The sequence below is a fragment of the Desulfothermus naphthae genome (genome assembly GCF_054657475.1).
In genome coordinates this window covers 607,501-665,171 of sequence record NZ_BAAHYQ010000003.1, presented here as the reverse complement: position 1 = coordinate 665,171, position 57,671 = coordinate 607,501, and the positions used below count along the sequence as shown (strand labels likewise).

General features: G+C 35.8%; 45 protein-coding genes, 5 tRNA genes, 2 rRNA genes and 3 CRISPR repeat arrays (2 of these 55 only partly in view). Of the genes, 10 read left to right on the top strand and 42 right to left on the bottom strand.

Translation table 11 applies throughout. From position 1 onward, the window contains the following. The 4 genes in view from ACYQ1E_RS14935 to ACYQ1E_RS14920 are tightly spaced (at most 17 nt apart) and all read left to right on the top strand, a layout consistent with a single transcriptional unit that may run on beyond the window. Window positions 1-255 carry the end of an RnfABCDGE type electron transport complex subunit B gene (locus ACYQ1E_RS14935; RefSeq protein ID WP_459881088.1) on the top strand. It extends 588 nt beyond the left edge of the window, so 255 of the gene's 843 nt are visible here — the last part of the coding sequence; its start codon lies off the left edge, out of view; the stop codon is at window positions 253-255. Beyond that, window positions 245-682 carry a SoxR reducing system RseC family protein gene (locus tag ACYQ1E_RS14930; protein ID WP_459881086.1) on the top strand — a complete coding sequence of 146 codons (438 nt, stop codon included), beginning with the start codon at window positions 245-247 and terminating at the stop codon, window positions 680-682. The genes ACYQ1E_RS14935 and ACYQ1E_RS14930 overlap by 11 nt, the downstream gene beginning before the upstream one ends. Before the next feature lie 17 nt (window positions 683-699). Continuing rightward, window positions 700-1,254 carry a 2-oxoacid:acceptor oxidoreductase family protein gene (locus ACYQ1E_RS14925; RefSeq protein ID WP_459881083.1) on the top strand — a complete coding sequence of 185 codons (555 nt, stop codon included), beginning with the start codon at window positions 700-702 and terminating at the stop codon, window positions 1,252-1,254. Between the two features lie 11 nt (window positions 1,255-1,265). Next, window positions 1,266-2,015: a histone deacetylase family protein gene (locus tag ACYQ1E_RS14920; RefSeq protein WP_459881080.1), complete on the top strand. Its 750-nt coding sequence runs from the start codon at window positions 1,266-1,268 to the stop codon at window positions 2,013-2,015. Window positions 2,016-2,315: 300 nt separating this feature from the next. Here ACYQ1E_RS14920 and ACYQ1E_RS14915 read toward each other — a convergent pair whose 3' ends face one another. The 12 genes from ACYQ1E_RS14915 to cmr1 all read right to left on the bottom strand — a co-directional run bounded on the left by ACYQ1E_RS14915 (window position 2,316) and on the right by cmr1 (window position 21,500). Continuing rightward, a complete protein-coding gene (locus ACYQ1E_RS14915) occupies window positions 2,316-4,127 on the bottom strand; it encodes an IS1634 family transposase (protein WP_459881077.1) in 1,812 nt (603 codons plus the stop codon). 91 nt (window positions 4,128-4,218) lie between these two features. Further along, window positions 4,219-4,512: a hypothetical protein gene (locus ACYQ1E_RS14910; RefSeq protein ID WP_459881074.1), complete on the bottom strand. Its 294-nt coding sequence runs from the start codon at window positions 4,510-4,512 to the stop codon at window positions 4,219-4,221. Window positions 4,513-5,089: 577 nt separating this feature from the next. Beyond that, window positions 5,090-5,365, bottom strand: coding sequence for a CRISPR-associated endonuclease Cas2 (gene cas2, locus ACYQ1E_RS14905; RefSeq protein ID WP_459881071.1), 276 nt, complete (start codon window positions 5,363-5,365; stop codon window positions 5,090-5,092). 10 nt (window positions 5,366-5,375) lie between these two features. Then, window positions 5,376-5,696, bottom strand: a complete 321-nt coding sequence (locus ACYQ1E_RS14900) for a hypothetical protein (RefSeq protein ID WP_459881068.1) — start codon at window positions 5,694-5,696, stop codon at window positions 5,376-5,378. A 300-nt stretch (window positions 5,697-5,996) separates the two neighbouring features. Next, window positions 5,997-7,289 carry an IS1380 family transposase gene (locus tag ACYQ1E_RS14895; protein WP_459874805.1) on the bottom strand — a complete coding sequence of 431 codons (1,293 nt, stop codon included), beginning with the start codon at window positions 7,287-7,289 and terminating at the stop codon, window positions 5,997-5,999. Between the two features lie 74 nt (window positions 7,290-7,363). Next, window positions 7,364-8,161: a CRISPR-associated endonuclease Cas1 gene (gene cas1, locus ACYQ1E_RS14890; protein ID WP_459881065.1), complete on the bottom strand. Its 798-nt coding sequence runs from the start codon at window positions 8,159-8,161 to the stop codon at window positions 7,364-7,366. A gap of 102 nt (window positions 8,162-8,263) precedes the next feature. Next, window positions 8,264-13,958: a CRISPR direct-repeat array (repeat unit 35 nt; unit sequence GTCGCAATCCCTTCTCTGTTCAGGTCTTTTCCAAC). Between the two features lie 386 nt (window positions 13,959-14,344). Next, a complete protein-coding gene (cmr6, locus tag ACYQ1E_RS14885) occupies window positions 14,345-15,484 on the bottom strand; it encodes a type III-B CRISPR module RAMP protein Cmr6 (protein WP_459881062.1) in 1,140 nt (379 codons plus the stop codon). Between the two features lie 13 nt (window positions 15,485-15,497). Then, window positions 15,498-15,932, bottom strand: a complete 435-nt coding sequence (cmr5, locus tag ACYQ1E_RS14880; RefSeq protein WP_459881060.1) for a type III-B CRISPR module-associated protein Cmr5 — start codon at window positions 15,930-15,932, stop codon at window positions 15,498-15,500. After that, window positions 15,932-16,879, bottom strand: a complete 948-nt coding sequence (gene cmr4 / locus ACYQ1E_RS14875) for a type III-B CRISPR module RAMP protein Cmr4 (protein ID WP_459881057.1) — start codon at window positions 16,877-16,879, stop codon at window positions 15,932-15,934. The genes cmr5 and cmr4 overlap by 1 nt, the downstream gene beginning before the upstream one ends. Before the next feature lie 28 nt (window positions 16,880-16,907). Beyond that, window positions 16,908-17,813: a type III-B CRISPR module-associated Cmr3 family protein gene (locus tag ACYQ1E_RS14870; protein WP_459881054.1), complete on the bottom strand. Its 906-nt coding sequence runs from the start codon at window positions 17,811-17,813 to the stop codon at window positions 16,908-16,910. Then, window positions 17,806-20,520, bottom strand: a complete 2,715-nt coding sequence (gene cas10 / locus ACYQ1E_RS14865; protein WP_459881051.1) for a type III-B CRISPR-associated protein Cas10/Cmr2 — start codon at window positions 20,518-20,520, stop codon at window positions 17,806-17,808. The genes ACYQ1E_RS14870 and cas10 (ACYQ1E_RS14865) overlap by 8 nt, the downstream gene beginning before the upstream one ends. Then, window positions 20,511-21,500: a type III-B CRISPR module RAMP protein Cmr1 gene (cmr1, locus tag ACYQ1E_RS14860; protein WP_459881048.1), complete on the bottom strand. Its 990-nt coding sequence runs from the start codon at window positions 21,498-21,500 to the stop codon at window positions 20,511-20,513. The genes cas10 (ACYQ1E_RS14865) and cmr1 overlap by 10 nt, the downstream gene beginning before the upstream one ends. Window positions 21,501-21,911: 411 nt before the next feature. Here cmr1 and csx1 point away from each other — a divergent pair, with 411 nt between their 5' ends. Then, window positions 21,912-23,174: a CRISPR-associated CARF protein Csx1 gene (gene csx1, locus ACYQ1E_RS14855; RefSeq protein ID WP_459881045.1), complete on the top strand. Its 1,263-nt coding sequence runs from the start codon at window positions 21,912-21,914 to the stop codon at window positions 23,172-23,174. Then, window positions 23,171-23,470 carry a CRISPR-associated ring nuclease Crn3/Csx3 gene (crn3, locus tag ACYQ1E_RS14850; protein ID WP_459881042.1) on the top strand — a complete coding sequence of 100 codons (300 nt, stop codon included), beginning with the start codon at window positions 23,171-23,173 and terminating at the stop codon, window positions 23,468-23,470. Before csx1 ends, crn3 begins: the two co-directional genes overlap by 4 nt. 136 nt (window positions 23,471-23,606) lie before the next feature. Here crn3 and ACYQ1E_RS14845 read toward each other — a convergent pair whose 3' ends face one another. From ACYQ1E_RS14845 to ACYQ1E_RS14760, 18 genes are all read right to left on the bottom strand, one after another. Beyond that, window positions 23,607-24,062: a hypothetical protein gene (locus ACYQ1E_RS14845; protein ID WP_459881039.1), complete on the bottom strand. Its 456-nt coding sequence runs from the start codon at window positions 24,060-24,062 to the stop codon at window positions 23,607-23,609. A 355-nt stretch (window positions 24,063-24,417) separates the two neighbouring features. Beyond that, entirely contained in the window at window positions 24,418-24,828 is a 411-nt protein-coding gene (locus ACYQ1E_RS14840; protein WP_459881036.1) for a hypothetical protein, read from the bottom strand. Between the two features lie 29 nt (window positions 24,829-24,857). Further along, complete coding sequence (locus ACYQ1E_RS14835) at window positions 24,858-25,766, bottom strand: C39 family peptidase (protein WP_459881033.1); 909 nt, start codon at window positions 25,764-25,766, stop codon at window positions 24,858-24,860. A gap of 47 nt (window positions 25,767-25,813) precedes the next feature. Continuing rightward, window positions 25,814-26,041 carry a hypothetical protein gene (locus ACYQ1E_RS14830; RefSeq protein WP_459881806.1) on the bottom strand — a complete coding sequence of 76 codons (228 nt, stop codon included), beginning with the start codon at window positions 26,039-26,041 and terminating at the stop codon, window positions 25,814-25,816. A 439-nt stretch (window positions 26,042-26,480) separates the two neighbouring features. Continuing rightward, window positions 26,481-27,478: direct repeats of the CRISPR family, unit length 35 nt; unit sequence GTCGCAATCCCTTCTCAACTCAGGTCTTTTCCAAC. A 92-nt stretch (window positions 27,479-27,570) separates the two neighbouring features. After that, window positions 27,571-30,963: direct repeats of the CRISPR family, unit length 35 nt; unit sequence GTCGCAATCCCTTCTCAACTCAGGTCTTTTCCAAC. A 392-nt stretch (window positions 30,964-31,355) separates the two neighbouring features. Continuing rightward, entirely contained in the window at window positions 31,356-31,559 is a 204-nt protein-coding gene (locus ACYQ1E_RS14825) for a hypothetical protein (protein WP_459881031.1), read from the bottom strand. Window positions 31,560-31,610: 51 nt separating this feature from the next. Continuing rightward, window positions 31,611-32,789: a type III-A CRISPR-associated RAMP protein Csm5 gene (csm5, locus tag ACYQ1E_RS14820; protein ID WP_459881029.1), complete on the bottom strand. Its 1,179-nt coding sequence runs from the start codon at window positions 32,787-32,789 to the stop codon at window positions 31,611-31,613. A gap of 17 nt (window positions 32,790-32,806) precedes the next feature. Further along, a complete protein-coding gene (gene csm4 / locus ACYQ1E_RS14815) occupies window positions 32,807-33,805 on the bottom strand; it encodes a type III-A CRISPR-associated RAMP protein Csm4 (protein WP_459881026.1) in 999 nt (332 codons plus the stop codon). Window positions 33,806-33,807: 2 nt separating this feature from the next. Next, window positions 33,808-34,527, bottom strand: a complete 720-nt coding sequence (gene csm3 / locus ACYQ1E_RS14810; RefSeq protein ID WP_459881024.1) for a type III-A CRISPR-associated RAMP protein Csm3 — start codon at window positions 34,525-34,527, stop codon at window positions 33,808-33,810. An 87-nt stretch (window positions 34,528-34,614) separates the two neighbouring features. Further along, window positions 34,615-35,010, bottom strand: coding sequence for a type III-A CRISPR-associated protein Csm2 (gene csm2, locus ACYQ1E_RS14805; RefSeq protein ID WP_459881021.1), 396 nt, complete (start codon window positions 35,008-35,010; stop codon window positions 34,615-34,617). 14 nt (window positions 35,011-35,024) lie between these two features. After that, window positions 35,025-37,613 (bottom strand): type III-A CRISPR-associated protein Cas10/Csm1, encoded by a 2,589-nt coding sequence (gene cas10, locus ACYQ1E_RS14800; protein ID WP_459881018.1) that lies wholly within the window; start codon window positions 37,611-37,613, stop codon window positions 35,025-35,027. 230 nt (window positions 37,614-37,843) lie between these two features. Then, window positions 37,844-38,122 (bottom strand): CRISPR-associated endonuclease Cas2, encoded by a 279-nt coding sequence (gene cas2, locus ACYQ1E_RS14795; protein ID WP_459881015.1) that lies wholly within the window; start codon window positions 38,120-38,122, stop codon window positions 37,844-37,846. An 18-nt stretch (window positions 38,123-38,140) separates the two neighbouring features. Then, window positions 38,141-39,064 carry a CRISPR system precrRNA processing endoribonuclease RAMP protein Cas6 gene (cas6, locus tag ACYQ1E_RS14790; RefSeq protein WP_459881012.1) on the bottom strand — a complete coding sequence of 308 codons (924 nt, stop codon included), beginning with the start codon at window positions 39,062-39,064 and terminating at the stop codon, window positions 38,141-38,143. A gap of 12 nt (window positions 39,065-39,076) precedes the next feature. After that, entirely contained in the window at window positions 39,077-40,168 is a 1,092-nt protein-coding gene (locus tag ACYQ1E_RS14785; protein WP_459881010.1) for a putative CRISPR-associated protein, read from the bottom strand. Window positions 40,169-40,640: 472 nt separating this feature from the next. Continuing rightward, a complete protein-coding gene (gene trpS, locus ACYQ1E_RS14780) occupies window positions 40,641-41,639 on the bottom strand; it encodes a tryptophan--tRNA ligase (protein WP_459881007.1) in 999 nt (332 codons plus the stop codon). 56 nt (window positions 41,640-41,695) lie between these two features. Continuing rightward, window positions 41,696-42,337 (bottom strand): site-2 protease family protein, encoded by a 642-nt coding sequence (locus ACYQ1E_RS14775; RefSeq protein ID WP_459881004.1) that lies wholly within the window; start codon window positions 42,335-42,337, stop codon window positions 41,696-41,698. 73 nt (window positions 42,338-42,410) lie between these two features. Then, window positions 42,411-43,436, bottom strand: coding sequence for a DUF1786 domain-containing protein (locus ACYQ1E_RS14770; RefSeq protein WP_459881001.1), 1,026 nt, complete (start codon window positions 43,434-43,436; stop codon window positions 42,411-42,413). A 45-nt stretch (window positions 43,437-43,481) separates the two neighbouring features. Continuing rightward, window positions 43,482-44,114, bottom strand: a complete 633-nt coding sequence (locus ACYQ1E_RS14765) for a DedA family protein (RefSeq protein ID WP_459880998.1) — start codon at window positions 44,112-44,114, stop codon at window positions 43,482-43,484. A 134-nt stretch (window positions 44,115-44,248) separates the two neighbouring features. Next, complete coding sequence (locus tag ACYQ1E_RS14760; protein ID WP_459880995.1) at window positions 44,249-45,214, bottom strand: Rpn family recombination-promoting nuclease/putative transposase; 966 nt, start codon at window positions 45,212-45,214, stop codon at window positions 44,249-44,251. Window positions 45,215-45,894: 680 nt separating this feature from the next. Here ACYQ1E_RS14760 and ACYQ1E_RS14755 point away from each other — a divergent pair. From ACYQ1E_RS14755 to mobA, 4 genes are read left to right on the top strand one after another with little or no spacing between them, the layout of a single operon-like run. Beyond that, window positions 45,895-47,247 carry a cobyrinic acid a,c-diamide synthase CobB gene (locus ACYQ1E_RS14755; protein ID WP_459880993.1) on the top strand — a complete coding sequence of 451 codons (1,353 nt, stop codon included), beginning with the start codon at window positions 45,895-45,897 and terminating at the stop codon, window positions 47,245-47,247. A 3-nt stretch (window positions 47,248-47,250) separates the two neighbouring features. Continuing rightward, the gene (gene mqnB / locus ACYQ1E_RS14750) at window positions 47,251-47,940 is read left to right on the top strand and encodes a futalosine hydrolase (protein ID WP_459880990.1); all 690 of its coding nucleotides are present in this window, start codon (window positions 47,251-47,253) and stop codon (window positions 47,938-47,940) included. A gap of 20 nt (window positions 47,941-47,960) precedes the next feature. Further along, complete coding sequence (locus tag ACYQ1E_RS14745; protein WP_459880987.1) at window positions 47,961-48,929, top strand: polyprenyl synthetase family protein; 969 nt, start codon at window positions 47,961-47,963, stop codon at window positions 48,927-48,929. 28 nt (window positions 48,930-48,957) lie between these two features. Next, window positions 48,958-49,557, top strand: a complete 600-nt coding sequence (gene mobA, locus ACYQ1E_RS14740; protein ID WP_459880984.1) for a molybdenum cofactor guanylyltransferase — start codon at window positions 48,958-48,960, stop codon at window positions 49,555-49,557. Here the strand turns inward: mobA and purM are convergent. From purM to ACYQ1E_RS14680, 12 genes are all read right to left on the bottom strand, one after another. Beyond that, window positions 49,531-50,577 carry a phosphoribosylformylglycinamidine cyclo-ligase gene (gene purM, locus ACYQ1E_RS14735; RefSeq protein ID WP_459880981.1) on the bottom strand — a complete coding sequence of 349 codons (1,047 nt, stop codon included), beginning with the start codon at window positions 50,575-50,577 and terminating at the stop codon, window positions 49,531-49,533. The two genes, mobA and purM, sit on opposite strands and share 27 nt — an antisense overlap. 116 nt (window positions 50,578-50,693) lie before the next feature. Continuing rightward, complete coding sequence (locus ACYQ1E_RS14730) at window positions 50,694-51,056, bottom strand: molybdenum cofactor biosynthesis protein MoaE (RefSeq protein ID WP_459880978.1); 363 nt, start codon at window positions 51,054-51,056, stop codon at window positions 50,694-50,696. A 78-nt stretch (window positions 51,057-51,134) separates the two neighbouring features. After that, window positions 51,135-51,455, bottom strand: a complete 321-nt coding sequence (locus ACYQ1E_RS14725) for a TusE/DsrC/DsvC family sulfur relay protein (protein ID WP_459880975.1) — start codon at window positions 51,453-51,455, stop codon at window positions 51,135-51,137. A gap of 201 nt (window positions 51,456-51,656) precedes the next feature. Next, window positions 51,657-53,384, bottom strand: coding sequence for a YcaO-like family protein (locus tag ACYQ1E_RS14720; protein WP_459880972.1), 1,728 nt, complete (start codon window positions 53,382-53,384; stop codon window positions 51,657-51,659). 35 nt (window positions 53,385-53,419) lie between these two features. Further along, a complete protein-coding gene (locus ACYQ1E_RS14715) occupies window positions 53,420-54,124 on the bottom strand; it encodes a class I SAM-dependent methyltransferase (RefSeq protein WP_459880970.1) in 705 nt (234 codons plus the stop codon). Between the two features lie 133 nt (window positions 54,125-54,257). Next, window positions 54,258-54,329, bottom strand: a tRNA-Cys gene (locus tag ACYQ1E_RS14710). Between the two features lie 17 nt (window positions 54,330-54,346). Further along, window positions 54,347-54,419, bottom strand: a tRNA-Gly gene (locus ACYQ1E_RS14705). Between the two features lie 47 nt (window positions 54,420-54,466). Further along, window positions 54,467-54,543, bottom strand: a tRNA-Met gene (locus ACYQ1E_RS14700). A gap of 9 nt (window positions 54,544-54,552) precedes the next feature. Continuing rightward, window positions 54,553-54,627 (bottom strand) — tRNA-Glu (locus tag ACYQ1E_RS14695). Between the two features lie 9 nt (window positions 54,628-54,636). Beyond that, window positions 54,637-54,709: transfer RNA gene (locus tag ACYQ1E_RS14690), tRNA-Lys, on the bottom strand. A 49-nt stretch (window positions 54,710-54,758) separates the two neighbouring features. Further along, window positions 54,759-54,875 (bottom strand): 5S ribosomal RNA (gene rrf, locus ACYQ1E_RS14685). Window positions 54,876-54,915: 40 nt separating this feature from the next. After that, a 23S ribosomal RNA gene (locus ACYQ1E_RS14680) occupies window positions 54,916-57,671 on the bottom strand; it runs 603 nt beyond the window's last position.

The window sequence follows — 57,671 nt, the reverse complement described above, 5'->3', positions numbered from 1 at the left end:
GTTCTTTGCTCATCTCAAAATACAGGTAAGGCTGTAAAAAGTGTTTGTAAGGTGGGTTGTATTGGTTGTGGCCTTTGTGCCAAAAAATGTCCAGAAAAGGCTATTACCATGGTCAATTCCTTGCCTGTTATAGATAATGAAAAATGTACAGGTTGTCTTGAGTGTGTAAACAACTGTCCAACTAAGGCCATGGTCGCTCTAATTAAAGTAAACAAAGAAGAAGAAAAAATAGAAGAAAAAGCCCATGCCGCTTAAGTTCATGATTGAGCAAGGAGAAGTGGTTGAATTATTGGGAGAAAAAGAGGCTAAAGTTAAGGTAGATAGGCGCTCCCAATGTATGGGGTGTGCTCATAGGGGATTATGTGATCCTTTTGGAAGTAATTTCATGGTGATTAGGGCAAAAAATTATATAAATGCAAAAATTGGTGATAAGGTTGAGGTCCAGTTTTCTACAGAAAAAAGGGCTAAGGCCATCTTAGTGCTTTATATCATCCCTTTGATATTGTTCTTTCTTGGCGTAGTTATTGGAAATTCCATTGATCCCTTTAAAAACAAAGACTTATCTTCATCTATTTTAGGTATTGTGTTTTTGCTCATTTCTTTTGCTGGTATCTATGTTTACAACAAAACTTTAGTTAGACAAAAGCCCTCCCTCTACCCTATAATAACGAGAAAGATTTAAAAGTATGAGGCAAAAATATGAAAAGATACAGGCTACTTATTGCAGGCTCAGGGGGTCAGGGGATAATTACTGCTGCAATATTGCTTGCAAAGGCTGCTGTGATATATGAAGGTCTAAACGCAGTACAATCCCAAAGTTATGGTGCAGAAGCAAGGGGCGGTCTTAGCCGCTCTGATGTAATTATATCCAAAGAAGAGATATATTTTCCTAAGGTAACTCAGCCCAATATTTTGATATGTTTGACCCAAAGGGCCTATAATAAATTTTTTAATACCATAAGACCTGGTGGAATATTGATTGTTGACGATTTTTTGGTTAAACAAGAGATGAGTGCTGATGCCATTACTTATTCTTTACCCCTTTATGAGACCCTGAGAAAAGAATTAAATACTACTTTGGGACTCAACATATGTACCCTTGGTGCCTTAATAGGACTCACAAACATTGTGTCACCAAAGTCAATAAAAGAAACTTTAAAAGACAATTTTTCTAAAGATTATTTAGAATTGAATTTCAAGGCCTTTGAAATTGGAATTAAATTAACTGAAAATAAAAGAAAATTTTTATTATAAGAGATAAGAATATGAAGATAATATTTCATCCTAAGTATTTAGAAGTATATGCATCTGACCCTGCTGCTGCCCGGGGGAGATTGGACACATCAGTTGAAATCCTGAAAGCAAAATATGAGTTTGTTGAACCTACAATTGCCCAGGAACAGGATATTTTACTTGTACATACTGAGGATCATTTTGATAAAATTGCATCTAAGTCTTCTCACCTATTTACCGTGGCCCTACTGGCTGCTGGTGGAGCCATAGAAGCAAGTGAAATAGCCTTAGGAGGTGAGCCCTCTTTTGGACTTATCAGACCCCCTGGCCATCATGCAAGTAGGGATTCTTGCTGGGGCTTTTGTTGGTTTAATAATATGGCAGTTGCAATTAAAAGACTCATTGCACTTGAGAAGATAAAAAATGGGCTAATTGTAGATTTTGATCTTCATTTTGGAGACGGAACAAATGGGATCTTTAATGAAGATCCTAAAGTTGTCTATCACCATATGGATTCTATCTCAAGTCTTGAGAAATTCTTAGAATCCTGTGGAGAATTTGACATATTGGGGGTTTCAGCTGGTTTTGATAGGTATATAAATGACTGGGGTGGACTCTTGAGTTTAGATGATTATAAACACTTAGGGCAATTACTTGGAAATTTTGCCAAACAAAAGACCAAGGGCAGGATTTTTTCCCTATTAGAAGGTGGTTACAATCATAAGGAGTTGGGATATTGTATAGAATCCTATCTTGAAGGCATTGAGAAAAGCTTTTGCTGAACTAATTTCACCATTTTTGTGATTTTCAATGTAAAATTTTTTATTTCAACATTAGTTTGAATACAGTAACCAGGATTCCAGTAAAAGTAGCAATTTGACCAAGCCAGAATATAAACATCCACTTTATGGTCTATGCACGCCACTTGTGTATCTCTGTCCTTAGTCTTTCTTCAGTGGCCTTAAGTTCATCTTTAGTTACAAGCTCCTTTGTTAATTCATCTTTAGCCCAAGTTTGTCACTTTTTTTTGTAAGATATTGTAATTATTGAATTCAATCATCTTTTTCTTCACTACAAATTTATCAACTAATTTTTAAAATACTAGATAAAGGCTTTAAAGGAAGTTCCAGGGCATTATATATCTCCAGTTGAAAAGATTCTAATTCTGTTATTTGTCTCAGATGGATTGTTTTACCTTCCTGGGTTATCATAGTGGTGGTTACTCTAATTATGGTACTTAACTCTCTTCTTATTGTTTCCCATAATTTTGAAATCCCTCTTTGTCTCAATCTCCTTTGAATAACACAAAGCAGATGATAAGCTAATATGGTTAAAAAAATATGACCTGTTATTCGTTTATCTATTCTATGATAGATTGGTCTTAATTTTAGTTCACTCTTTAGGCTCCTGAATGATGCTTCTACATTTGAAAGAAGATTGTAAATCTCCCATAATTCCTTATTACTTAGCTCTGTCCTGGAAGTTCTAAGTTTGTACGCTCCTGAAAATCTTACATGAAGTTTGTCTTTATCTCTTACTCTCCAGCAAATATCCACTGCTTTGCCATTCTCTTCCTTTACTTTAATCTCATAAAATTGCGACACACTGCTGTATTTCTCTTTTATTCTTCCTATCCTCTCCAGTACCTTCGGATAACTTTTGATTCCTCCTTTTCTTGTAAGAGATTGCTTGAGCCTTTGTAAATCTTTTTCCAGGCGCAGTTGAATACGATTTTTTATTGCCTCTTCCTTTTTGGCCCTACCGCTACTTTTACAATATAAAAATACCTCTTCAGGCTCTTCTACTCGTATCGCATATACTTTGCCACTATTACTCTCATGAACTATACTTTCTTCACCTGAGGGAAGTTCTTTTACTCGTCGTCTGTCTACACATATATAATCAAGTCCTTTGGCTCTGATTAGTTTTAAATTCTCTTCCGTGGCTATACCTGCATCTATAACTACTGTAAGCTTGCCTGTAAGCGATCTTAGAGAATTTATAAAAAAATCATCTAAAATCTTCTCCAGTGTTGAGGCTTCCGACACATTACCAGGAAAAATCCTGCTGGCCTTGGGAAAACCATCTTCATCAAGTATTATACCTACTGTCACTAATGGCCTATCATTTCGTTTCTCCTTAGATAGACCTCTCTTTGACAATTCTGAGCTTGTAACCTTCCCCTCAAAATATGTATTAGTCAGATCATATAAAATAAGCTGTTCTCCAAGACCAAAAAGTTCTCTTTCTCTTTTTACCACCTTCTCTTCTATAGCTTCTTTATTGGCTATCAGCTTGTCCAGAGTCCTATATAAACTGGATAGCGATACCACTTTTGCATCAATATTCATTACCTCATCAAGCCCACTTAACCGGTGAAACCATTTATGAATTTCCCTCTCACTCCCACAATTTATCAGACTCCCAACTATAAGAACTTTTGCTCTATCTATATCCTTTCTATTAAAACCTATTTCCTTTAAAATTTTTGTAATCATAAGTTTATCATATGCCCAGGCCCCTACAACTTCTGCTCCAACACATCTGACATCTTCGTTTTTTACTGAAGCAACATCAACCATCTTCCAATGAGCCTCATGTTTTGCTTTCTCCTCACTCTTTTGAAGAGCTTTTTTTCTTATTAAACCTGCAAAACGTCTTGCAGGTTTTTCAATTTTTTCAGGGACTTTTAATAACGACAATTGTCCTTTTAATAATTCCTCAATTCTATTAGCAAGAAATTTTAACTCCTCCCTGGACAGATCCAGTTTTCCAAGGTTTAAAATAGTTCTCTGCTTGGGACCATCAGGGGTTCTGTAAGATTCTACTAATTGATGGTAGAAATAAGTTTTTCCAGATTTGGGATCGGTTTTTCTAACTTTGCGGATAAACATAGGTAAGGATTATATCAAATCGGTTTTTCTTTGTCAAGATGCGAAATATTTTTTCTACCACTACATTCAGTTTTTTTTTAAAAAATTTAATTCAATAATTCCAACAGATTATAACATTTTGCACCACAAAATCAACCAAATTTTTTATAAAAATCCTATTATTTTGACAAACTTGGGCTAACAAACTGGAACCTAAAAGATAAATAGCTCCTGGTAGAGGAACAGCTGCAGGCGGTTCAGTAGTAAATTCCCACCATATAATGTCATGTGCTTCGTAGGCTGCTCCAGTTGCTGCAGTAAAGCCAACATATACATTAGTGGGATCTAAATACATGTTCAGATCACCAAGTTCATAACGTGAACTACTCCGCCCTTTCAGACGCACCTTCTGGTAGAGGATTGTCTCCCCACCCAGAAGACCCGCAAGGGGATTCCTGCTTCAGCGAGGGATAGCTAACAGTCCTTTCTGGGAGTGCCCCGCCATTGCCCTCTCCACAGGCGTAAGTTCGAATCGCTCCGACCCTACCACCCGGAAGGCGGGTGAGCCTTTTTTACGGCATCGCTCTAAGTCCCCTCCCTTACGGAAGGGAAATTCGAGCGTATTTTTAGTTAAAGCCAATCTCTGCCCTTAAACTAAAGGGTTGAAATTATATTTTCATTTTTATTGACAAAAATCAATCCCTCGAAAGTGGGATTTTGATATACTATGGTTCAATGTGAAAAAAATTCCCTGGCTTATAATTTTTTAAAGCAAAATATAGAAAGCATTATTCCTCTGACACAATTTATTTATTTCCAACGATAAAGCCGCAATCCCTTCTCAATTCAGGCGTTTTCCAACAAATCAACTATTTTTGTCATGAGGTCTGCGGAAATTATTTCCTCACTACACCTATCAGAGACTTCAACGAGCATCTATATTTAATAAATACTTAATACACAAATCAAAATTTTTTTATAATCTATATCACCATCCACTTATCAGCTTTTAATTTTATTGTTGTTCCCTGCACCTGAGCCTTATCTAGACAATCAGAACAGATTTTATAAATCCTAACTGAATCTGTTTCAGGATCTAAATGAGCTTTACAAAATTTTCTTATCTGAATTAAATCATATTCTGTCATATCACACTCAAAAACAGATTTCTGAATATTATAACCTAAATTTTTTAACAAATTATGAAGTTTAGTTCTGGTTTTATCATCTGATATATCATAGGTAATTACTACGTTCATATCCCTTATCCTATTTTAATACAAGTGGTACATAGGTTTTAATTTCTTCCTCAACTACTTTTCTATATTGCCTTGCTTGTTCAAATATTGCTTTTTCATATGTTATTACTCTATCTAGAGGTTCATAATAAAATTCAGTTTGCAACTTTTTTTCAAAAGCTTGTATTACTTTTTTGAGGGCCTCTTTTGTCAATTGAACTGGCAGTTTTCCTTTATCTTCTCTGTTTATATCTACTCCATCTTCCACCATTCTTTGGGGAGGCACATCAAAAAATTCACTACTACCACCTTTACTCATAAGCCCAAATCTATCATTAACTACTTTATCCATTTCTACATCATCCTTTTCCTCATAGATTTCATCCTCTTCTTCTGGTGAAATTTGAACAAAATGTTCTTTTTTTACCTAAAATCTGCAATTACAGTTCAATCGTAAGCAACTGATTGTTCTGGACAGAGATACCTAGATATGGAGCTGTTATGTTAAAGGATATGTCTCCCTCATTGTGACTTGGAAGGCTTTTTCAGGTAGAAGCTGCGGTCAGTGGCACTCTTTACGGGTGTGTAAAGGCACACCACTGCACATGGACTTACGCAAAATCCTATTTTGGAGGATACTCTCAAAAAAAGATTAAGCAAATTGTAATGACCGGATGGAATTTTCTATCTTTATCCAACGTTCTTTGAAAAAATAATCCCTCGATAATCGAAGGAACCATTGTCGTCCCGCATGCATCAGCCGAGCTGGAACATGGATTAGAAACATGCGGATTGTGTTGGGCTCTTCTCTAAAACCATCTTCATCGTTGAGCCACATCATCCAAACCAGTAGATTGTAAGCCAGAATACAGGTCTGGAATATGGCGGAGTTGGCCCAAAAATCCTGTGTCAAAATGCTTCCAGAGGCCATCTGTCCCTTACACCACTCAATCCAGTTTTCACTGGCCCCCCGTTGGCAATAATACCTGTGGACGTCCCAGGGACTCAGGTTCATATTTGTTACATAACAAAAATAATCATACTCAGTCTTTGTAACGCTGAAAAAAAAGCAACTAAATTTGCTCTCTATTACTTGACGTACGGCCACAAACCGGCGGGGGTGCTTCCACCTTTCACATTTGTATGTGAATTCGGTCTTCTCATAGCCAGGTCTATTTTTAACCTTGTGCCACTTCTGAGCTTCTAAAAGCTGAGTGAGTCCTCGCATCTTAACCTTGATTAAGTACAAAGCATGAGCCTCTTCTAAGTAGTCTAAAAGTTCTCCATTAAAAAAGGCGGAATCTGCACGTACAATAATTTTCCAGACTCTCCTTGGAAGCTTGGCAAAGCACTCTTGCATAAACTCTACACAACCATTGGCTGAATAAGCATCTCCGGCTCTAAACCAGTTGTGAAGACATTCCCGCGTCTCAGCAATAAAGCAAAGGAGCGGATGATATCCCCTTTGTCCTGGCTTCTTGGGGTTGTAACCCTTCTCGGCACCTTCCTGTTTCCCATACACTCCACGCACTGTAGAGTCCAAATCTAAAGTGATGCGGCTAAACCATTTTTTACCCCAAACCTTTTTGCGCACTTTTGTTTCTACATCGGAGAGCTCATTGCAATGTCGGGGATTAAACAACTTAAAAACCCGATTTATGGTAGTATAGTCAGGAAACCTTTCCCATTTAAAAAGCGACCTCAATGCTAAATCAGATCTTAGGATAAATACATGGCTCATATGCTTAGCCCCGGCTAACACTGCCATCATCAAAATCATGATAATGTCGGAAACCTTATACTGTGCGGTAGCTCCCCGCTTAATAGTAATGTGTTGCTCAAGCATCTTGGGAAGCTTCAGTTTGTCAGCAAATAGGCCCAGCAATACCAGTCCGGCGTTGCCCGTAAGATTTTTTTCAGTGAACTTAACATGGAATCTACGCATAGAATCAGTGCCTCCTAATACTTCCTATTTGAGACACTTTATACCATTAATTCACTATATTGTCAAGCTAAACATTATCTTATGATGCAAATTTTAGGTTTTAATATTCCTAGATTAAAAAGTGATAAGCACAAAGTATCTACTACAATGACCCTAAATTCTTCCATTAAATCCATAACAAGGGCATATCTTCCGTAATCTGGCATATGTAAATTTCCAACAAAGGGATCTAAGTTTGCTGCTCTAACTGCAGAATATACTCTGTTAAACAAAAAAGTATAAAGAAGGGACAAAACAGAATTTACAGGGTCTGTTGGAGGCCTTCTTACCCTTTTTCTAAAACCATAGTCTTCATTGAATCCCTCACCAAAACCAGAAAAATATAAGGCTGATCCTTTACCTTCATAACCTCTGACACTATCTACAGACTCTGCTAAGTCAATTTTATCTAATAAAGATTTTATTTCATAAGCAATATCCTTGCACTTTTTTTTCTTTTTGGTCCTTGCTATACGCATTAACATATTAGACATATTTAAAAATTTAGCTTTAACTATCCATTTTGAAATATTAAGAGAAAAATTTTCTTTGTTTAAAAAGTCAAATTGTTTTTTTCTAAGAAAAAAATTCTTGGACTCCTCCATCATATATCTTCCAACATATCTGCCATCTTTTGATAAAAATATAGTATCTATTTTTTCTTTAAAAAGTGCCCTTCTCGCGGGAGGAGAAATGGACACATTACCAAATATAATGAGCTGTTCTAACTTGTGTAAAAAAAGAGTATGAAATATATCGTCATCTTTTTTTACAAGAAGTCTATCTCCTTGTTTTACAATAGATGCTCCTTGTGTGGTAATGTATACTCTCATTACATTCTCCTTGTGAAGTTGAATTAGTTAAAAAATTGTATTTTACATACAATAGTGAAGTACTTTTTATAAAGTGGAAGGTGTTAGATGGGAAATTTATTGGTGGCAATCCCTTCTCTATTCAGGTCTTTTCCAACTACTCAAACAACAATAAATTTCAAAGGAGGTATGTTATGTGTCGCAATCCCTTCTCTATTCAGGTCTTTTCCGACGATGAATCAGAATACGAGGAAAAAACTTTTTGGGTCCTCACTCGCAATCCCTTCTCTATTCAGGTCTTTTTCAACCAATCAGATTGACAGAGAAAATAAAAGAAGCCAGCCCTGTGTCGCAATCCCTTCTCTATTCAGGTCTTTTCCAACGATAATGTAGATGATTGGAGATATTGTGACGGAGATTAGTCGCAATCCCTTCTCTATTCAGGTCTTTTCCGACGATGAATCAGAATACGAGGAAAAAACTTTTTGGGTCCTCACTCGCAATCCCTTCTCTATTCAGGTCTTTTTCAACCAATCAGATTGACAGAGAAAATAAAAGAAGCCAGCCCTGTGTCGCAATCCCTTCTCTATTCAGGTCTTTTCCAACGATAATGTAGATGATTGGAGATATTGTGACGGAGATTAGTCGCAATCCCTTCTCTATTCAGGTCTTTTCCAACACTTTTAAGGAGGTTTAAGATGGAAAAAGTAAAAGTAAGGTCGCAATCCCTTCTCTATTCAGGTCTTTTCCGACAAATATATCGGAGTTCAAAAACTATAAAAATAAAAAGGTCGCAATCCCTTCTCTATTCAGGTCTTTTCCGAGAGGAATACCACATTATTCAAGGGAGACCAGCCATGCGAGCGTCGCAATCCCTTCTCTATTCAGGTCTTTTCCGACAGAGAGTTATTGAGGCAAAGGTGGAAAAAAACAGGAGAGAAGTCGCAATCCCTTCTCTGTTCAGGTCTTTTCCAACTTACAAAGTTGAAGTGGACAACAAGGAACAAGAGATTGGAGTCGCAATCCCTTCTCTGTTCAGGTCTTTTCCGACAAAGACTTTACAACAAAACATATACTATCAATTCTAAAGTCGCAATCCCTTCTCTATTCAGGTCTTTTCCGACAAATATATCGGAGTTCAAAAACTATAAAAATAAAAAGGTCGCAATCCCTTCTCTATTCAGGTCTTTTCCGACGGGTTTCCCAGCCTATTTTACTCGTTCTATTTGTTTGCCTGTCGCAATCCCTTCTCTATTCAGGTCTTTTCCGACCATTTCTAAAGTTTCCAGAAGAAAAACTAAATTTCACATAGAGTCGCAATCCCTTCTCTATTCAGGTCTTTTCCGACCCCAGTGAACATCTACAGGGGAGACGAAGAGCTCATTCTGTCGCAATCCCTTCTCTATTCAGGTCTTTTCCGACTTATATCTCTTTCAACAACAATTGGCAAGGCAATCAGTCGCAATCCCTTCTCTATTCAGGTCTTTTCCGACAGAGATGAAAAATTTTATTAAAAAACTTATTCTGAACGGCTAGTCGCAATCCCTTCTCTATTCAGGTCTTTTCCGACAAAGGAGGTCTAAAATGATAGTATCATTTTCAGTAGAACCGTCGCAATCCCTTCTCTATTCAGGTCTTTTCCGACACGGCTACAGGGTCAACGCAAACGACCCTGTAGCTGTTCAGGGTCGCAATCCCTTCTCTATTCAGGTCTTTTCCGACCGAAAGACAAGAAAGCAATCAAACACGTAACAGAAAAGTCGCAATCCCTTCTCTATTCAGGTCTTTTCCGACTTATTCCATATAAGAAAAAGATTCTTGAATGGGAAATATATGAGTCGCAATCCCTTCTCTGTTCAGGTCTTTTCCAACGGGTCTCCTTCGGGAGCAACGAACCATTTTTCAGTGGGGTCGCAATCCCTTCTCTGTTCAGGTCTTTTCCAACTAAAGAGGACAAAATGAAAAAAATATACTGGGCCTCTCAACACGTCGCAATCCCTTCTCTGTTCAGGTCTTTTCCAACACGTTTTATTTTCAAAAAGATATATCCACAAACGAAAGTCGCAATCCCTTCTCTGTTCAGGTCTTTTCCAACCGGGAGACGCCGTAATAAAGGATAGCTATAACCTGGGTGAACGTCGCAATCCCTTCTCTATTCAGGTCTTTTCCAACAAAAGGTCACTAAACTTGCAAATCGTTCTTAATCCCTAGAGTCGCAATCCCTTCTCTATTCAGGTCTTTTCCAACACCATTCCCTGATAAGCGTAACTGGAAGTATGGCAGTACAAGTCGCAATCCCTTCTCTATTCAGGTCTTTTCCAACTAAAATGGGTTTTTTTTGGAATGCTTTTGTTAGTGTTCCGTCGCAATCCCTTCTCTATTCAGGTCTTTTCCAACTTCCCCTTTTTGCTTGCCAAGACCTAGCCTGAAATAAGTTAGGTGTCGCAATCCCTTCTCTATTCAGGTCTTTTCCAACTGAAAAAATTTAAAGAACAACTCTCTTTAATAGAGTCGCAATCCCTTCTCTGTTCAGGTCTTTTCCAACTTTCTTTTCTCACCTAGCAGAGAATCCAACAAAGCCAGCTTAGTCGCAATCCCTTCTCTGTTCAGGTCTTTTCCAACTTGAAAGGCCTACCCGCCAACATCCGTAAGCAGGTTGCCAAGCGTCGCAATCCCTTCTCTGTTCAGGTCTTTTCCAACTTAAATTTAACCCCTCATGATGTCGTTATTTATAAAGATGTCGCAATCCCTTCTCTGTTCAGGTCTTTTCCAACCTTTTTATCTTTTTCATCTTAATCCTCCTTTAAGTTTTTAAAAGTCGCAATCCCTTCTCTGTTCAGGTCTTTTCCAACACCTATACATTAAAGATGGTATCTCCCAACCACGCAGGTGTCGCAATCCCTTCTCTGTTCAGGTCTTTTCCAACTTGAGTAAAAAAAATATGGGAGAAGACAAGAAATGAAAAAGTCGCAATCCCTTCTCTGTTCAGGTCTTTTCCAACAAAGGAAACAAGTATTAAGGAACGAGATTACTTACAGAGTCGCAATCCCTTCTCTGTTCAGGTCTTTTCCAACAAAATTATAGGTTTTATCCAGTTATTCAACATAAAGAGTCGCAATCCCTTCTCTGTTCAGGTCTTTTCCAACGTCTTCCATGATGGGTCTATTGCCTTCACTCGCAGACAAGTCGCAATCCCTTCTCTGTTCAGGTCTTTTCCAACGGACAGAAATGGCTATAACACAAAACCTAAGCTTCAAAGGTCGCAATCCCTTCTCTGTTCAGGTCTTTTCCAACTATAGTAAGCAACGAAATCAAAAAAAAACAAAAGGAGGAAAAAAGTCGCAATCCCTTCTCTGTTCAGGTCTTTTCCAACGTCTTCCATGATGGGTCTATTGCCTTCACTCGCAGACAAGTCGCAATCCCTTCTCTGTTCAGGTCTTTTCCAACGTCTTCCATGATGGGTCTATTGCCTTCACTCGCAGACAAGTCGCAATCCCTTCTCTGTTCAGGTCTTTTCCAACGGACAGAAATGGCTATAACACAAAACCTAAGCTTCAAAGGTCGCAATCCCTTCTCTGTTCAGGTCTTTTCCAACTATAGTAAGCAACGAAATCAAAAAAAAACAAAAGGAGGAAAAAAGTCGCAATCCCTTCTCTGTTCAGGTCTTTTCCAACGTCTTCCATGATGGGTCTATTGCCTTCACTCGCAGACAAGTCGCAATCCCTTCTCTGTTCAGGTCTTTTCCAACGGACAGAAATGGCTATAACACAAAACCTAAGCTTCAAAGGTCGCAATCCCTTCTCTGTTCAGGTCTTTTCCAACTATAGTAAGCAACGAAATCAAAAAAAAACAAAAGGAGGAAAATAGTCGCAATCCCTTCTCTGTTCAGGTCTTTTCCAACAGTGCTGGCATGCCTGCTTCATACTTGGCCTGGAAGAGTCGCAATCCCTTCTCTGTTCAGGTCTTTTCCAACAAGTTATAAAAAGTTGAAAGAAAGCTTATCGAGGTCGCAATCCCTTCTCTGTTCAGGTCCTTTCCAACATCTTTAGGGAGTCTGTATATATAGACTCCACTTGCCGTCGCAATCCCTTCTCTGTTCAGGTCTTTTCCAACTAGTTTTTCTCCCTTCCTTTTCACCCCCCTCCCCCAGCCGGTCGCAATCCCTTCTCTGTTCAGGTCTTTTCCAACCTTTGTTAAATAATTTAACACAGCGGGTTGATGGTAAGCTGTCGCAATCCCTTCTCTGTTCAGGTCTTTTCCAACTAGATGAATGGAATGAAATTAAATATCCTGAGAAAATAAAGTCGCAATCCCTTCTCTGTTCAGGTCTTTTCCAACTTTGCTATATCGCAAACTACTAGAAATGCGTCACATACGAGTCGCAATCCCTTCTCTGTTCAGGTCTTTTCCAACTTGAGTAAAAAAAATATGGGAGAAGACAAGAAATGAAAAAGTCGCAATCCCTTCTCTGTTCAGGTCTTTTCCAACGCAAAATCTTTCGTTTAGATACATAGACATCAATGCCTTAGTCGCAATCCCTTCTCTGTTCAGGTCTTTTCCAACCTTGAAAATTGGTTTAAGGAACAATTACAGAAGCTGGAGAGTCGCAATCCCTTCTCTGTTCAGGTCTTTTCCAACTGATGGTCAATCGGTAGTAATTACTAACAGTAAAGCTATAAGTCGCAATCCCTTCTCTGTTCAGGTCTTTTCCAACCTAAGGCTAGGGCTGAAGTCATGGGCTGGAGGGCTAATGAGTCGCAATCCCTTCTCTGTTCAGGTCTTTTCCAACTTATTTATATAAGGGAGATGTCTCGAAGATCCCAAAAGATGTCGCAATCCCTTCTCTGTTCAGGTCTTTTCCAACACAATTATAATGAGAGAATTAAACTAATAGATCCTTTGAAAGAGGTCGCAATCCCTTCTCTGTTCAGGTCTTTTCCAACTCATAATTACCTCCTTTAAAAATTAAAGATGTGCTGTCGCAATCCCTTCTCTGTTCAGGTCTTTTCCAACTGAAAGATGTAGAGAAAAGGAAAACGAGAAAGGACTAGTCGCAATCCCTTCTCTGTTCAGGTCTTTTCCAACAATTTACTGGTTTAATTGAGTGTGGCCTATCTTTCAAAGGGTCGCAATCCCTTCTCTGTTCAGGTCTTTTCCAACTTTGTGGGGGTGTAGAGAAAAAACGTGCAAACACGTTGAAGAGTCGCAATCCCTTCTCTGTTCAGGTCTTTTCCAACCAAGACACGATGGCAAAACCTTCAGTCATGAGCAGTTGCCGTCGCAATCCCTTCTCTGTTCAGGTCTTTTCCAACGGCTGATTCGTTTGAGAACAGCCTTTGAAGTTGGTCGCAATCCCTTCTCTGTTCAGGTCTTTTCCAACATTTTTATTATAGTTTTAAGCGCTCCTGCACTCAAGTCGCAATCCCTTCTCTGTTCAGGTCTTTTCCAACCAAGATTATTAGCATTAGAAATGAATAAGGATGTTGAGTCGCAATCCCTTCTCTGTTCAGGTCTTTTCCAACTAAAAAATACGGAAAGAACAATGTTACTTTTGCTGACGCTGTCGCAATCCCTTCTCTGTTCAGGTCTTTTCCAACAACTATAATTGAAGAACAGAATCAAAAAGGCGTAATTTGGTCGCAATCCCTTCTCTGTTCAGGTCTTTTCCAACACATTGATTATTTGCATTCTACAAGATGTGTGTTAGGTCGCAATCCCTTCTCTGTTCAGGTCTTTTCCAACTACATGCACAATAAAAAGGAAATAGAGTTTATTAAAGCCGCGTCGCAATCCCTTCTCTGTTCAGGTCTTTTCCAACTGCACCCCTTTAATTTACCTAAATTTCAATATTTTGCAACCCCATTTCCGCAGACCTCCAACAATTTTTTCCCAAAAATGAAAATTTTGTCCAATTTTTTATATAACCTATTGAAATAATTGAAACGCAGACTTCTCTGACCTCGAAAACAAAAAAGTCAATTATTACAATCAAATACAAAAAATAACTATTTTTGTCATGAGGTCTGCGGAAAGTTATTCCCCACTACACCTATCTTGGGTTTCAATGAACATTTATCATATTACATAACCAGTTAATAACTTACTGTGCCCCTTTCTTGTCCCTTCAGTCTAAAGCCTAACTCAACAAGAAGAAAGGATAAAGTTGGGCATAGTTAAACTTATTTTTCACTCCTAATCAACTATTTATTCCAGACTAATTCCCAATATATCTGCCAATATCTTATAACTCTTTGTATATTGTTTGTTTTTCTTTTTCTTGCGTACTTTGTGTATTAACTTTTCAGCTATCTCTTTATCCTTATTTAATTTTTTATTTCTCTGCCACTCTTGAATAAAAGCATCAACCTCTTGAGAACCTTTAGGTAGTTTATCTATCTTTGCCAACATACCTTCTTTAATCTGTTTAAGCCTATCTTCTTCTGACATAAATTTTTCTTGATAAACTTTTATTATTTCAGACGGCTCTTTTTCTGACACTATTTCAAAAAGTCCATAACCTAAAGAAGTTTTTGCGCCTACTCCTTCTTCAGTAATAGCTCTTTTCAAAGCTTTTATTGTCTTATTCTTTAATTCATCATATTTATTATGTGTTTTATCAATTAACACTCTAAAAATGAACTTAGAACCTTTAGCTACTGTCAAAAATTTAATAGGATTTGGTTGATGATAGTCTGCTGGTGGCGTTTTATGTCCTTCATCAGTGTAATAGGGTCCATAATGGGGATTCATAATATCTATATGTAGATGAGGAACTTCCAGTGGATAACTATCTAAAAAAATCACCTTTCCTCGTTTAGCATCGTCTCCTCCTGTTCCAAATATATCAGGAACATTAGTCCACTCTTCTTCCTCATCAATGTATAAACTACCTTCCTTATCTTGTTTCAACTTATTTTCATCAATACCTTTATCCAATAATTCCAACATATAGGCAAACCTTACAACTCCCTTTATAGAGGATGCAGGCACATACGGAATGCCCAGGTTATGATCAAAAATCATACTAACTTCACTGGGATGTGTTTCTCCTATTCCAACTATAAGAGGAGATTTTAAGTCAGCTACAAAAACAAGTGTTTCATATCTGGAAGAAAAACTTTGACAAAAAAGGTATTGGTTTATGTGCTTGAATAATAAAAAATCTTTTAAATAAGATACTATCTCTTTATATTTATCTTTATATTCATTAACAGCCCTGGTAGGCACTTTAAAATTATTTCTTTCATCTAATTCTACAAACTTATTAAACCATAACCCAAAATTTCCTTTTTTATAGGAGGAGGAGTCTAAGATAGTTAAAATCTCTTTATGCACAGGAATCATTTTAAATTACTCCTTAATTTTTAACATCATCATTACCACAAAAGGCTTGGGCATATCTTTTTACCCATTCTAAAAGCGCTAAAACTTCCTTTTGTATTGTAAGATATTTTTCCTGATCAATCTCATTTAAGTGTTCAATAAATTTTTCTCTTTTTTCAATTTCAGGAATAAACTCATTACAGATATCTTTTTCTTTAAAATTTAACCATTCAAAAATTATATCAAACAGTACTATATGTTTATCTTGTTTATCAAACCCTTTCTGGCCAGTATTCTTATCTTTTTTCACCCCTTTAGATAACCAAAAAGCCAAAGTTTGGCCAAGTCCGTTTTGTAAAATCTGAGAAGGAGCACCAGCTACAAAGGAATCAAACTTATCTATATTCACTGCTTTTTTTAACACCTTTTCCAAAGCATACTCTGCCCTTTTTTGCCCTAAAGTTCTCATTACTTGCCTCCTCCTTCTTCTTGCTCTTTATCAATATTAATCCACTGTATCTTGCATATTCCCTTTCCTAAAGTTACATCACCACCTATTTGCAAAAAGTCTTTTATTGTATCTTGGATATAGCCTTTAATAATTTCTGCTGAATAAGAATTTTCATCTCTTGTTGGATTACTAAAACATACCAAAGAGTACAAAAGAGAATCAGCAGGTAAGAACTCTTGATATCTAAGAGAACCATCTTCAGCTGTACCTTTTTTAGAGTCTATTTTTATATTAGTTTGGATTTCTGTACAACAAGTAACGCAATAATCAAACATTTCATCTGAGATAAATAAAAGCCTTTTTAATTCAGGAAAATTTTTTTTAATAAATGGGACTATTTTGTTTTTTTGATTATTGTGATTATCAATTTTTTCACCAATTTTTACCAATGCCTCTTCCAGCAACACACTATCACCCTTATTAAAAACATCATCAGAATCTGTTAAAATTAATGCACTATTTTTAGATTTTAACTGCAAATCAAAATCTTTTTCAATTCCCAAATACTCTAAATCTTTTTTATATCTTTCCAGAACAGTGGGGCATGTTACCCAAACAAAAGGAACAACATTGGACCTCATAGGAAACGCTAAAATTTTTGCATCAGAAACAGAAATAGCACCAGGTAAATTTTCTTTATCTTTTTCCCATCCATCTTGAGTATCAGAACCAAAAATTATGTTGATAACTTTCTTTAGCTGTTTGTCTTGTCCTTGGTCTTGATAAAACTTGCGAAAATGGTCTCTCATAGCTCCTTTCACACCTGAAGCTTGAACAATGGGATAGCCTGTGTGTCTTTCCCTTTGAATTGGCAAATCAACCGTGGCTACAGATGCTCCACTTCCAGCATGTATAGGTGAAATAGCGTAAAAGGAAAGTATTGAAAAAAATTCTTTTTTTAACATAATAGCCTCCTATTAGTCTAGGTATTTGTTAATCAATAGCTATACAGTTTTCTATTTTTTTATTAAACACTGTCCCTGCTGGAAAATATCCTTTCATGGGTTTATGAAACCCTTTATAAAGATCCCAACCGCCTAAATAAACAATCTTGCCAGTGGCAACTACAACCTCATTTGTTTCACTACTTCCTGGTATTAAAGATAAAGACATATAATATTGGCCTTGTTTATTTAAATCCAAATTAAAATTTTCTTTTTTATAACGCCCAAATCTCTGCTCTGCTCCTAAAAACAAAACACCTTCATCTCCCAATTCTTCTATATCTATTCCAAAAACAAGACTTACTCCTTTTTTTAATCTGCAATGAGTAAATGAATAAATATGGTGAACTCTAACGCTTCTATCTGGATTTAAGGCAATGCCAATTCTTGGCTCTGTATCATAGAATTCATCTGTTTTTTTTAAAACAACCTCTGTTTTACCAAAAAGGTCATCATAGGCTATCCAGTTCCCTCCTATGGATTCCAATTCCGAATCTCCCTTTGCCCAATATAATAGGTCTTTAGAAGATGACTTTATTAATTCTTCTTTAATTTTTTTCGCTTTTATTATTTTTACTTTTTCATCTGAGTCGCTATTGTGTTTACTCTTGTTCTTTTCTTTAAACCATAAATATGGGGCAGGGAAGTAAACTTTATCCTTTAATTTAAAAAAAGGCCCTACAATATTAAATCCAGGTTTTTCTTCACCAATATTTATTAACTTTTCATACTTTTTCTTATCTTTTTTAAAAAAATAAGTTCTTATGGCTCCTGCAATAGTGTGAATAGGAGGAGGAAAATTTAAAGTAGCATCGTGATGCTCTCCTATGTTCATAGGCTCAGAGCCTCTAAAAAATACTGTATCATTGGGTTCAAAAATATAAAAATTAAACATTACTATCCTCCTGTTTTCTATTCAAAAAACCTGCAATAATTAGAGGATCGTTGGAAAATTTTACCTCTGACTCTTTATTCTTATACAATATTACCTCTCTAATATCTTTAGATAATGTCTTTATCTCGTCCTCTTTCAGTTTTGTCCCAGATTTACTTAACTGTTTTTCAATAAATTTTTCCAGAAGTTCTATTTTTTCCTTTTCATTTAAATTTTCCATGTTAATTATAGAATGTATGCCATTTTCTAACGCTGCGAGTTTATAGGCAAATCTTTTAGACAAAGATTGTCCTATTTTTTCTGATATTTTTTTAAAGGCTTGTAACTTCTCACTATTCCATTTAGTAACAAAAAATCTATCTCCACCACTTCTTTTTTTAAGCTGAATAGCAACAGCATTCCTTCCACCTTCTTTTTTGGCTTTTTCTTTTAATAACTTATTTGCTTGTTTTATCATATGTTTTAAACTAGCTTTATGATGACAGATTAAAATACCAGCAGAAATAGAAATATTTTCTCCTTTACCTAAATTTACAGAAAGTTTACCTGGCTTTGGAGCAAAATTATCACAAATATCTTCTGAAACAATTTCTCCATCTTTTTGATAAATTACTTTAAAAGTGGACTTATAATATTGACTTATTTCTTCTGCAGCTAGTAGGGCTTTATCCATAGGTAATACAGCACACACATCATCTCCACCTGCATATATTAGTTTTCCTTCATACTTTTTTACTATTTTTGCCACACCATAAATAGCAAAATCTCCCAAAGATTCAGAAATAGAAGCGTGAATAGATGGAGTTAAATTGCGTTTAACCACTTTGGCAAAAATGTTTTTCCAATTTTCTGCATAAACTTTTTCAATTTTACCCTGTTCTATTTTTTCTTTAATTTCTGGATGCATAATAGAAGCCCAAGTTGAAGCAATAGTCTCTCCTCCTACCAGTTTACCCATATTATCTCCATCCATTAATAAAATGGCATAATATCGGTCTTGATTATCTACATCCTTTTCTTCTTCATGTATTTTTTGAGCCTCTTTAATTTTTTCACTATGACTTGTAATATTTTTTTTCTTAAAGTAATCATTAAGTGCCATATAAGTAGTGCTTGGGAAGCCTTCTTCTACCCTCATAAATGTGCTTTGTAAAAGATGGCCTAAATCATCTTTTATACAATATGGCGCAATTCTTTTGGTGAGACATATGGAGCAAAGATGTTCATTTTCTTTAAAATCTGTACTATTTTCGCCTCCATATGCACTTCTTAATGCAGTCCAAAAAGCATTAATCATTTTCTTATAGTCATTAGCAGACATATCTTGATTATATTTTATGGAATGAAGAACCTCAAACTCACCACACATATGGCATTTTTCTCCTGGCTCTTCATTCCTTTTAACAGTTCTCTTTGTTTTTTCTGCAGCTAGAGCTGCCTGACACAAGGCATGAGATACAGAATACAATACACCTATTCCAGATTTTTCATAATAAGGTTTGTCTTTTATCATTTCTTCAAAATATTTTAAAAGTATAAAATTACCTTTAAATATTTTTTCAGGCAAATACTCCTCAACTTTTTCCCTATCACTTTTCTTAAGCATCCTAATAGCAGCCCATTTTATATCCCAAAAATTTTCATTTTGTCTTTTAAACAAATATTTAACATATTCTATTTCTTTATTACTTAGTTTTAACTTTGAATATAACTCATTAATAACTTTTTCATAAATTTCCTTCCATGCCATTAAAATATTTGTTTCAACTTCTTTTGCAATATCTTCAGATTTACTAAAAGGAATAAGAAATAAAAATTTATTAGGAAAAGATGCAATTTCCCTTTCCTGGTTCAGAAAGTCTTTAACTTCATGAATTTTCCATTGTTTTTTTAAGTATTCATTAACTAAAAATTGATCTATAAGAGATGGATAAAGTATGTGGTCAGGCCCTAAATTTTCCATTACCCATCTAATACCTTCAAAGGCAAGATAAGACAAAAATACAGAACCAACCCAATAATCTCTTAATTTTCTAGCGTTTTCTATAAATCCTTGCACAGGTGTAATACTAAAAACCATCATGCCCAAATCATTATCATTTTCACCTATATCAAAACATGATTGAATTGCAGAAACTAAACCATTGTGTTGCCATATTGTGTGATCTGGAAACCTGGTATCTGCAGGGAGCCTATGCCATAATGCCCCAATTCCTCCTACATTTTCAGAGGCAAGTCTAAATCTCAGAACCAAATGGGTATAAAAAAAGCGAGCCATGGCAAATTTTTCTGGATCATTTTTAAACCTCTCAGAATAACCCCCTTCCCCTGCTTTAATCCCGATTTCTTTTTTTAGAAATTCCAATAAACTCTCAAAAACATCCTTGCTATTTATATTTTCCAGCTTTATAGAAATTTGAGCTTTTTCACCTGTAGGATGAGATAAGATAGGACTTTTTAAAAAATCAATTGCTCCACTTTTCTCTTGATCAGTTTTATAGCCCACTATTTGTCCCCTCTCAAAACCAGAGGCAATGCCATCTGCTGTTTTCCAAAAATCATTATTTGGGGCTGTTATTCCAAAAACATCCACAAGCTTCTTTGCCCTTTCCACATGCCCTTTGATATCAAAACACTTATCAAAAGGGTCATGCATATATGCCCAGAATTTATTATCCCAGTAATTCTTAGGTAAATTTATAGCCATTTATTTCCTCCTGATTTTTTCTCAATTTCTTTGCACACTTTCTCCAAGGTTTCTTTAAAAACAGAAAATGTTTCAGACTTATCAAATGATTTAAATTTATAAGGCAAAAATAAAATCTGGCCTTGAAAATTACCATTCTTTAACTTATTCACATGTAAAAAAAAGACTTTAGCATGCCTATTTTTTCTAATGTATTCAGGTATATTCTCGCCTCTAGCCTCTATAGGCTTAGCAATCAGTCCCCTTTTTTCAAAGTTATGTCTCTTTTCCACTGAAAGACGAGCTTCTCTATAAGCCAGTCCAATATCAGATAAAGCATCTTGCCAGGTATTTTGAGGATTAAATTTAATTAGCTTAGAATATTGAGAAAAAGAAGTATAATCTTTCAATTCTCCATTCTTTAGAATCTCTGTTGTAAATTTAATATCCCTACAATACATAGAACCAAAACCATTTCTACTTTTAGCACTCATTCCTCCAAAATTTATAAAATAAGTCAAAGCTCTTTCTATTTCTGAAAATAAATTTTTTTTAGCTTTTATAACCAAAGTAAAACTGCTACCAACATCAATATACTCTTTTTCCACAACATTTCCTTGTCTTTTTATATATTTTAATGTTCCATAGGCTAGATAATGCAATATATCTAAAGGTGGTAAGGTTTTGCCTTTCCTTACTGCTCTATACTTTTTACCCCAGAATATATGTTTTGAAATCTTAATATTAACATCTTTGATGAATAAAGAAATACTAGACTTAATATCTGTATTACCAAATAATTCTGATTCTTTTTTGTACATTTCATCAATATCTGCTATACCACTAGTAGCTCTCCACCAAAATCTAATCATTCCTTTAAATGAAGGTATTCTTAACTCTGCTTTATTTACATCGCTTCCACCCAAAAACATAGGAGTGACCACTTCAATATTATATTCTCTTTTTTCTATATCCCTATACCTACCAATGTAAAAACTCATTTTTTCCCCCTTGGCCTAAAAAAGTTCTATTTTAGATTCACACACCATTTAATTTTATTCATCTTTTTAAAATTTCCCAAACAACAATATTTTGCAAATATTGTTGTTTTTAATAAAAAAATTGGTAGTGTAAAAAAATTGTGTGAATTTTTTATTGAAAAAATGGGCATCCTCCTTTAGGGTGAGTTGAAAGAAACAATAACCCAAAAAACCCTTAAAGGAGGATGCCCCCTGCCTATTTTATGATACAAAATCAGTTTGCATGAAATGAAGGATTTTATCAAGGACTTAGTTTTAGCTCCTGAGAATATTTTATACTGCTCCCAAAAAAGTTGAATACGTTTTGAAGAGAAAGGCAATAGTGGAGTAAGAGGATATGTAATATAACCACTTAAATAAAAGGAATAAATAATGAAGTTACTACTTGCACCATGGGGAAACCCAACATTTTGGAAGGAGTTATATTACAAATTTGATAGAAAAGAAGTTAGGTCAAGGACATCTCTAAAAATTCTTCAAGAAGCTATAAAGCCTGATAAAACTCTAATAGTGGGTTTAGACACTCTCGCAGAGATAGGTTCAAACTATGAAGAAGTCAAAAAAGATGCAGAGCGTAATATAAAAGAACATGTAAATGAATTTGGATTAGAAAAGTGTGAAATCCATATAGCACCTGGGATTGGAAGTTTTCCAAATGGTACTTTTCTTGGAGAAGCTCTTGATTACTATTATTACACCCTTGCAAAGATTTCAATCAATCTACTCAAATGTTCAGATAATATTTTAGAAATTCATTTTGATTTAACTCACGGCATAAATTATTCAGTTATCCTTACTTACAGAGCAGTTAAAGAAATATTAGAATTATTTTCTATTTTTAAAAAAGTAAAATTTAAAGCATATAATGCAGATCCTTCACCAGTTAATACCACAAAAAAACTTTTTATTAATGTCATTGAAGATATAGAGCCCTCCCCAAAACCATTTGATGAAAAAATCAATCAAGGTAGAACATTAGAGCCTAAAGATTTGGATCCTGAGAATAGAAGAAAATTATTCAAAGAAGATTTAAGTTGCACAAAAGAAGTAAGTAAGTCAGAAATCTCTGCATTTCTTGGTGCTTTATACAATGGCTGTCCTTTGGCCATTTTTAGATTTTATCCAGATAAAGATAAACTGGATAAGATTATTCACCAGACTCTTCATACTTATGCAAAATATGTAAATTTAGAAAATAGAGATAAACTGACTGTAAAAAGAAATGTAAGATTTGGAAAAGATTTCAAAGTATATCTATTTGCCTATTTAACTGTAAGTCTTTTAGAGAAATCAAACCTGCTTGATACTAACAAAAAAGAAGTTAATATATCAGAACTTAAGAATCTAACATCAAATCTGTTTAAATTTGACGAACGATTTAAGACAAGAATTGAAAAAGATATTCACAGTCTAAAAAAAGATCTTGATGATAAGGATATTAGAGATTGGAAAATTTATAATGAGGTTTTGGAGCGTAGTGTTGGTGAGCCTGATAGTAGAAATTTCTTAGCTCATTCAGGATTTGAGCGAAATATAGTTGAGGTTAAAAAGAGTAGTCCCGATGTTGTATTCATAAGATACAGAGAAGAAAAAATAGGCACAATTAAAGATCTATGTCAGAAGGGGTTAAGATGACAATTGAATTTAGAACAAAAGAAAAAGAGAATTATACCATTGTTCATTTTGAGCTAAAAGAGAATATAACTCCAGAAATTTTACAACAACTTAAGCCACCAAAAGTTGATGAAACTAAAGGGGTTGTGCTAAGTGGTCGTGGCCCAATTTGGCTTTATTGCTATTTGGCTCACTGTTACCATCCCACTAAGTTCATAGCAACATTTGATCCTAGGCTAGGTGGGGTAATAACGGAATCTCATGCTTCTGATTATAAAGTTGGTGAAATTATAAAGGTGAATGTCAATGAGTTGTAAGTTGTACACAAAATTATCCAATCTGTCTATTTTGCCCTCAATTAACCACTTCCATATTGTTTACCATTTGGCACCCACAGGAAATTTTTTTATTATACTTCAACTATTAAGGCTAGATCTTTTCTGAGACATTGGGTTAAAGCAGACCAAAGCTTCTCAAGACCTCTGCAAGTTTTTTGTCACTCTTTGAAAGCTCTTTCAAAACTTTTATAACTCGGCTCTCTGTTTCTATATGCCTTACAGTTACTTCCTTTGCCTTTTCTATTAGTGTTCTTCTATCCCAGAACACAAGTCCCATCATTGCTACCACTAATCCACCAAATACCACCATCATTGTATTTGCTGTGTGAACAAGGTCTGTAATGCGTTGGTCTATTTCCTCAAATCTTTTGTCTATCCCCTCAAATCTTTTATTCATCTCTTCTCTAAACATCTTCTGCTCTTTTTCTATTGCTTTCTGTCCTTCTTCAAGTCTGGTAAGCCGTTCTATAATCTCTCTGTCTGTAAGAGGCATGGTTTTCTGATAAGAAAATCCCACTACAGGAATGAAAAAAAGTGAAAATAATAATATAAAGGTTATTTTCCTGATCATGTTTTTTTCCTCCTCAAAAAGGCCCAATTTTTGAGCAAGATATTATCATAATAAAGATTAAAGTTTCAAGCACTTATTACTCATATACTTAACCATGAAAGGTCTTAATCCCTTCTCAATTCAGGTCTTTCCCAACCTCCGACAACCATACTCTTAATGTCCTCCAACACATAACGAGTCGCGATCTTTTCTCATTTATTGACCATTTTTGTCATGAGGTCTGCGGAAACTTTTCCCCAAATACACCTATTTTAGATTTTAATTTGCATACATTAGCTATGATAACAAGTTACTGCGACCATTGTTTCTCCTTCGATGTTATCTGGATATTTTTTGTAATTTCCTGACTTAGATTTTATGGTTCTAAAGGAATAACAGAAAGCCCTTCCATTAATGGCTTATAACAACCTGGTTTTGAAGAAGGATTCAAATAACAAATCACTATTTGTCCTGTCTCAACCTTTACCAGCAACTCTCCCATGGTATGGGCTTTTATCCCTCCTTTTGCTGGTTTCTCGCCTTTAAAACATACCTTTATTATTTCTCCTTCTTTTAATGTTTCATAACCTTTAACCACATGAAGGACCTTTATCTCAAAAAAAGGAGTGGGCAATGAAGAGTTCACTCTCTCTATTTTCCCAATCACAATAACCCTGGCCTCCATATTTCTGGATTTAATTATTTTCTTAGGTGGAATAGCAAAACAAACACCTGAAAAAAATAGTATCATAAAACAAACTATACAGATTACATTTACTTTTATCATTAAAACACCTTTAAATTTAATTAAAATTATTATTCACGAATGCGCCAAACTAAGGGCAATAAACCACTTCCCAATAACCAGACTGCGCCAGGCAAAGGCACTGGAGTACCTCCTGTGGGAATAAAACAGGTAACGCCTATTAAGTCATGACCATCGTAATTACCACCCCAGGTCATTGTATGATCACCTTTCTTCCACGTATCATGAATGTATATTGTCTGGGTATCAGAATCATAACCATATCCCAACATGGTATGTCCTTCGACATGAACAAGAACTACTCGTCCAGCATCTATTTCACTCATAAAATCATTAAAGGTAAAACCTTTTTCTCCAGTATAAGTATCCACATACTGATTAAAAAGAGTGTGGTCATTTTCTGGATCGTGGCTGCCATATCCCCTAAAATCAACATATTCCCAGATTCCAAACATGCCTGATTGATTATAGGAATCAGGACCCCACTGATATACATCCGAGACATAGAGCGGTGAGCCATCTTCTTTAAAATAAAAAGTAGTAGCTCCATTGGGATTACCCAGTGAGTCCTGGCTTGTGCCCATAAAATCAGCAAGAGAGTTAAAGGAATGGTAAGGCGGATCAGCATCATCACCTGATGCACCATCACCACTACTATAAAAATCATCTACATGACCTTGACTGGCAATAATATTTTGCGCCTTATATTCCCAATTACCTTTTGTACTGGGATAAGTGGTCAGTTCAGCAACTCCTCCAGGGACAAGATTGTCATAACTAAGTCCTTTATAGCCGTGGATATCATAATATCCCATCATCATACCTGCTGATGTAGGAGCACATCCATACCACCAATCATAATCAGGAACATCTGACAATTTTACTGTTGTTGCATATAAATTAGAGCTTAAAAGAAGAACAAAACAAAAAAATAAACCAACTAAAGATTTAATTCTCATTTTTCTTCATCTCCTTCTCTTTGAAACGTTGAATTCTAAGATATTTTTTATTTTCTCCTCAAAACCATAAGTCCTAACAAACTGGAACCTAAAAGATAAATAGCTCCTGGTAAAGGAACAGCTGCAGGCGGTTCAGTAGTAAATTCCCACGATATAATGTCATGTGCTTCGTAGGCTGCTCCAGTTGCTGCAGTAAAGCCAACATATACATTAGTGGGATCTAAATACATGTTCAGATCACCAAGTTCATAACGTGAACTACTCCGCCCTTTCAGACGGAGCTTCTGGTAGAGGATTGTCTCCCCACCCAGAAGACCCGCAAGGGGATTCCTGCTTCAGCGAGGGATAGCTAACACTCCTTTCTGGGAGTGCCCCGCCATTGCCCTCTCCACAGGCGTAAGTTCGGATCGCTCCGACCCTACCAGCCGTAAGGCAGGTGAGCCTTTTTTACGGCATCGCTCTAAGTCCCCTCCCTTACGGAAGGGAACTTAGAGCGTATTTTTAGTTAAAGCCAATCTCTGCCCTTAAACTAAAGGGTTGAAATTATATTTGCATTTTTTTTGACAAAAATCAATCCCTCCAAAGTGGGATTTTGATATACTATGGTTCAATGTGAAAAAAAAAATCCCTGGGCTTAAAATTTTTTAAATCTGAACTTTGTAAATTATAGAAGCATTATTCACCTGACACAATTTATTTATTTCCAACGATAAAGTCGCAATCCCTTCTCAACTCAGGTCTTTTCCAACGAAATAAGAAAAATAAAAAATTCAAGGCAATCTGGACTCGTCGCAATCCCTTCTCAACTCAGGTCTTTTCCAACTGGACCTGACCTTTATATGGGACATAGTAACAATGTGTCGCAATCCCTTCTCAACTCAGGTCTTTTCCAACTATCGTTAGGAATTTCAATTCAGTTACCAGAAGGATATGAGGTCGCAATCCCTTCTCAACTCAGGTCTTTTCCAACAACAACCAAAGTCCCTATCCTTACAGATGAAGATATTAAGTCGCAATCCCTTCTCAACTCAGGTCTTTTCCAACGGAGGCAGCTTTAATCTTGTCAGAAGTCTTCACATCTCGTCGCAATCCCTTCTCAACTCAGGTCTTTTCCAACAGCATTTAGACTTCACTGGTTTAATTGAATGTGGCTTACCTGTCGCAATCCCTTCTCAACTCAGGTCTTTTCCAACTGGACGAACACAAGTAGTGGTGGAACACACTGGGAAAAGTCGCAATCCCTTCTCAACTCAGGTCTTTTCCAACTGGACGAACACAAGTAGTGGTGGAACACACTGGGAAAAGTCGCAATCCCTTCTCAACTCAGGTCTTTTCCAACAAAGGCCATGAATAAAAGAGAAAATTGTTTCAGTAGTTTTGGTCGCAATCCCTTCTCAACTCAGGTCTTTTCCAACACAATATAAAAAAATATACAATCAACAGCCAGATACTAGTCGCAATCCCTTCTCAACTCAGGTCTTTTCCAACGCCACAAATCTTAAACAAGGGAGGCAGAAATGGCAGACGTCGCAATCCCTTCTCAACTCAGGTCTTTTCCAACTTTTGATGAAGACTATAATAAACATTTTGTAGGTTACTCTTTGTCGCAATCCCTTCTCAACTCAGGTCTTTTCCAACTTGGCAAGTATCGTATTTTGATTCTTAATTATGGAACACGTCGCAATCCCTTCTCAACTCAGGTCTTTTCCAACCTCAATTTTAGATATTTAAACGAATATTTAAGGGTAAGACGTCGCAATCCCTTCTCAACTAATGTATTTGAAGCGACATGCAAAAATAAAGGCGTCGCAATCCCTTCTCAACTCAGGTCTTTTCCAACGTGTCCGCAAGGATAAGAAAGAGGTCAAAGAGGTGAGTCGCAATCCCTTCTCAACTCAGGTCTTTTCCAACCAAAGAAACAGTTTTTAAAAAACCAGATTAAGTTTAAAGAGTCGCAATCCCTTCTCAACTCAGGTCTTTTCCAACGGTGAGGGAGATCACGGGGATATCCTACACTGGGATATCGTCGCAATCCCTTCTCAACTCAGGTCTTTTCCAACAAAGTATCTAGTCGCCCAAGATGGGCGACTCTATCTCGTGTCGCAATCCCTTCTCAACTCAGGTCTTTTCCAACCAGTTAATATTGCAAGAAAAAGAGTACTTGTGGATTCCTGGTCGCAATCCCTTCTCAACTCAGGTCTTTTCCAACCAGTTAATATTGCAAGAAAAAGAGTACTTGTGGATTCCTGGTCGCAATCCCTTCTCAACTCAGGTCTTTTCCAACTCAATGGTTCTTTAATGGCAATCCCTATTGGAAAAGAATGTCGCAATCCCTTCTCAACTCAGGTCTTTTCCAACTTGAATATAATAAAAATCAACAAAAGCAAGGATAAAAGTCGCAATCCCTTCTCAACTCAGGTCTTTTCCAACGAGTTGAACTTTTTTGAGACTTGTCTAGAAAAAGGGCAAGGTCGCAATCCCTTCTCAACTCAGGTCTTTTCCAACTATTGAATTTAGCAAAGGTAATATTTTTGGTGTAAAAGTGTCGCAATCCCTTCTCAACTCAGGTCTTTTCCAACGAATGAACTAGGGATAACAGAAACATTAGCTGACCCATGTGTCGCAATCCCTTCTCAACTCAGGTCTTTTCCAACGAGGATGATGAAGATTAAATATTAAGCGCTCTTGTACTCGGTCGCAATCCCTTCTCAACTCAGGTCTTTTCCAACATAGTTGCTGCTAGTAAAGATAAAGATGTTCAAGTTGTTGTGTCGCAATCCCTTCTCAACTCAGGTCTTTTCCAACTTTATGGACGTTGTTTCAAGTGCAATTTTACATTAGGGCACAAGTCGCAATCCCTTCTCAACTCAGGTCTTTTCCAACCTTACCAGATAGTAGTTGAAAAACAGAATATTCCAGTAAGGTCGCAATCCCTTCTCAACTCAGGTCTTTTCCAACGTTTTGTCAGTTTTATGCTGATCAGTTTGAAGGAATTGATCTGTCGCAATCCCTTCTCAACTCAGGTCTTTTCCAACAAAGCTTTATACGTAAAAGAAAAGGATATTGAAAAGGCTAAAGTCGCAATCCCTTCTCAACTCAGGTCTTTTCCAACTATCTTGGCTCCAAAGAAATAACAGTTTAAAAATTTTAAGGTCGCAATCCCTTCTCAACTCAGGTCTTTTCCAACATAGTGTATATTAAAAAACTTGACCTTATTTTAGTCTAGTCGCAATCCCTTCTCAACTCAGGTCTTTTCCAACTTTATTAAAAGAGGAGGTTTAAGATGATTAGTTTTTCAAGTCGCAATCCCTTCTCAACTCAGGTCTTTTCCAACGAGGCAAACAAGCTCTCCAGAGATGGTAAGGGGCTTATTTTGGTCGCAATCCCTTCTCAACTCAGGTCTTTTCCAACAGTGCAAAATTTTTACTCAAGAAGGGAGCAAACCCTTTCTTGTCGCAATCCCTTCTCAACTCAGGTCTTTTCCAACGATTTTGCCTATACTCTGGATCTTTCAAACAAGAAAGACGTCGCAATCCCTTCTCAACTCAGGTCTTTTCCAACTGAATGGCAAAGGAGAATTAACAAAGTCTGCGGCTTCTTGTCGCAATCCCTTCTCAACTCAGGTCTTTTCCAACCGACATTTCCCCTGTCCTCATTCATTCTATTGAGGGCTGGGTCGCAATCCCTTCTCAACTCAGGTCTTTTCCAACCCTTTAATTTTTTGTGTTATTAAGGGCAATGTGGACAAAAGTCGCAATCCCTTCTCAACTCAGGTCTTTTCCAACGTGACAGAAAAGGTGATAAGGGCAGCTAAGAAGCTTTTGGGTCGCAATCCCTTCTCAACTCAGGTCTTTTCCAACATGGGAAATCCCCAGCGACATTTCCCCTGTCCTCATTCATTCTGTCGCAATCCCTTCTCAACTCAGGTCTTTTCCAACATGATGGAATTAAATTTAGAAAAAGTAAAAGAAATAAACTGTCGCAATCCCTTCTCAACTCAGGTCTTTTCCAACCTGATGATGGCGGCCTTACATGGGCTGCCAGTGACGCCCTGTCGCAATCCCTTCTCAACTCAGGTCTTTTCCAACTAAAGGTTAAACTTTAAAACTTAAGGAGGAGTAAAAATGAGGTCGCAATCCCTTCTCAACTCAGGTCTTTTCCAACGAAAAGCACATTTACAGATGCAGGAAGTAATGGTAGGTCGCAATCCCTTCTCAACTCAGGTCTTTTCCAACTTAGCCTTATTTATTTTAGATAAGGCTAGGTCAAGAAGATGGTCGCAATCCCTTCTCAACTCAGGTCTTTTCCAACAAGGAATTAAAAAGAAAGATTAATAAAAGAAATAGAGTCGCAATCCCTTCTCAACTCAGGTCTTTTCCAACTTATGGTTGGTTGAGTAAGTATAAGCTGGGGAATTATTAGTCGCAATCCCTTCTCAACTCAGGTCTTTTCCAACTCTCTTATGAGAGAACGTGAAATGAGAGATGTTTCAAGAAGTCGCAATCCCTTCTCAACTCAGGTCTTTTCCAACGAGTGTATAAAGGAAGAGCGCTTTGACCCCGTTGCAGTCGCAATCCCTTCTCAACTCAGGTCTTTTCCAACTTTTTAATCTTCTAGGTTCTATGGGTATTCCAGGACCCAAAGTCGCAATCCCTTCTCAACTCAGGTCTTTTCCAACCCAGATAGTGATTGAAAAACAAAATATTCCAATAAAAGAGGTCGCAATCCCTTCTCAACTCAGGTCTTTTCCAACTTCTTCGTATTGGAGGAAGCCTCTTCTGTCATCATGTCGCAATCCCTTCTCAACTCAGGTCTTTTCCAACAAAAGGTAAAAATTAGGGAACATTTTTTAGATATTGAGGGTCGCAATCCCTTCTCAACTCAGGTCTTTTCCAACGGCATTTGAAATAGCTAAAAACAAGTATAACGTTTATAGGTCGCAATCCCTTCTCAACTCAGGTCTTTTCCAACTTCTTGTAAACATAAAATCTCTTTAGAACCTATAGAGGTCGCAATCCCTTCTCAACTCAGGTCTTTTCCAACTTTTAATTTTAAGGAGGAGTAAAAATGGTAGAAAAAGTAAAAGTCGCAATCCCTTCTCAACTCAGGTCTTTTCCAACTTGAAAAGGATAAAGGAAAAATTAAAAAGGCACATAAAAAAAGTCGCAATCCCTTCTCAACTCAGGTCTTTTCCAACTGCACCCCTTTAATTTACCTAAATTTCAATATATTGCAACCCCATTTCCGCAGACCTCCCCCATTTTTTTTCCAAAAAAATAAATTTGAACCTATTTTTTATCTAACCTATTGAAATAATTGAAACGCAGACCTCTTTAACCTCTAAAACAAAAAAGTTAATTATTTCAATTAAATACAAAAATTTACTATTTTTGTCATGAGGTCTGCGGAAATTGTTTCCCCTTTACACCTATCTTAAATTTCAACGAGCATTTATCAATCTTAACTAAAAAATTTCCTATTTGCCCAATTGATGTATTCATTTAACTTTGCAATCTTTTTGTCACTATTATCCCTGGGGCTATAATAATTGAGATGTGCAATTAAGAAATAATCAAACATCTGGAACCATTACACACTATCCCACAAAGATTTTTTTGTACCTATTAAAAAAACCTTTTGAATTTTAAAATGTTTAACCAGCGCCCTTGCTATGAACTGCTCTTCATAAACCTTGTCGTCAATTTGATACTTTGCCTTCTCATATTCACCTGGCATATGAGATTTTACATCTTTCTTTCTCCCTGCCCCTAATGAAGATATGAGAATTTTCATAACTACTCCTGCCAATTTACTCCATTAATGACTTAAACCACCTTTTGTTTTTTACTTTCTTCTAATTCTATATTTTCCACTCAAAGCTGATAAGTCTAAAGTTTGTTTTTTTGCCGATACCTTACTCTTATCTTTTTTAAGTCCAGTCTTTTTTTTACTAGAACCTTCTTTTTTAACTTCTTGGTCCCATATTTCTGCCCATGCAAAAGGCTCGAGGCTGTTTAGGAGAAAATTTTTTCGCTTTTCCGAAGCGAACCACATGGTTGTAGTTTTGTTGGCTATATAAGAGGCCTTTCTACCTTTTTTGATCCTAATTTTTCTAAAACCTTCTACTGTCATTGCTTCAGCTCCAGAATGCCGCCCTATTTTTAGAGGAATACCCCTATAACACACAGGAATTTTAGTAGAAAGTTTATTATAAATTTTTTCTTCTTCCTGCAATATGGATGTATAAAAATCTCTTAAAGCCTTTTCAACAATTTCATGAGAAATTTTCTTAGCTACATTATTTACATTTATAACAGAAATGGTTCCTTCAAATTCTGATCCTGTCTCTATTACTTCTGATATTTGATAAGGAGTAGATGTATTATTTCCATCTTTTTTTAAATTTACAGCATACACTATTTTTGTGTTTACTTTCTTAGGTAAAAATTCAGACACTTTAAGATATTTTAGAGGATCCTCATTAATATTTTTATATCCCAATATTTTTTTTTGTAAAAATCTATCATCATCAATATTTCTTGGAACTTGATTGGAATAATAATTTAAAATTGCAGTTCTTATAGAACCTTTAATTGAACTACCTGGAATGATTGGTTGATTTAAATTCACATTATAACTTAACATCGTTATTAAAAATCGATTTATTTGTTTGGTATCACTTGGACTTAAATTTAAAATTTTTTTATAATGATCATAAAATCCAGAACATATTTTAATTTTTCTAAGTATTATTTTGGGATGGGATTTAACATAATCTAATTTTGAATTCATAAATCTATAGAATTTCACTAAACTATATGAAGATGTATCTTTTGATATTTCAAATATAGTTTGTCTATCCTTATCTGTTAAATATAGTAGAAATTTTTCAATATCAATATAATACATATGGCTGGAATCAGGATCTACTACAAAATTAAATGGTTCATATACATCCGAATATCCCACATAAATGGGACTCATTACACGAAGAATATACTTCTTAACAACTATCTCTGCCATGATATTTAACTCCATATTTAAAAAAATATTGGAAAAACTATTGAATATCCTTGAGAAACAGTTCCTTTCTCTTCTTTTGACAAATTATCTACTGATAGCCCAATGTAAGGGGTAATTTGTTTCTCTCTATGAATTATCACGCATCCTTCATCCATCATTAATATAGGATTTTTAAAAGGATTACGTGATGTTGCTAAAAAATTCCCATGTCTGCCAAAACGGACAAATGGCTGAAAATATACTTTGTCATAACTTTTGTCTGGTACACATGGGGACAGGGTATACAAACCATTACAATTTGAATAATCTGGGATGTTCAGATCATCCTCCTCTACAAGCGAAAATCGGCCAAGACCACTGGATGCATCCCTACCAAAACCCATCTGCCCTATTCTAGCTAATCCCTCTAAAATGGCTTCTCTGTCAATTATTTCAGGGTCAAAGAGTACAAAGATACACATCTCTAAATAGGGCAAATACCAGACATCCTCTAATGTATAAGGAGCAAAACCTCTACCTGTAGATGATGTCAATCTATTTATCTTGTTATGAGTATGTAGCTGTGTAATTTCCAATGCTGACAAATATAGACTGGTATAACTAGTTGAATATTCATTTTTGTAAAGATTAAATATATCAGTTTCAGAAAATAGATCTTCTTCTACAAAACTTATTTTCAAATCATTACCTACTTGAATAAACTTCTTACTCTTTAACTCCTTTCTATTCTTTAAATACTTAACTATATCATTGTCAGGTCTTTTTAAAAACAATAATGGCAGATCAGGTCTTTTAAGAAAAAAAACATATTCTCCATCTTTATATAACCTTGTATATGCAGAAGAAAATACAATAAATGGCGATTTTTTATATTGCAACAAAGCATCTTCTAAAGGTACTTTCAAAAGATTATTGTCCATCACAAGTTGCCATATAAAATGGCCAAATATTGTATCACCTTTAAGCGGTGTCCCAAAGGCAGATTCTGGTTTTATGCCAACTTGAAGAAGTTTCACCTTTAATCTCCTTTTTTAAATGGCAATATGTTCTTAAATTTTTTATTTAACTCATCATCATCAAATTTAAATTCTACCCTTCCATATCCCCTACTTCCATTTCCTCCAAGGGCATCAAATTCAAGCAATTTTAAACCTGTCAAAAGAAGGTCCTCTAAATCATCTTTATCTTCCTGAAATTTCTTTAGTGTAATAAGAAACCTAAATTTAATGCCTGCAGGAACCCTTTCTGTAAATCTTGGATTTTTAGCTGTAGATGTAATCCTATTTATGGAATTTTCAGCCTTTATTTCAGAATAGACCATCTTGCCCTCTTTTATTTTTTCTCTAATTTCCTCATCAAGCTCACAGTCAGAAAAAGAAACACGAGCAGGCCCTATTGGTTCTTTTGCTAATCCATCACTTTCAGACGCTGAAGTGCCAAATAATTTTATTATCTTTAATGCTTCCTTTTTTTGTTCAACATCAGATAAGCTATTAACAATTTTCAGAGAAATGGGATCACCATTGGTTAAGCCCATAAGTCCGCTTTTTAATTCCAAAAGTGAACGCACCTTTCCTTTTAAAGATGATCCTGGAATATATGGCTCATGGGTAAAAGGATGTTTAATAACTGGATTATCAGTGCCACCAATGTGCATCTCAATATCACCTGCACCTATATGAAGTCCTGTCTTTAAGGTAATAGTTCCTGAAATTTCTTTGATTTCAACTAATTTCATTTATATTCCTCCTCTATTTTTTATTGGGCTTGTGAGTTTATTGAGTTTAACCCATCAACCCTCTAACTCATTACCCCTTTTAACTGTTTATTTGTCGCTATATTTTCTGTAAAATCCAATAAAGGCCTCGAAAAAATCAGTGGCGATCTTGAAATCTTGTTTCGTTTTTACAGAAAAAACTAAAGATTTAATAAAATCTACAAATTTATCAGTTACCAATTTACGGCCTTGGGCATATACTACTTTTGGCACAAGCATGTGCAATTGAGGAAGGATTACCTTTTCCCATTCCTTATCATTATATGATGCACTTCTTTGATTTAACTTAAAAAATTCATCGTAAAATCTTCTTAATTGAGAAGATTTATTTTTACTCCTTCCACCCTCACTAAATATATCTCCAGCCAATTTTTCTGCATGAACGGAAAATGCTTCTGGATTTAAGCAACCATCCTTTGTCTTTAATTTTAAATCCATTGTCATATTACCTCCCTTTTTTATTTATACTGTCTTAAACTATACAACAAAATCCACAAAGGTATTTTAAAATTACCTCTATACTTTTGAATGTTTTTTACAAGATAAATTAAAATATCATCTAATTCACTTTTTTGTTGAACTCTTAAATTTCTAGCAGATAAATATGTTAAAAAGGACCTCCATTTTAAAACTGAAATATCTTTTAAACTATATGAGCTATCCTGTTCTAATATTTTTAACTCGCTTTCGGACATTTTAACTATTTCATTTAACTTATAAAGCATAGACTTTGAAATAATATTTTTGTCAATTAACTCATAAAGTTTATTTTTCTCACTTAATAATTTCTCAAAATCTTTCCACTTCACAATTTGTTCAAAGATAAAAATGCAATTTTTTCCTGCATCTTTCGCCTTTTCAAGACTTTGTTCTGCTTGCGTTGAAATTATATCTATTGGCACATTAGATTTAACCATAGTTATTCCAGCAGAAAAATGAATCTCATTATTTTTACAAACATATTCTGAAAATTTTTTCTGTAAATATAAAGATAATTCTATAATTCTATTCCAAGCACCTATTAAAAACAAATCATCGCCACCAGCAAATACAGTATATACATCATTAAATTTTTCTTCTTTTTCTAATATAAACGGAATATTGAGTGAAAAGAAATAATTCAATTGAGTACTTAAGGCATATAATCTGGAGATGGTAAATCTGGACTCAGGCAGTCCACAGCCAAATATAAGCCCTAAATCATCAACATCCGCTTTTAATATACCTAAACTATCTACTCCTAACCATTTCCCTGTTGAATCTTTTTCTAAAGAGCTTAAAGCGATGTGAGAAAAAGTTTTTGGCTCTTTCTCTTTTATTGCATCTATTAAACTTAGTGCAGTCCTTTCAGATTTTCTACCAAGTAAAAGCCGTTCATCGTGCATATCTTTCTCTGAATAGGCAGGCACATAACCATTGAGAGGTAAATAGCATATTTTCTCAGGAATTTCTCCATCTTGCAACCGAATCGACCAAAATCTTTTTAAAACTCCTTTTTTTGCCAGTTCGTTCATCTCATCTTTTACAAATGCTACTATGTATTCACCAAAAATAGGTTCTAAAATACGTTTGTTGAGTTTATAAAAAGATATATCCTCGGATTTTTGAATAACTGCAATTTTATCACTTTTTACTAAGTTTGTTCCTAACATAATGTGATCTCTACAAAAAATACAACTTGACCCCTCGCCTTCTGGATAGATCAATTTGTCACCTTCTACCTTTTCAGAAGAAGGCCTCTTGCCACACAAAGGACATAAGGGACTCTCTAAATCATTTCTAAACTCATCTAAATATGAACTAAATACTCCACATGAGTGTTTTGGGTCAAAAGGATTAAATTTTTTCTTTTGAATATTTTGTTGCACACTTTGCCATAGATGAGAGAATCTTTTTGCAGTAAAATCTGACACCTTTGCTCTGGTAAAAGAAAGACCAAGATTTGTCTCTCCATAACTCATCTTTATTAACCATGTATTTATTTTTTCTTCAATGGCCTTTACTTTATCTATACACTCTGGCAAATTGGGAGCCAAAATATAGAATTTTCCAGCACTATTTAGTAATACAGAGTAAGGAGAAAGTCCTAATTTATCACATATCATCTCACAGGCAAGCTCACAAAACAAAGACACTACAAAAGAGCGTCCTCTTAATAGCTTTGAACGATGATGAGCTTCTTCTCCACCTCTAGCAAATATAAACTTTTGTATTCCAAAAAAATCGCCAGCAATAATCAAAAATTTTTCTCCATCCCCTTTAATGTTTTTTTCATCTAAAGAACCGCTATTTTTATGAAACAAATAAAGGGCCGTGGCAATTGAAGCAGTGGTTCGACTATGGTCATACAAAGACACATCTGGAATCACCTTACCAACTCTAGCTGCAGGAATAAAAGAAGTATATTTTCTAAAAATTGAATCAAAGTGCTGCATCCACAAAAATAAATCATGGTCTTTATGTGCAAGAATTTTTATTGCTTTTATAAATTTTTCATACAGCCTCTCATAATCTTCTAAGTCTCTTACTATTTCCTCTTTTAATTTTGGAAAAATAGACCTAGAAGATATAGTATCCAATGGATAACACCAATTAAAATCGGACATACTGGAAAATTCTTTTTTCTCTTCAATAGAGATTTGTTCAAAAATAGGCACTAACCTTGTGGATTTAAATTGTTTGACTGGTATTTCTTGGCCTTCCAAAAATTCATCCCTATCCAATCCACTACTAAGTCTATCAGCAACTGCAATTATCCACTGTTTTGGAGTCTCAGGTTTGTGATGCATTCCCACAAGGTTTAAAAAATTGTCTTCTCCCAACTCACTCGAGAATAATACATCAGGAAAATTTCCTTTGTTAAATTCAAAAAAAGCCACACTGTATAGGGCGTGTGCATGAGAATATCTCCCTTTATAAACAGGTTGATAGAGCGACTGATTGTTTTCTATCCAATCCTTTGGTACATCAAAACATCCCTGTACAAACTTTCCCACATCATGACACATAGCGGCCAAAGAAATAAGCAAAGTTTCTTTTTTATCCATAGTACAACCTCTTCTTTATTTTGCTATAACCACAAATTATCTGTAAAACAAAAAAATTATAAAAAATAACGTGTTCCAAATATTGTCGCTTTTAAAAATTTTTATTAATTAAAATTTTACTTACCTTAAACTAAAATTGTAAATCTTATCAAGAGAAAAAATATAAAGTTACAAAGAAGTATTAAGGAATATTAAATTAGCTCTTCCAAATTGGCATATTTTTCCATCCATTAAACAATATAAAACTCAAAATCAGGATCAACAAACTCCCCTTCACCTATTATTTCAATATTGGCAGTACATTTTTTACAAAGAGGGATGTATTTTACTCCATCTGATTCTGGATCTATTATTGATGCAATCCTCTTCATTAGATTCTTTAGATCCTTTTTTGTTAATTCCATCTCAAATTTGGATTTTTGAACCCTTTTCCCAAAATCCTCCATTGTCTTAGCAACCTTTAAAAGACGTTTTTCATCTGAAATATCATAAATTATCAAATACCTCATGATAGTTGCCTTTTTATTTTATAAGATAGTTAATTTTATTTTACCAAAACCAAAGGAAGTTTGTTTTCCAACATGTGCTATTTCACAATATTTTAAAATTGGATAAAATTCAGATAATTTTCCTTTATAAATAGCTCGTCCAACAAGACCTCCAATCTTCATTTTAGATCCCTGTCTAAAGCTAAAACGTGAGAGGTCTATCCATTGTTTTTCTTCAGATAATAATTCTATATTGTTTGCCCTATGTACTAAACCCTTGTAATCTAAATCTGGTTCTTCACCTAAAAAATGGAATTCTAAATTGGAAATTCTTCTTAGTGCTGCTCTAATCAAAATTCCAAAGTCAAATGAAGAAACAAGAGCGTTTTTAAACTTTACCCTGTATGGAGTAATAAAATCTACCTGAAGTTTACTTATCTCAACTTCTGAATCATGCAATTTAAGATAATTATCTGTTTCAATATTTGTTAAAACCTTTGTTTTAGATGTATAAATTTCATGTCCATCCTGTTTTACCCATTTTAAATCAAAACGACCCAGACCATCTTTTCTACCTTTACCTATTCCCCTTTCTCCCATATAAGTAACAGCATACACTATGTATGGAATCCACTTTACTGCACCCCCAAACAGGATTAATCTAAAAGAAAAATCCTCTTGTGGCATGTATAGAGTCTTCTCCATATCAAATGAATCCAACACAAAGGGGTGTGGCGTGGAAGGACTTCCCCTTGGTCTCTTTATTAGCTTTGACTCAAAAATATAAAAATAAATACAACTAGAAGATAGAAGACAATCTTTACAATCCACCCTTTTTATTGGGCAACAAATCTGTCTTAGACTATTTCCCAATGCACCTCTAATTATATTACCTTTAAATTCAGGCAAAATTGCTTTTTTTTCAAATTCACAGATAAAATCCAATACACTATATTTTAACATAATCCTATACTCTTAAAGATGTTCTCCAAGTTCATCAATTACAAAAACCTCTTCTTCAAAATGGCCATAGCACCTTTTGTCCGTGCCTGTAAATGCATAAAATTCATAATCAGATTTGTCTTTAGGTTTCCCCTTAATTTGCTTAAAACAAAGTCTATTAAGCTTTTTCTCATTTCCTGCTAGAGCCAATGCTAAATCGTCAACCCTAATATTTATTTCCCTGATTTTATCTGATGAAAGTCTATTTATCTGTTTTTTGAATTTTTCTGAGAATTTGATCTTATTTGTAGGTTCTGGCCAAAGTTTCTTTTGATACAAACTATCTTTTGCCCTTAACCAAGCAATTTTTCCCCATGGAGAAAAATCTACATCTTCTTCAAAGCAGGTTATAAATATCTCAGGTAACACTTTAGCATCATTACATGTAATTAATCTTAGTTCTAACTGCCTAAATAGTGTGATGTTTTGTTCAATTACACCTTGTGTATCTATTTTAACTGGAAGTTTTGGAATTTTTAGCAGTGAAGACCCTGATTCAAATATGTAAATTATCTCGTCAGCATAAAACATACCAATTGCCTGCAAAAAGCCCTGTACACTCTTAAATCCTCCAGTGAGATTAAATATTATATGAAAATTTCTCTCCTTATATCCTGGTAGCATCCTGTCAAATGTATCAACTAATTCACTCAATGCAAGCTGGAATGCTTCTATATTGTCTGTTTGCAAATCCTTTTGTCTATATAGCTGTACATTTGTTATATTATTTTTTTCTAACCATTCTTTTATCATTGTAGCTGTCTGTTCTCCTAAAAAAGTATCAGTACACAACAAAAAATGATAGTCTTCTTGTTTTAAAATTCCATTATAGTATTTGACTAATGCATTTAACTCTGCTGAATATCTCACAATATCTTTTGGAGAAAGCTTTAAAATTACATCCCTTACTTCACTAATTCGATTGAGTAACAGTGTCCTATCCTTTTGATCTATCTCTTCTAAATATTTATAATTTGCATATTTTGAAATTAGACTTCTAACCTGATTATTTGCCCCACCAGTTAACAAACTAGTACCACATGGCGACACTATAAAATTTGGCATTGTAATACCTCCTTAAAAAAAATTAGGCCTGGGATACCAGGCCCATATAACATACAATTGCCTCTGTTATTGGATGGAGACAACTATTAGCATCCCAATTAATCCACCAATATACCATTCCTATAATGTACCACTTAATGTCATAGTTTTCTTTATCCCTTTTGGCAACTTAAAATCAACATTGTATTTGGTTGAAGAAAAAAAACCAGACTTTTCCCTTAACCTAACAGTAGTAGGCCTATTTACCGAATATATCTGTCATTTTTAAAATTTATAATACTTGGACATTGTCTGCAGAGTGGAGGAATATAAAAAGGGAGTCTTTGAAACTAAAGACTCCCTCTTCACGCTCCTCTACCTGGCTACAGAGGGCATAACCAATAAATGGACAGGTACTATTTAGGATTGGTCAAAAATTTATCCTCAATATCTACTTTGAGGAGAAAATAAATATGGCTACTAACTCTAATATTTATTTATAAACAAGATTTATCTTTTCCCTTACCTCTTCCATGGTCTTTTGGGCATACTGGCGTGCCCTTTTTGTACCTTCTTGTAATATATCCATTATTTCTGTATTCTTCTCTAATTCTTTTCTTTTTTGTTGAATTGGCTCTAAAAGGGCTGTCATTTTTTCAAAAAGCAATTTTTTGCAATCTGTACATCCTCTTGTTGCATTTTTGCATCCATCTATGACCTCTGATAAATCTCCCTCAGGGTCTAAAATCTTTAAGTGCGGAAATAAATTACAATTTTTGGGATCACCAGGGTCTTTCAGCCTTTTTCTATTTGTATCTGTCACCATGGAAAAGACCTTTTTTCTAACAGAATCAAAATCCTCTTTTAAAAAGATTGCATTTCCATAGCTCTTGCTCATTTTTCTACCATCTAGTCCAGGCAATCTCGCTGCTTCAGTTATGAGGGACTTGGGTTCTGGAAAGGTCTTTCCATACAAATAGTTAAACCTCCTTGCTATCTCCCTGCAAAGTTCTAAGTGAGGCAATTGATCTTCTCCAACAGGAACTGCTGTTGCTTTGTATATCAAAATATCTGCACTCATAAGAACTGGATATCCCAGAAAACCAAAGGTATTAACATCCTTTTTAGAAGAGAGTTCCTGTTTAGTCTCTTTATATGTTGGATTTCTCTCTAGCCAACCAAGGGGAGTTATCATCGAGAGTAACAGATTCAGTTCAGCATGCTCTTTTACTTCTGATTGTATAAAAAAGACAGACCTTTCAGGATTAAGACCAGCAGAAAACCAATCCAATGCAAGCTCATATGTAAATTCTTTTATTTTTTTTGGATCTGAATATTCACTTGTAAGTGCATGCCAATCAGCAACAAAGAAAAAACATTCATAGGTATTTTGAAGTTTTCTCCAGTTGTCAATAACTCCAAAATAATGGCCAAGATGAAGTGGACCTGTTGGTCTCATGCCTGATACTATTCTATGAGAATTCTGGCTCATACCCAACTCCTTAAAAAATTAAATAGAAAATATTTAAGAAAAATGATTTAAGCACATTAGCCTGGGAGTAAAATTGAAACCAAAAAATATAGTATTGGCAAAATTGCCTTTTGAACAATGCCTGTTAGAAACAAAATAAATATTATGATTATGCCATATCTACCTATCTTGCCAAATGATATTGCCATTTCCCTTGGCAGGATAGACATCACCATATTACTGCCATCTAAAGGAGGAATAGGAATTAAATTAAACAGGCCAAGACCTATGTTTACAATTACACCTGCTGATAAGATATCAATTAAAACAGAAAAAAAAGGGACATAAAAACCGGTGCTCACTCCCCCAAAAAAATAGACTATTAATTTGATTATAAAAGAAAATAAAAGAGCAAGAAAGAAATTGCTAAATGGCCCGGCAAAGGAAACCAAAAATAGATCTCGACGAGGCTTTTTAAAATACATGGGATTTATTGGCACAGGCTTAGCCCATCCAACTTTAACAATAAGCAGGGCTATAGCCCCAATGGGATCTAAATGTTTTATTGGATTTAAAGAAAGTCTGCCCGCCCTTTTGGCCGTTGGATCGCCTAAAATATAAGCCACATAACCATGGGCTACCTCATGAAAAGTTATGGCTATTAGAACTGGAACAATATATATAAGTATTTCTTGAATGATTGATATGTGTCCATGCATAGGGAGTTGGTATCATTAAATGGTTTGCCAATCAAGGGAAAACTCCAATAGGAAAAACCGCAACTTATTGATGTTAATTCAAATGGCTGAGTTGGTATCCATGAACCAGTCCAATTGCACCAGTTAACATCATATCTCCACCAGGGGTAATAAACTCAACAGGATAATTGGATAATAGACCTCTTTTAGGACCAATTACGTAAGTTGGAGAAAAATCCAGGGTATCCACCTCATCCCTGCATATGCACCCATGGCCCATATCATCAAACACTTCTTTATTTGTAAGCTTTCCTTTCTTGAATTTTTCAATGTGTGACCACAATTTTTCTGGATTTAATATCCCTGTGTGGTGCTCATAAATTCCATAAATTTTGTCCTGATATATAAGAAAGCCTAGGGTGTGACTATTTCCAATATTTATGATACACACACCTGTGGTCTTTGATTTCTCATATACACCTTTGTCGTACAAAGCACCTAAGATTGCAGCACCTCCAGTGTCTGCAACAAGACCACCACCAATAATTTTATGTATTGTCATAAGCCTGGTAAATTTTTTATCTGGCACCTTATATAACAGATTGTAAATATCGCCCTTTTGTTCCAAAAATTTTTCCCATAATTTAAATCTACCTTGCCTATTGCTCATATCTGGAAAAAATCCATGGTCTTGCGCAGCTATTAGTACTGTATCTGGATAATCTAATCCAGCCATATTTAAAAAGCTCTCCCAAAATCCAGGATCAAAGTCTGTCAAATAAACTGGTACGTAGCCGACAGGTGGTACATCTTTTATCTCTATACCCATATTTTTAACTTTATTTAGGTTATCTGATATTGCATAGGCAGCATCTTTTGAACAAGCTACCTTTAATCCTGCCTTTATATGGGCAATTAAAACACCCTTAAATCCCCCACCCATATTGTTTCCATATAGATATATATTTTTACCTCTACTGGTTAATCTTTTTATCTTTTTTGATATCAACATTGCTGGTGAAGGTAAGACGAATTTTGGACAATTCTCAAGCTCCCTATCATCCATAAAATACAAAACATCCTGTGTACCGCTCCCAATATCAATTGCCAAAATTTTCATTACATCCTCCAGTTATAATAAAAACCCTATATAATTGTTTCTATTCTATTTTTTTTGACGATGTGCTTTTAAATTTTCGTTTTTCTTTTTGTTGATAATAAAATACAAAAAACCAACAATTATTACAAAAATCACCAAGCAAATAGTTACAATATGAAGGTGCTCTCTTAATAGTTCTTTATTAATCCCGAAAAAATAGCCAAGGCCCGCAAGAACAACCACCCAAATACCTGCTCCTAGTGCGGTAAATATAGAAAACAACCAGATGTTCATTTTAGCAAGCCCTGCTGGCAAGGATATATATTGCCTTATGCCTGGAAGGAGTCTTCCAATAAAGGTGGAAATGTGTCCATGTAATTCAAAAAAGGTTTCAGCCTTATTTATAGCTTTTTCACTAATAAAAAAATATTTTCCATATTTTAATAAAAATGGTCTTCCAAGATATAAGGCAAGATAATAATTAAAGATTGCACCTAAAAGACTCCCAACTATACCTGCAACCACAACTAATAAGAGATTCATCTCACCTTTTGATGCTAAATAGGCAGCAGGAGGAATTACTACCTCACTTGGGAAAGGAAAAAAAGAAGATTCTAAAAACATCAAGACCACTATCCCCGTATATCCCATATTACCAACTGTAGAAACAATAAAATTCACTATCTCGTTAAGGAACATAAAAATATACCCTCATTAATTTATTCATTTGAAAATTTGTGTCTAAAATGGTGCTTCTTGGCCTCAGGTCTCTCAGTTACCAGAAATTATTTGCTTTTAATAATTCTACTTCACTGTTTTCACTGTTCACTATTTCATCTCAAGGCAATTTTTAGCTTTTCTTCAAATTCTTCCAATGAATTTACTCGCATAGCTATTTTAAACAGGCCTTTTACTACTTCTCTGCTATCAATTTCCTTAATCTTTTTGGCAATTGAGCGAGGCACAATACCAAAACGCTCTTCAAGTAATTCTAATAACATCTCCTGTGCCTCTAACAATAATCCCTGCTGAATTCCTTGTTGAATTCCCTGCTCAAGTCCTTGTTTAATACCTTTTTGTATCCATCTTTCTGCTATTGTTGGCATAGCTAACTCCTTTAATAAGGGCTTTATTTGTTCTTCTGGATAGTCCTTAGCCATTACTATGTAATCTATTATAAAAGATACTACTTCCCTATCAATCTTTATTAAACGAAATAACAAAGGACGAAATTTATCCAGTTCATCAAATATGTTCTTTAATGCATATAGTGCTGAATACAATCTCGCATTCCTATTTAGCTTCTCTAAGAATTCTTGATCTTTATAGGTAGATAGGTCAATTAAGATATATTTAAACTGTAGCAAATATTCCTTTATGTCTGAGGATACATTAAAATAGTCCACAAAATTCTCTGGCAAATCCCACTTCTGCTTCCCATGGTAAAGTATTATTGGAATTATTGGCTTAAGCTCTCTTTGATTACGCATGTCTTCTTCATAGGTAACAAGACAATAACCTATTACCTGTAAAAGAGAATCTTTTTCTGGTGCTGATTTGTGTTCTATTATGAAATAAAATTCCACATCCTGTTTATCAAGTCTCCCTGTTACTATGAAATCTAAGTTATATCGTCTGTATTTACGGGAAGTCTTTTTGGTCCTTTTGGCTTTTAAAGTGGAAAAATCAATCCTTGAGCTAAGATTCTCAGGTAAAAGATCCTGCATAAAATCATGCAAGTTCTTTGGATCTGAAAATACCTGATCTATGAATTTATCATGTACCTGAATTGATGACATGTTACCCTCTTTTAAGTTTTTCTTAATACATTAGCTCTCAGCTATGATATATTATGATCAGCTTTTTCAGCTTCTTTCTCTTTGATATTCAACCTGGAGAATCATCAGTAGATTCATCCCTAAATTTTTTTGTAATATCAAATATTTTAAATCCTTTTGAAAGATTGTCAAATTCTCGGTAACCCAACTGTTCTTGATGTGACATTTTAGAGCAAACTTTTATATTTTCAAGCCAGAGGTAAAAAGTTACTTTTCCTTTATTAGGTATCCACGCTATAGACTATAGGAGTGGCAGCATTGCTTTTATCTTCAAGGGCTAGTTCTCATTCCTCAGCCCAGCTAAGCCTCATCATTACAAACTTTCCGTAAGGCTTCAAGCACATACCAGTATAACGAATTATTTTTTAAATATTATTAGGATTTTATCCTAAACCTTTAATATAGTCCTGTTTCCCATACTTTGGGAAAAATAAAATTCATTTTTCCTGCATTACCCCATAGATCCTACCTTCCAAACCTCACCGAGAATTACTGAGTTCATTATTCTTATGCTAATATTTTTAAGTCGTAACAGCAAAAACATCAAAGAAATACAAATAGATAACACTTTTGATAGGGATTTTTTAATTTAACCAATCCGATATTTGCATTAAAAAAAAACATAGGTTAAATAAAACCTTATGGGCGGATTTATTATAGCTGGAACCCATAGTGGGGCAGGAAAAACATCTATTACCCTTGGAATAATGGCTTATTTAAAGTCGCAGGGCCTCCATGTCCAGGGATTTAAAGTAGGTCCAGACTTTATAGATCCAGGCCACCACAAAAAAATAACAAATATTCCATCACACAACCTAGACACATGGATGATTAAGCCATGGTGTAACAAGGCCCTTTATAACTTCTATTCAAAAAATGCAGATATAAGCATAATTGAAGGTGTTATGGGAATTTTTGACGGATTTTCACCTATATCAGAAATTGGTTCAACTGCCCACCTAGCAAAGGTCTTGAATCTTCCAGTGATTTTGGTAGTTGACTCCTCTTCAATGGCAAGGTCAATAGCCGCCCTTGTCCTGGGATTTACTAAATTTGACCCTGATCTAAATGTTGCTGGCATTATATTTAATAAAGTAGGCAGTGATACCCATATAGATATAATAAAAAAAGCCATAAAACATTATATAGATATTCCCTGTTTTGGTTTTTTTAAAAAGCAAAAACATATAGAACTCTCATCAAGACATCTGGGACTTGTTACTGCAGAAGAAGATATCTGGAACAAAGAAAAAATACATCACTTAATTAAGTGGACTCAAAATTCTGTTACAGATGATTTTAAAAAGTTCATAAAAAGGCATATTAAAAAGAAAAATATCAACAAAAAACAATTTAAAGGTTTCAAAACCAAAATTGCAATTGCAATGGACAGAGCTTTTTGTTTTTATTATCAAAACAATTTAGATTTACTAAAATATGTGGGGGCAGAATTAACTTTTTTCTCACCTATAAAAGATAAAAAACTACCTCAGGGAATTAAAGGTATTTACATTGGAGGGGGATATCCAGAACTTTATATAAATGAATTATCAAATAATAATAGTATGAAAAATGAAATAAAAAGATTTGTAGAAGATTATGGTATATTATATGCTGAATGTGGTGGTTTTATGTATCTTATGGAATCTATATCCAGGGATGAAAATAATCCATATGAGGTAATAGGTATTTTCCCATTTAAAACTTTATTACAAAAAAGACTTGTATCTCTTGGATATAGAGAAGTTGAGTTCCTAGAAAATTTGCCTATAGGACCAAAAGGCTTAGTTGTTAGGGGACATGAATTTCACTATTCTCTTGCACAAGGTTTGAAAAATTATCCCAATATATATAAGGTCAAAACTAGAGATGGAGATTTAAAAAATTCATTTGGTGTTAGATATAAAAACTGCGTAGCTTCTTACATACACCTTCATTTCTCTAGTAATTTATTAATTGCCAAATATTTTGTACACTCATGTAAAGGGATTTAGTAAATGGATAAGCTACTTATTTGTGCAGCGACAAAAATGGAACTTATGGCCTTATTTCCTGATTTATCCAGAAATTCTATTAAGATGGGTGAGGTGTATCCCAATAAAATTAAAGGAAGAGATGTCTATACTCAAGTCTGTGGGATTGGACCAATAAATGCAGCACTTTTTTTGGAAAGGGCAATAGTTAAATATAAAATTAGCGGTGTAATAAATATTGGAATAGCTGGTTCCTTTGATATAAATAAAATACCAATTGGAGCCCTTACAATAGCTAAACAAGAAATCTGGCCAGAATTTGGACTAAAACATAGGGATTTCATAGACCCAAAAGGTTTAAAATATGGCTTAATTAAAAAGCATGAAAAGATAATATACAATCAAATAACAATTTCTGTAAAAAAAAACCTAGAAAAAATGGACTTGTCATTTAACAATAATTTCTTTAAAAGTATTAATCTGACGGTGGCTGGGGTCACAGGGGATGAGATAGAAGCTAATGAGTTAAAAAACAGGTACTTAGCTCAAGTTGAGAATATGGAAGGTTTTTCAATTGCTTATGTATGTTTTGTTCATGATATACCTTTCATTGAAATTCGTTCCATTTCTAATGCTGTTGGTTCCAGAGATACAGATAAATGGGACATAAAAAAGGCACTTAAAGAATTAAAAAAAATAGAGTCTATATTTTAATAGCAAATCTTTATAACTAAATGGAAAAACTAAAATCATATTTTGAAAAACACCTCCCAAATATAGAAAAAAACATTTCCTTATTACTCAAGGATGTAGATCCATACGTAAGAAAAATTGCAGAACACATTTTAAAATCAGGAGGAAAGAGGTTGAGACCTTTGCTGTGTATATTAACAGCAAAGGCCTACGGATACAAGGATCCTGACCTTTATCCAATTGCCTGCGTTCTAGAATTTATCCATTCAGCTACTCTTTTGCATGACGACATAATAGACCATGCAGAAATCAGGCGTGGAAATAAGGCTGCCCATAAAATATTTGGTGAAACAAAAACAATATTAACTGGTGATGCTCTTCTTGCCTTATCCACCAGAATAGTGACAAATTATAATAATATCAAATTAATAAGATGTCTTTCTGAAGCAATTTACCAGACTTGTTCAGGTGAAATATTGGAAATAGTCAAAATGAAAAAATCTTGGATCACAAAAGATGAATATTTTCAAATTATTACAGAGAAAACTGCCTATTTAATGCAATTTGCATGTGAAAGCGGCGCCATCTTGGCAGAGGCAGAAGAAAAAGATCTTGTTAGTGTGAGAAAATTTGGGCTTAATCTTGGAATAGCCTTCCAGCTAGTAGATGATGTACTTGATTATTCCTTAAATGAAGAAAAATTGGGAAAACCTGTGGGAGGAGACCTAAGAGAAGGAAAAATAACTTTGCCCCTCATCTTATATTTAGACACCTTTGAAAGCTCAAACAAGATTGAAATCTTAAAGAAAATAAAGAAAAATGAGTTAGCAGAAGAAGAACGCCTAAAAATACTAAATGATATAAACAAAAAAGGTGTGTTAAAAAAGTCACTTGAAGCATGTGACTTTTATCTTAAAGAGGCAAAACAAGCCCTTATGCAATTTCCCAACTCCCTAGAAAAAGAAATCCTTATGGATGTAGTTGATTTTGTAAAAAATAGAGAATATTAGCATCATCACCTTTACTCTTTTGACCATAATGAATATCTCTGCAATTGTGCTATGTGGTGGACAAAGCTCCAGAATGGGCTATAAAAATAAGTGTTTTTTTAAATTAGGAGAGTTGTCTTTTACTGAAATAATTACTGATAAGTTAACCACTATTTTTGACAATATCTTGTTAGTTGCTAAAGATCCAAAAGAATACATACCACTGGGATATAAAGTAGTTACGGATGTTTTTAATGAATCCAGTTCCCTGACTGGCATACATGCTGGACTGCTTTTTTCTTCAACAAAATACAATTTCATAATGGGTTGTGATACTCCTCTAATAAAATTAGAGCTCGTAACATATTTAGTGTCAATTATAGATACTAATTGTGATGTAATAGTACCAAAAGTCAGGGGATATTTTGAGCCTTTATGTGCAATTTATTCAAAGGATTGTATTCCAATAATAGAGGATATGCTTAAAAAAAGGTCTTTTAAAATAAGCAAATTATTTTCAGAAGTTAACACGAAGGTAGTAGAAGATTCAGTCTTAAAAAAATATGACCCATCCCTCCATTCTTTTTTTAACATAAATACAGAAGAAGATTATAAAAAGGCATTAAAAATATATTTCAATATTGTCTGACTGCTCTTCCTGTATTTGAATCTCACCAATAATCCATGCCTTTTCCTTTAATCCCTTTAATCTGTTTAAAATATCCTCAGCATCTTCTCTTTTGACTATTAGAACCATACCAATACCACAATTAAATATTGACATCATTTCTTCCCAGGACAAATTGGCTTCTTCCTTGATCCAATGGAAAATTGGTGGTTTCTCAAAGCTATAAAAATCAATTTTTGCTTTCACGCCCCTTGGAAGAATTCTTGGAATGTTTTCAAAAAAACCACCACCAGTTATATGGGCCATTCCATTTATCTGAAAATCCCTTATTAAGTTGAGGATTGACCCAACATATATCTTGGTTGGGGTGAGAAGAACATCCCCTAATGTTCTTGAAGTTTCATCTATTTTTTCATTCAAAGAGATGGATTTATCCTTTATAATTTTTCTGATAAGAGAAAATCCATTGGAGTGCACTCCACTTGAAGCAAGTCCAATTATTACATTTCCCACCCCAATGCTTGATCCGTCTATGATCTTTGATTCATCTACAAAACCCACACAAAAACCTGACAAGTCATATTCTCCCTTTTTATAAAAACCAGGAAGCTCTGCAGTTTCTCCACCCAGTAAGGCACATCCACTTTGTTTGCAACCTTCAGAGATGCCCTTAATTATATTTTCTGCAACAGAAGTATTCAATTCACCCATAGCTAAATAATCCAAAAAAAACAATGGCTTGGCACCATGAACCACAATATCATTAACATTCATAGCAACAAGATCAATTCCTACAGTATCATGTTTATTCAATTTAAAGGCGAGTTTTAACTTTGTGCCTACTCCATCCGTGGCAGCCACTAAAACTGGTGACGTAAGATTAGAAATATCCAGCTTGAACATACCGCCGAATAGCCCAATATCACTTAATACTCCCTTTGTGTGAGTAGACTTTACAATTTTTTTTATTTTTGTAATGAAATTACTGGCTTTTTCAATATCCACTCCAGATTCTTTATAAGCCTTACTGAGATCTTTCATTTTATTCTCCTAGAAAATTGGTATTTTAAGGGAGCAGACACTTATCGGTTACGTTAAACATACTGTTTCTCTTACACTACTACAATCTAATAAAAATTTTTTTAAATAACAACCCTTTAATCGTCAAGGATTTCTTTCTTTTCCACAGCCATTGATTTTACCTCTTCTAAGAGAGCAGATAAAACCTCTTTAACATTTTCCCTCACATCTCCAGCTACAATGATCCAGAGCAAATCATCGCCTGGCTCAAATTCACCAGCATTGGCTTCAATCTTTATTTTAAAAATACCTTTTTTTGATTCATACTTTTTCTTTATTTGCTCTATTTTTCTATTATCTGTTTTAACTAAAAGTTTTTTAACTTTTTTACCTTCTCTGGAAATACCTCTAACAACACCATTATGTATTAAAATCATACCCACATTATCTGTGAAATTCGGATCCTTTTTAAGGGTTGACAAAATTTTTGCAATGTCCATTTTTTCTCCAAAAATAAAAAAAGCGACCCTCCTCCATGGATGAGGTCGCTATTATGTATTATAAATGTGCCTAATTAATTATACACAACCAGTTGGTTTTGGTAATCCCGCCATCTTACATGCTCCTTTACCAGGACCAGATGGGAACAACTCATAGATCTTTTTAAGTTTGAATCCAGTAACCTTGGAAAGAATACGAACCATTGGAGCAATACCATTTTTCTTGTAATAGTCCTGCAGAAAAGTAATTACCTTCCAATGCTCATCTGTAAGTTCCTTAATACCTTCTGACTCCTTAACATATTCTACCCATTCTTCACACCAATCATCGAAATTCTGTAAGAAACCGTCTTCATCTACTTCAAATTTTTTACCCTTGAATTCAACTACTTGTGCCATGGACAAAACCTCCTTTTAATTTTTTTCAATTTTCTGAAAATACCTTCAGTAATTAGCAAAATTTAAAATCGGTTTGATAAAAATATAAATTGTTAACACATACAAGTCAACCCCTTCCTTCCTAACATTCAAAAAGTGAAGACACATTAGATATTAAATCAATATTTTGTCAAGGACAAAAAAATAAGAATCGTTAATATTTTATTTTCCAATCAAATGTTCCAGGTTATTCCTGGCAAAATCAATTGATGGATCAATTTCAAGTGCATCTTTTAGACATTGAATGGCCGCCTGATTTTTACCCATCATTTTATAACACATTCCAAGATTTGCAAGATCAATTGCTGAGCCCCTATCTAGGTCAAAGGCTGAGATAAAATCTTTAGATGCTTGTTCATACATACCCAATTTAAATTTACAAATTCCTCTCAAATTATAGTATATTTGATTATCCTTTACTGAGGAAATTGCCTCGTCCAAAAGGTCTATTGCCTTTTTAAAATCTGAGTTTTGAACCAAAATATTTGCCATATAAAAAAGTACCATAGAACGTTCCTCTTCACCAGGTTGCAGTGGTAGGGAAATTTCAAAAAATTTCATAGCACTTTCCAAATTGCCAGTCCTCATTTCCAATATACCTCTAAAAAATGGAACAAAATATGTTTGCCCATATATTTTTTCCAAAACATCTAATCCTTGCCTCCCTTCATCTACACCCTCTAGCTCTGCTAATCTTCTTCCAACAAAAAGTCCTACACTTGGATATTTACTCCTCTCTCTAAATAAAAATCCAGGTATAAAGTTATAGTTACAGGGAATATTTATCTTTGAGTGAGTGGTGTTTATTGAGTATAAATTAAATCCAAGTTCTTTTAATTTTAAGGACAGACTAATGAGTTCAACATAAAGGTCCTGATTGCTTATGTCTGGAAGTGTGGAGATATTAGTTACATCTCCTTCCATTACCCAGGCAGCTTCATCAATACTTTTAAATTTTCTAAGGCCCGAAGGCTCATATCTGCTATTAGTACAAAAATCACCAGCAAGTTGGGCAACTTCTGTAAGTGCTCTAATAACTGCTTTGTTAGGAGAAGTCGCAGTACCTGCAGTAAAGACTATTTCACTTTTTTCAGGAAAGGTAGATGGATCATAGGCCAGTGCGCCAACAGTGGGCACTCCTATATTTAAAGAAAAATCTTTTAACCACAACTCTATATTATTTCTTTTAAAACAAGAAATAAGATCTTGAGCCACAGGATCATTAATAGATTGTAAATCAATAGTTGGAACGATTCTTTCCTCTCTATCTATTATTGCACTAACATGCCTTTCAATAAGCTCACATGCGCCCTGTAAAATAGACTCTTCAAAGGTATTACCTGCAGAAGCTCCATTGTACTCATTTAATTGTTTAAACCAATCTCCTGGAACCATAACATCTTTATTGTCAGAAACCAAATAGGCCTTACAAAACTTCCATCTTACAAGGTCTAACACTTTATGTAGATCTTTTATGTTAAGTGAATCATCTACAGATTTTAAAATCTCCTTATCATCTATTAAGGGAATATCTTTAAATTTTTCTCTAGCTTCTGTCCATCTTAGGTATTCAAAATTTTCATTACGCTCCCAAAAGGAAAAAAAGCTATACCTTTCAACAAGTTCCATAATAGCAGAGGCTTCTGCTTGTGAAGGAGTTGCACCTTTACCCATCTGTTTTTTTGATGGACATATTTTTTTGGCCTCGTCTCCGTATATGGAAAAAAATACAGGGATACCAAGACGGCCTGTGTCAATTCTCTTGGTTTCAAGAAGGATATTTCTACCAAACCTCTTTAAAAGGCCTTTAACATAAGCTACAGTTTCATCAGGGGACCTGGCTTTATCCAAATCCTTATTATATGCCTTTAAACAACTTTTTAGTTTCATTTTTATTACATCCTTCTTTACTACTTCACTCTAACCTATTTTAGCTTTAACTTAATTATAGAGCACAAATGTCTTTCTCCTTTATCATTCCCCATTTCTTTAAAACCAATATACTTCTCCTCTACAGCAAAGTGATCTTTGGCTAGTTTGAAAAATTTTTTTGCCTTAAGATGATAATCCTTGGCCAAAATAACTGTTGAATTTTTATCCATGTGATTAAGAAAAAATTTAACAAGTGGCCTATAATGTTCTTGATTATAAAGAACTTCTGAACCTATAATATATTTAAATTTTTTGTCCAATCTATCTCTAGTAAAATCAATCTTTTTTACCTTTGCATTTTCAGATAGGTTATTTTTTATTATATTAATTTGAGATATCAACAAAGAGTCTTCATCAATGTCTGAAATTGTCACATCAAAGCCAAGTTTAGCGGCAATAAGACCACAAATACCCATGCCAGCCCCTATTTCAAGCAAACTATCATCTCTTTTTCTGGGTATTTTATGCAATAAATAACCTAGAAGGATTGAAGTAGGCCATATTTTGGCCCAAAAAGGCAACTCAAGCCTCTCACCCTCCTGAACCTGATCAGCAAGTTTATCTATATAATCTTCCAAATTCAAAATTTTAACAACAACTAAGCGGGTATCCAAAACAGCGATCTCTTCAAAATCAATGTGAAACTTTTCCCTAATCTTATTTACAAGCTCATCATAGGACATGTTATATATATCCATAAAAACATCCTCCGAGTTCAGGCTTATCACCCTGGTTTTATAAATAGTTGGTTCTATATTTTCAAAAATTTTTCCTATTATTAAAAGAAAAGGCCAAGCTCATTTTTTTGAGCTTGGCCTTTTGATTTTTTTAAGGCGGCTTCCGGATTCGAACCGGAGAATGGAGGTTTTGCAGACCTCTGCCTTACCACTTGGCTAAGCCGCCTTTTTATCTCAAGATAGAGCGGGTGACGGGACTTGAACCCGCGACTTCAACCTTGGCAAGGTTGCACTCTACCAACTGAGTTACACCCGCTGACTGACTTAATTTATAATAATTCATTAAAAATATGTCAACTTTATTGGTAGCGGGGCCAGGATTTGAACCTGGGACCTTCGGGTTATGAGCCCGACGAGCTACCAGACTGCTCCACCCCGCATCACTTAAACGTCCCCAAGGGGATTTGAACCCCTGTTACCGACGTGAGAGGCCGGCGTCCTGGGCCGAGCTAGACGATGGGGACTTCCCTTTATGGGTCGTGCAGGATTCGAACCTGCGACTCTCGGCTTAAAAGGCCGATACTCTACCTACTGAGTTAACGACCCAACATTTCTTTTTTATATATTTTACTTTTTCTTGTCAAATGAAAAAATGTCCTGGCAGCTACCTACTTTCCCACGGATTAGGTTCCGCAGTATCATCGGCGGTGGAGGGCTTAACTTCCGAGTTCGGAATGGGATCGGGTGTTTCCCCTCCCCTATGGCCACCAGGACGAAATTTATATACAGGTGTGATGGGGGATTTTTTACAAAGGGTTAAGACGTTCGGCCTATTAGTACCCGTTGGCTGAACGCATCACTGCGCTTACACCTCGGGCCTATCTACCTGGTAGTCTCCCAGGGGCCTTCTTTCCCACACCCACTTTAAGCCTCTAAGAGGCTATTTGACACCCTTTTCAGTAATGCATATTTTGCCCGTCCGTCTTGCTTTAATCTCTTCTCTCGTATTATAGCATCTTTCTTACTTAAATATGCTTCATAATATACTATTTTCCACTTTTTACCTCTTGTATATCCTTTATTTCTTAAACTATTATGTCTTGATATACGTTTTTTAAGATCTGATGTGACTCCTATATACTTTTTACCTTCCTCACTTACTATTAAGTATACATAGTACATATCATACTCCTAAAAGCTTAAAGTGGGTGTGGGAGGGAGACCTTATCTTGGGGGGGGCTTCCCGCTTAGATGCCTTCAGCGGTTATCCCGGCCGATCATAGCTACCCTGCTGTGCAGCTGGCGCTACAACAGGTCCACCAGAGGATCGTCCACCCCGGTCCTCTCGTACTAGGGGCAGCTCCCCTCAAGTCTCCTACGCCCGCAGCAGATAGGGACCAAACTGTCTCACGACGTTTTAAACCCAGCTCGCGTACCACTTTAAACGGCGAACAGCCGTACCCTTGGGACCTGCTTCAGCCCCAGGATGTGATGAGCCGACATCGAGGTGCCAAACCGCGCCGTCGATGTGAACTCTTGGGCGCGATCAGCCTGTTATCCCCGGCGTACCTTTTGTCCGATGAGCGATGGCCCTCCCATCTGGAACCACCGGATCACTAAGGCCGACTTTCGTCCCTGCTCGAGGTGTCCCTCTCGCAGTCAAGCTCCCTTATGCCTTTGCACTCTAACGGCTGGTTTCCAATCAGCCTGAGGGAACCTTTGCACGCCTCCGTTACCTTTTAGGAGGCGACCGCCCCAGTCAAACTACCCACCTGACACTGTCTCCTGGTAGGATTCACTACTCAGGATTAGAACTATAGACTACCAAGGGTGGTATTCCAAGGGCGGCTCCACCCAGGCTGGCGCCCAGGCTTCCCAGCCTCCCACCTATCCTATACATGGTAGCCCACAGTTCAATGCCAGGCTGTAGTAAAGGTGCACAGGGTCTTTCCGTCTTGCTGCGGGTAACCGGTATCTTCACCGGTACTCCAATTTCACCGAGTCTCCAGCCGAGACAGTGCGGGGATCGTTACGCCATTCGTGCAGGTCGGAACTTACCCGACAAGGAATTTCGCTACCTTAGGACCGTTATAGTTACGGCCGCCGTTTACCGGGGCTTCGGTTCGGAGCTCTCACCCCTCCCCTTAACCTTCCGGCACCGGGCAGGCGTCAGTCCCTATACTGCGTCTTACGACTTTGCAGAGACCTGTGTTTTTAGTAAACAGTCGCCCCCGCCGATTCTCTGCGGCTCCCAGGTGCTCCAGTAGCTCGTACCTTCACACCCAGAAGCACCCCTTCTCCCGAAGTTACGGGGCCATTTTGCCGAGTTCCTTGGCTGGAGTTCTCTCGAGCGCCTTGGGTTGCTCACCCCGCCCACCTGTGTCGGTTTGCGGTACGGTCTCCAAAGGAGTCTCGCTTAGAGGTTTTTCTCGGCAGCTTGGGCTCACCCACTTTAATGTCTTAAAGACTCGCCATCACCTCTCAGCGTTATCAGGGAGACGGATTTGCCTATCTCCCCCGCCTACAGGCTTGCACCGGGATATCCAACACCCGGCTGGGCTACCCTTCTGCGTCACCCCATCGCTCAAGCGACTCCCTCGGAGGCGCAGGAATATTAACCTGCTTCCCATCGGCTACGCCTCTCGGCCTCGCCTTAGGGGCCGGCTAACCCAGGGCAGATTAACTTTACCCTGGAAACCTTGGGCTTACGGCGAGGAGGTTTCTCACCCCCTTTATCGTTACTCATGCCAGCATCTTCACTTCCCTAACGTCCACCACTCCTCACGGATGTGGCTTCTGCCATTAGGGAACGCTCCCCTACCCCGAGCACCGAGCACCTAACACTTTAGGTGCTCGGTTGCTCAGCCGTGGCTTCGGTACCATGCTTAGACCCGTTACATTTTCGGCGCAGACCAGCTAGACCAGTGAGCTGTTACGCTTTCTTTAAAGGGTGGCTGCTTCTAAGCCAACCTCCTGGCTGTCTCTGCCGGTCCACCTCCTTTCCCACTCAGCATGGATTTCGGGACCTTAGCCGACGGTCTGGGCTGTTTCCCTCTCGACCACGGACCTTCTCACCCGTAGTCTGACTCCCAGGGTTCATCTTACGGCATTCGGAGTTTGGTAGGGTTTGGTAACCTGGTGAGGCCCCTAGCCCTTCCAGTGCTCTACCTCCGCAAGACATCCCCTGAGGCTATACCTAAATATATTTCGGGGAGAACCAGCTATCCCCGGGTTTGATTGGCCTTTCACCCCTATCCACAGGTCATCCGAGCAGTTTTCATCCTACACCGGTTCGGGCCTCCACTGGGTTTTACCCCAGCTTCACCCTGCCCATGGATAGATCACCCGGCTTCGGGTCTACTCCGTGCGACTTATTCGCCCTTTTAAGACTCGCTTTCGCTTCGGCTCCGCACATCACTGTGCTTAACCTCGCCACACAGAGTAACTCGCTGGCTCATTATGCAAAAGGCATGCTCTCACCGAGCACCTCTTCTTTGAAATACCCGGCTCGAACAGCTTGTAGGCGATTGGTTTCAGGTTCTATTTCACTCCCCTCTCCGGGGTTCTT

Coding starts and splice junctions, on each gene's coding strand:
- ACYQ1E_RS14930 (WP_459881086.1), top strand. CDS start 245: ATGCCGCTTAAGTTCATGATTGAGCAAGGAGAAGTGGTTGAATTATTG.
- ACYQ1E_RS14925 (WP_459881083.1), top strand. CDS start 700: ATGAAAAGATACAGGCTACTTATTGCAGGCTCAGGGGGTCAGGGGATA.
- ACYQ1E_RS14920 (WP_459881080.1), top strand. CDS start 1,266: ATGAAGATAATATTTCATCCTAAGTATTTAGAAGTATATGCATCTGAC.
- ACYQ1E_RS14915 (WP_459881077.1), bottom strand. CDS start 4,127: ATGTTTATCCGCAAAGTTAGAAAAACCGATCCCAAATCTGGAAAAACT.
- cas2 (WP_459881071.1), bottom strand. CDS start 5,365: ATGAACGTAGTAATTACCTATGATATATCAGATGATAAAACCAGAACT.
- ACYQ1E_RS14900 (WP_459881068.1), bottom strand. CDS start 5,696: ATGGATAAAGTAGTTAATGATAGATTTGGGCTTATGAGTAAAGGTGGT.
- ACYQ1E_RS14895 (WP_459874805.1), bottom strand. CDS start 7,289: ATGCGTAGATTCCATGTTAAGTTCACTGAAAAAAATCTTACGGGCAAC.
- cas1 (WP_459881065.1), bottom strand. CDS start 8,161: ATGAGAGTATACATTACCACACAAGGAGCATCTATTGTAAAACAAGGA.
- cmr6 (WP_459881062.1), bottom strand. CDS start 15,484: ATGATTCCTGTGCATAAAGAGATTTTAACTATCTTAGACTCCTCCTCC.
- cmr5 (WP_459881060.1), bottom strand. CDS start 15,932: ATGAGAACTTTAGGGCAAAAAAGGGCAGAGTATGCTTTGGAAAAGGTG.
- cmr4 (WP_459881057.1), bottom strand. CDS start 16,879: ATGTTAAAAAAAGAATTTTTTTCAATACTTTCCTTTTACGCTATTTCA.
- ACYQ1E_RS14870 (WP_459881054.1), bottom strand. CDS start 17,813: ATGTTTAATTTTTATATTTTTGAACCCAATGATACAGTATTTTTTAGA.
- cas10 (WP_459881051.1), bottom strand. CDS start 20,520: ATGGCTATAAATTTACCTAAGAATTACTGGGATAATAAATTCTGGGCA.
- cmr1 (WP_459881048.1), bottom strand. CDS start 21,500: ATGAGTTTTTACATTGGTAGGTATAGGGATATAGAAAAAAGAGAATAT.
- csx1 (WP_459881045.1), top strand. CDS start 21,912: ATGAAGTTACTACTTGCACCATGGGGAAACCCAACATTTTGGAAGGAG.
- crn3 (WP_459881042.1), top strand. CDS start 23,171: ATGACAATTGAATTTAGAACAAAAGAAAAAGAGAATTATACCATTGTT.
- ACYQ1E_RS14845 (WP_459881039.1), bottom strand. CDS start 24,062: ATGATCAGGAAAATAACCTTTATATTATTATTTTCACTTTTTTTCATT.
- ACYQ1E_RS14840 (WP_459881036.1), bottom strand. CDS start 24,828: ATGATAAAAGTAAATGTAATCTGTATAGTTTGTTTTATGATACTATTT.
- ACYQ1E_RS14835 (WP_459881033.1), bottom strand. CDS start 25,766: ATGAGAATTAAATCTTTAGTTGGTTTATTTTTTTGTTTTGTTCTTCTT.
- ACYQ1E_RS14825 (WP_459881031.1), bottom strand. CDS start 31,559: ATGAAAATTCTCATATCTTCATTAGGGGCAGGGAGAAAGAAAGATGTA.
- csm5 (WP_459881029.1), bottom strand. CDS start 32,789: ATGGCAGAGATAGTTGTTAAGAAGTATATTCTTCGTGTAATGAGTCCC.
- csm3 (WP_459881024.1), bottom strand. CDS start 34,527: ATGAAATTAGTTGAAATCAAAGAAATTTCAGGAACTATTACCTTAAAG.
- csm2 (WP_459881021.1), bottom strand. CDS start 35,010: ATGACAATGGATTTAAAATTAAAGACAAAGGATGGTTGCTTAAATCCA.
- cas10 (WP_459881018.1), bottom strand. CDS start 37,613: ATGGATAAAAAAGAAACTTTGCTTATTTCTTTGGCCGCTATGTGTCAT.
- cas2 (WP_459881015.1), bottom strand. CDS start 38,122: ATGAGGTATTTGATAATTTATGATATTTCAGATGAAAAACGTCTTTTA.
- cas6 (WP_459881012.1), bottom strand. CDS start 39,064: ATGTTAAAATATAGTGTATTGGATTTTATCTGTGAATTTGAAAAAAAA.
- ACYQ1E_RS14785 (WP_459881010.1), bottom strand. CDS start 40,168: ATGCCAAATTTTATAGTGTCGCCATGTGGTACTAGTTTGTTAACTGGT.
- trpS (WP_459881007.1), bottom strand. CDS start 41,639: ATGAGCCAGAATTCTCATAGAATAGTATCAGGCATGAGACCAACAGGT.
- ACYQ1E_RS14775 (WP_459881004.1), bottom strand. CDS start 42,337: ATGCATGGACACATATCAATCATTCAAGAAATACTTATATATATTGTT.
- ACYQ1E_RS14770 (WP_459881001.1), bottom strand. CDS start 43,436: ATGAAAATTTTGGCAATTGATATTGGGAGCGGTACACAGGATGTTTTG.
- ACYQ1E_RS14765 (WP_459880998.1), bottom strand. CDS start 44,114: ATGTTCCTTAACGAGATAGTGAATTTTATTGTTTCTACAGTTGGTAAT.
- ACYQ1E_RS14760 (WP_459880995.1), bottom strand. CDS start 45,214: ATGTCATCAATTCAGGTACATGATAAATTCATAGATCAGGTATTTTCA.
- ACYQ1E_RS14755 (WP_459880993.1), top strand. CDS start 45,895: ATGGGCGGATTTATTATAGCTGGAACCCATAGTGGGGCAGGAAAAACA.
- mqnB (WP_459880990.1), top strand. CDS start 47,251: ATGGATAAGCTACTTATTTGTGCAGCGACAAAAATGGAACTTATGGCC.
- ACYQ1E_RS14745 (WP_459880987.1), top strand. CDS start 47,961: ATGGAAAAACTAAAATCATATTTTGAAAAACACCTCCCAAATATAGAA.
- mobA (WP_459880984.1), top strand. CDS start 48,958: ATGAATATCTCTGCAATTGTGCTATGTGGTGGACAAAGCTCCAGAATG.
- purM (WP_459880981.1), bottom strand. CDS start 50,577: ATGAAAGATCTCAGTAAGGCTTATAAAGAATCTGGAGTGGATATTGAA.
- ACYQ1E_RS14730 (WP_459880978.1), bottom strand. CDS start 51,056: ATGGACATTGCAAAAATTTTGTCAACCCTTAAAAAGGATCCGAATTTC.
- ACYQ1E_RS14725 (WP_459880975.1), bottom strand. CDS start 51,455: ATGGCACAAGTAGTTGAATTCAAGGGTAAAAAATTTGAAGTAGATGAA.
- ACYQ1E_RS14720 (WP_459880972.1), bottom strand. CDS start 53,384: ATGAAACTAAAAAGTTGTTTAAAGGCATATAATAAGGATTTGGATAAA.
- ACYQ1E_RS14715 (WP_459880970.1), bottom strand. CDS start 54,124: ATGGATATATATAACATGTCCTATGATGAGCTTGTAAATAAGATTAGG.